Origin of the sequence: Nitrosospira sp. Nsp13 (genome assembly GCF_900101945.1) — a bacterium.
Classification (GTDB): Bacteria; Pseudomonadota; Gammaproteobacteria; order Burkholderiales; family Nitrosomonadaceae; genus Nitrosospira; species Nitrosospira multiformis_D.
In genome coordinates, this window is record NZ_FMVD01000009.1 from 1 (window position 1) to 56,665 (window position 56,665).

Sequence of the window (56,665 nt, forward strand, 5' to 3'; positions counted from 1 at the left end):
GCATGGTGATCAGCCCAAATTTGTACCACCTTGAGTCGTACCACAGCGACATGTCGTAGTCGCGTCCGCTCGACCCCGCATGGCTGCCTGATGTTCCCAGTGTTGTTGCCATTTCTTTTATCTCCTCTTACGTTAATCAAGTACCCGCTGCTGCTCTATGCTTTCGCTGACACCGCCGCTTCCGTCTCCTGCCTTACTCAAAGACAGAATGCGTCGCCGCCATATTACTAAACCATTACATACCCACAACCCCGTAAAGACTATCCCCGAAGATGCGCCAAGTCAAGCAGTTTGTCGGACAGGCAATGGCTAAACCCCCACCCGTCAATCCACCCGGCCCTTGCTTTTTTGCGGTGGAGTGTATTTCCGCTTTCATCTATTTTTGGGGATAGGATTTATAGCACATATCATTTCCACAGAAAGGTCATTTTTTGAGAATATTGCTGCTTCTTGAGCCCAGAATGGAGCTCGGGATGAATTTCGCTCTAAAGAACTCTATCAGGCGTGAACGTCTTCGAAAAGGGATTATCTGAATCTATCTGCCGCCTGATTCTGTGCTTCCATTCACTTTTCCAGGAGGCAGGTATGCCATTCATGCCACTGTTTGAATATACTGATACTATGAATACGGATTGATTGCCTTAATCCTGCGATGCGATTCAGCTGTTTATTCTGGAACCGATGAACCAAGAACCTATCTTCCAGGCCTATCGTGGCCGATTTGCTCCATCTCCCACTGGACCGCTGCATTTTGGTTCCCTTGTTGCCGCGGTAGGCAGTTATCTGGAAGCGAGATCCCGTCACGGTGAATGGCTGGTCAGAATTGAGAATCTGGATCCATCACGCGAGGTTCCCGGGGCCTCAAAAGAGATTCTGAGCATACTTGAAATATTAGAGATGGAATGGGATGGTGAGGTGGTCTATCAAAGCCGGCGAAATGAAGCTTATCAGGCCGCACTCGCTCTACTCAAAAATAAAAATCTGATTTACCCCTGCATCTGTAGCCGCAAAGAAATCGCCGACTCCAGCATTACGGGTATAGACGGTCCAATTTATCCCCGCACCTGCCACCGTGGTTTGCCTGACACGGAGCGGCCTCAAGCATTGAGGGTGCGAACTGATAACAACCCGATTGAAATTAAGGATGTGTTACGAGGCCTGGTTCGGCAACGGCTGGAAAGTGATATTGGCGATTTCGTACTGCGCCGGGCTGACGGCATTTTTGCTTATCAATTGGCGGTGGTTGTGGACGATGCCGAGCAAGGCGTAACCCATGTGGTACGCGGCGAAGACTTGCTGAACTCCACACCTCGTCAGGTTCATCTGCAACAATTGCTGGGCTATCCTACCCCGGTGTATATGCATCTGCCGGTAGTCGTCAACACACTAGGCGAGAAACTCAGTAAACAAACTCATGCTGCACCTATCGTTACCTCTGATCCAGTATCGCAATTGATAATGGCGATACGTTTCCTTGGTCAGAAGCCACCTGCAGAATTGATCGAAGGCGACGTTGCCTCATTTTGGAAATGGGCAACTAAAAACTGGAAATCGGAAATGATTCCCTGAAATATCGCTTGCCTCGCTCAATGGATTCTTACTGTGAGTCGAAATGCAGCGCCTTATTCAAAATATTCGTGCTACGCTGCACTTGCGGATTGCTACTTTATCCATAGATCAAGGCATGATATAGCTTGTGTATCGCGTTTGCATGAAGCGAAACAGCGTTGAATTTCAAAAAAATACTTGAATACCAAAACTGATTTGGTATCTGCGAAGGAGGAATCGTGGCTTTCCTGCCATTTTATATATCCAGGCACAAGCGGCTCAAGATAGTGATTATAGGGGGTGGTTACGCCGGGATCGCAGCATTAGTGACCTTTTTGCGCTATATGCCGGATGCTGACATCACCATTATCGACCCGCGATCTCATCACCTCAAGATCACCCATCTACATGAAACTTTCCGATATCCGTTGCAGGATTACCTGATACCGTTTTCGGCCCTTGAACGCCGCTTTGGTTGTCGCCATGTCCATGCTGCGCTGGTTCCGGAGGCGGAAACTTTGCGGCAATGGCAGAATGATAAATTTCTTGTCGTCGATGATGAAATACTGGAATTTGATTACATTCTGATCACTTCGGGTTCCGCGCTGGCGCAAATGGATAAGGCGGACAATATCTTCGATCTGTATGACTTCATGACCACCCCCGGCTCCAGCTTGTTGGATAGCCGGCTGGATGGGCACGAAAATGGCGGGCAAATCATTTCTGTAATAGGTGGGGGTGCCACCGGCATCCAGTTTCTTTTTGAAATTGCGCATTTTCTTCGGCGCCGGAAAATCGAAGCTGGACTACGTTTGATCCATGGGGTGGATCGTGTACTTAACCAGTTCCCTGTTGGCTTCTCCACCTATGCTCAGGCACGCATGTCTGATCTGAATATTGATTTTTACCCTAATACGTATTATCGCGGACAAGAGACAGATGGCATATTTCTGGAAGAAGACGAGACCGGCCGAAAGTTTAATTTACCTTCTGTGATGTCGCTTCTGTTCCTTGGCAAAAAATCCGAAACTATATTTCTTGCCAATGCCTTTGGGCAGACCATGGTGGAACAAAAACCACTACAGAATATTTTTACCGCGGGAGATTGCTCAGTTTATCAATCCTTCGGCTCTGATACCCTGACAGCACAATCAGCGGTACGCAAAGGAAAGCTGGTAGCGCGAAATATCTTGCGTCACTCGGGTTCCTTCAAATTACTTGAGCCATATTTGCACCGCGATTTGGGTTACGTCATCAGCCTGGGACCGGCAGATGCGGTAGGCTGGCTAGCGCTGGAAGGTAACGTGGTCGGTGGCATGCCCGCAATGATGATCAAGGAGCTGGTGGAAGCTCAATATGATTTATTGCTGACAGGAATCGATACGTACCTGATTTAAGTCCGGATGATCCATTGCCACGCGGGATGGATGGCAAAGCAGGTTGCGAGACAATTTTGCCGGTTGGGAGAATAATCCATGGACCCCGGGCAAACAGCGGAAATGGCCGCAAACCGACCCTCAGCACTCGGGTAAGCTGGAGAGCCGCCTGATGGATTATCCGGGTTAAATAAAAAGTACTCGCAAAAACCAAGTCTGCGAATATACCTTTTAGGTTTAACGAACCCTAGGAGGTTCTCAGGATCCGATGCATACGACAGATGCCTGGAATGCATCAGTTACGTGGCAGGATGGATGATACAACCATTCCTTGCCCAAACCATTTTTCGATTACGTATTCGTAGAATTCCTGATTTCGCTTTGCATTGTGAACAGCGGCCAGAGCCTTTCCCAAATCGGTCAGGAGAACGTGACCCAGATCCAGCTGATTGTTCGCTGCCTGAGGAAATTGTATTTTTGTCGGCTTGCCATAGTAGAACAAACGGGTATGTTTGCCGAATTTCCTCTTTACGTACCCGCCTGGCTCCAAAGATATCAATCCAATGGTTTGCAGATATTTCAATGCCGGTAAATTGATTCCATGCTTTGTATAGATTTCATTTTCTATTTCATAGACTAAGGGCAAAGGCTCCCCCTGAACCCATACAAACTGCCGAAGGGACGTAAAGAGCGCAATACTCTTCTCATCAAGAATACTCGCATCGATCTCCTTACCTGCCATATTTTTGGGCATTGGGATCAATCACCGGGTTATTTTCCGCCATAGAGTTGGCTAAATTTTGTTTGATTCTCGCCGGCAGGCGCAGAGACATGCTCAGAATTTATGGCCGCGACGAACAAGTTCTTGCTCCAGCTTATCCAGAAAACCTATATTCTTTTTATGTTGCTTGTCACCCTTGTACCAGGAAAAAGAGGCAAGAATGCCAAGCACGATCAAAAGGATGTTTACCACGGTTGGACCACCAAAAAAAACATCGGTAAGTCCCGTTAGAAACGCAAATGCGCCCAAGAATCCCGTCCAATTCAAGAACTTATTGCCCCAGGTTGGAGCCTCGCGTTGGACGCGCCATGCTTGAAGCTTCTCACGTACAGAAATAACTTCTTCGTCAGTCCAATCTGTTAGATCCATCAGAATACTCTCAATCAGAACAAGAAAAAAAGATGATAGCAATACCCGAGAGCCGATCGGGCTAAGGTAGGTGAGACTGCGATCTGCTCGATATCAACCATCGACGTTAAAGGTCGAATGGCACAAACCTCTTTGCGGATCATGACCCTCAATTGGGAAATAATGAGAAATGGCCGAATCAAGGTTTAACTGAGCTTATGACTGCCGTACTGTGGATTATAAACTCATATGCAAAAAAAAGCCGGGGGTAACCCGGCTTTCTACTTCTGCACTGTACGGCCAATTTATGCGTCAGTTTTATCTGTCACAGGTTTCTCCACCGGAGCCGGGCGATCCAATAATTCAACTAGCGCCATGGGCGCATTATCGCCAATGCGAAAACCAAATTTGAGGATACGCAGGTAGCCACCATTACGTGTCTGATAGCGGGGGCCCAGTTCGGCAAACAATTTACCCACCATATCGCGATCACGCAGACGGTTAAATGCCAAGCGCCGGTTAGCCAACGATGGCTTTTTGCCGAGCGTTATCATGGGTTCAACGACGCGACGTAACTCTTTGGCTTTAGGCAGCGTAGTTTTGATAACCTCGTGCCGCAACAACGAATTAGTCATGTTGCGCAACATCGCCAGACGATGACTGCTGGTACGATTTAGTTTTCGGAGTCCATTATGGTGCCGCATGACTTGTTTCCTTTTTGCTTTTCTCAAGATTGGCGGGAGGCCAGCTTTCCAATTTCATTCCCAAGGTTAATCCGCGCGAGGCTAGTACTTCCTTGATCTCATTGAGAGATTTTCTGCCCAAGTTAGGAGTCTTCAGCAATTCAGTTTCCGTGCGCTGAATCAGGTCGCCAATGTAGTAAATGTTCTCGGCCTTAAGGCAGTTCGCGGAACGTACGGTAAGCTCAAGATCATCCACCGGGCGCAATAATACTGGATCAATCTGCGGCAACTTAGGCTGCTCCACCGGTAATGGCGTGCCCTTGAGGTCAGCAAATACCGATAGCTGTTCAACCAGCACCTTTGCGGCGTAACGAATCGCCTCTTCCGGATCGACTACACCATTTGTCTCGATATCCATAACAAGTTTGTCGAGGTCGGTACGCTGTTCGACACGCGCGCTCTCCACCGCATAACTTACACGCCTGACTGGACTGAAGGAAGCATCCAGTAAAATACTGCCGATGGTACGGCCTTCATTTGCCTGTTGCCGAACCGTTCCCGGCACGTAGCCGCGTCCCAGTTCTACTTTGATCTGCATATCCAATTTTCCGCCGGCGGTAAGATGCGCAACAACGTGATCCGGATTAATGATCTCCACGTCGTGTCCGGCCTCGATATCACCTGCGGTAACCGTCCCCTCGCCTTTCTTCTTAAGGATCAGAACAGCTTCGGTACGGTTATGCAGCTTCAGTACAATACCTTTCAGATTAAGCAGAATATCAACCACATCCTCCTGCACGCCATCAAGAGCGGAATATTCATGCACGACCCCACTGATCTGAACCTCCGTCGGCGCGAACCCCGGCATGGAAGATAGCAAGATACGGCGCAACGCGTTCCCTAAGGTGTGTCCATAGCCACGTTCAAACGGTTCCATGGTGACTTTGGCATGCAGCGGCGAAAAATTCTGAACATCAATAATTCGTGGCGTAAGAAAAATGTTACTTGGCATAGCCTGATCCTTTTGCGGAAAGCTTGGCAGTTAATTATTTAGAATACAATTCAATGACTAACGATTCGTTAATGCTGGATGGTAACTCGGACCGTTCCGGTTTGGTCTTGAAAATTCCTTTCATGGCTTTGGCATCCATCTCTATCCATTCCGGGAAATTGCGGTGCTCGGCGGCTTCCACTGCTGCCTTGATACGCAAATGGCTTTTCGCTTTCTCTGCCACTTCGATCACGTCACCTGGCTTCACCTGATAGGACGGTATGTTGACTCTCCGCCCATTCACCAATATTCCATTATGGCGCACGATCTGGCGCGCCTCTGAACGCGATGCACCAAAACCCATACGGTATGAAACCGTATCCAGCCGGCACTCCAGCAATTGCAGCAAATTTTCACCGGTGATGCCCCGTTGCCTGTCAGCCAGCTTATAATTATTGTGAAACTGACGCTCCAGTATTCCATATATGCGGCGCAGTTTCTGCTTTTCGCGCAACTGCACCCCATAGTCGGATAACCGCCCGCTTTTCTGGCCGTGTTGACCCGGGGCGTAGTTTCGGCGTTCGATAGCGCATTTGTCGGTAAAGCACTTCTCGCCTTTCAGGAATAGTTTCTCTCCTTCACGGCGACATTGGCGACATTTGGGATCAAGATTTCTGGCCACAGTCTACTCCTTAGATACGGCGTTTCTTCGGCGGCCGGCATCCGTTATGCGGAACCGGTGTCACATCCGAAATACTGGTAATTTTGAAGCCTGCCGCGTTCAAAGCCCGCACTGCGGATTCACGCCCAGGGCCAGGACCTTTGATACGCACTTCCAGATTCTTCACTCCACACTCCTGTGCGACTTTACTTGCCTGTTCGGCGGCCACCTGGGCAGCAAATGGGGTACTTTTGCGTGATCCCTTAAAACCAGCACCGCCCGAAGTCGCCCATGACAAAGCATTGCCTTGGCGATCGGTAATGGTGACGATAGTGTTATTAAATGAGGCATGAACGTGAGCAATACCTTCTGCTACGTTCTTCTTAACCTTCTTGCGTACCCGCGTGGCTGCTTTTACCATGTAGTTATTCCTTTGCGCTACGATTCAATTGGCTACCAAATAATTTATTTTCCTGCTGACTTCGCGCTGGACGAACGAACCGCTTTACGGGGTCCCTTGCGGGTTCTGGCATTGGTACGAGTGCGCTGACCACGTACTGGCAAACCACGACGGTGCCGCAATCCCCGATAGCAGCCAAGATCCATCAAGCGCTTGATATTCATTGAAATTTCACGCCGCAAATCGCCTTCCACAACGAACTTGGCAACTCGGTCCCGCAGTTTATCCATTTGCGCGTCGGTGATATCTTTGATCTTGGTCGATGTGACGATCCCGGACGCCGCGCAAATCTCACGCGCCCTGGTACGCCCTATACCATAAATCGAGGTCAATGCGATCTCGACATGCTGATGATTGGGAATATTTACTCCAGCGATACGGGCCATACGGTCTTCCTAGAAAAAAATTATAATTAAGACATTTACAGCATTTACCGGACGCTCAACCTTGACGCTGCTTATGTCTCGGATCTGTGCAAATCACCCGCACTACGCGGTTGCGCCGAATAATCTTGCAATTTCGGCAGATTTTTTTTACCGATGCCAATACTTTCATGTACGTCTCCTTTCCAGCTATTTTGCGCGAAATGTGATTCGCGCTCTGCTTAAATCATAGGGTGTCAGATCTACCGTTACCTTATCTCCCGGCAAAATCCGAATGTAGTGCATGCGCATCTTGCCGGAAATATGTCCCAGCACCACATGCCCATTTTCCAGCTTGACACGGAACGTCGCATTGGGCAATGTTTCCAGTATCTCACCTTGCATTTGTATCGTTTCTTCCTTGGCCATCCTATCCTTGGATACAACAATTATCTTGCTGGTAACCCGCCGCCACCCTTGAAATTCGTTTTCTTCAACAGACTCTCGTATTGGTGCGACATGATATAAGCCTGCACCTGCGCCATGAAATCCATGGTTACCACGACAATAATCAGCAAAGAAGTCCCGCCAAAATAAAATGGCACATTCCATTTCAAAATCAGGAACTCCGGCAGCAAGCACACAAGCGTTACATAAATCGCCCCTGCCAGGGTAAGCCGCAGCATGATGCGCTCGATATAACGCGCAGTTTGCTCACCAGGGCGGATTCCGGGAATGAAGGCACCGCTCTTTTTCAAATTCTCCGCAGTTTCTCTAGGATTGAACACTAATGCGGTGTAAAAGAAACAGAAAAATATGATCATCGCCGCGTACATCATTACGTAGACCGGCTGACCTGGTGATAGCGCCCCGCTCATGTCTTTTAGCCAACTCATGGATTCGCCGGTAGCGAACCATCCCGCCAATGTGGCAGGAAACAATATGATACTGGAAGCAAAAATTGGTGGAATTACACCGGCCATATTAAGCTTTAGCGGAAGATGCGAACTCTGGCCGCCGTATACCTTCCGTCCCACCTGACGTTTCGCATAATTCACCAGTATTTTGCGCTGACCCCGCTCGACAAAGACCACAAAGGCAGTGACAACCGTTGCCGCCACAAAAATTCCAAGTGCTACCAGGAAATGCATCGCGCCGGTTCTTACTAATTCGAGCGTGCCGCCGATCGCGCTTGGCAGTCCAGCGGCAATACCGGCAAAAATAATGAGCGATATGCCGTTACCGATTCCACGTTCAGTAATCTGTTCACCCAGCCACATTAGGAATATGGTGCCGGTGACCAGGGTTATTACCGTTGTCATTAGGAACATCGGCCCAGGCTCTATGACCAGTCCTGCCTGGGATTGTAAAGCAATGGATATACCATACCCCTGCACCAGGGCTAATCCCAACGTGCCGTAACGAGTATATTGGGTAATCTTTCTTCGTCCGGACTCACCTTCTTTTTTAAGCGCTTCCAGATAGGGGAAAGCCACCGTACCCAGCTGCATAATGATCGAAGCCGAGATATACGGCATGATCCCTAAAGCAAAAATCGAAAAGCGGGAAAGCGCACCTCCGGAAAACATGTTGAACATGCCGAGAATGCCTCCCTGCTGCGACTCAAACAAATCTTTCAGCACTATAGGATCAATACCCGGCACCGGAACATGCGCGCCGATGCGATAGACAATCAGTGCAAGCAGCAAAAACCACAGACGACGTTTCAAGTCGCCGAGTTTCCCCGAAAGTCCTCGCAGGGATTCGTTAGTGGCCAATCTTTGTCCTCTTGAACTTACTCAACACTGCCACCAGCAGCTTCAATGGCAGCCTTCGCGCCCTTGGTCACCGCAATGCCCTGCAATTTCAACGTGCGCTCGATCGTCCCGGAAAGTATAACCTTGGCGGTCAGCGCCGAATTCGGAACAATCCCCGCCTGCTTCAATGCCAGAATATCTATGACATCGCCCGGCAATTTGCTCAAGACCGAAAGCCGCACCTCCGCGACACTTTTTCTTGTGAGCGAAACAAAACCACGCTTTGGCAAGCGGCGTTGCAGAGGCATCTGCCCCCCTTCAAAACCCACCTTGTGAAAACCACCCGCCCGTGACTTCTGTCCCTTGTGACCGCGTCCGGCGGTCTTGCCAAGACCGGAACCAATACCACGTCCCACACGCCGGCTGGAATGCTTGGCGCCGGCAGCCGGTTTAATGGAATTCAGCCGCATCTATGCCTCACTCTTGACAAGGTAGTAAACGTTATTAATCATACCTCGCACCGCCGGAGTATCCTCCAGCTCGGCGGTACTATTAATTCCCCGCAACCCCAGCCCTCGTACCGTTGCACGATGTGATCGCTTGGTGCCGATCAGACTCTTGATCAACGTTACCTTGATTTTTTTTCCGGTCTTGGTCATTTCGCCGAACCCATGATTTCTTCTACGCTCTTTCCTCGTTTCGCAGCAATTTCCGAAGGTGTGTTCATAGACTGCAAGCCGTGCAGCGTAGCACGTACCACGTTATAAGGATTGGTCGAACCGATACACTTGGCCAGAATATTATGTATACCCATCACTTCAAATATTGCGCGCATCGGACCGCCGGCAATAATACCGGTTCCTTCGGAAGCGGGTTGCATATAGACCGTGGCGGCACCATGCCTGCCAATGACCGGGTGATGCAGCGTACCATTCTTGAGATCTACCTTGATCATCTTGCGGCGCGCTTCATCCATCGCTTTCTGCACCGCTACAGGCACCTCACGTGATTTCCCCTTGCCCATACCTACGGTACCGTCACCATTTCCAACCACGGTCAACGCGGCAAAACCGAGGATACGCCCCCCTTTCACCACTTTGGTGACACGATTGATCGCCACCATCTTTTCCTTGAGGCCATCGCCGCGGTCATCACCTTGAGGCACTTTTCCCTGCATTCTTCCCTGCATCTTAGCCATTATTATCTATTCCTCGCTCAGAATTTAAGGCCATGCTCACGAGCCGCCTCAGCCAGCGCTTTAACGCGCCCATGGTACTTAAAACCCGACCGGTCGAACGCAACGGTTTCAATACCCAGGCCCTTGGCCTTTTCAGCAACTCGTTTGCCGACTGCCGCCGCCGCGGCAACCGTCCCCCCATTGGGAAGCTCTTTCCGCAGATCCGGCTCCAGGGTAGACGCGCTGGTCAGCACCTTGCCGCCGACGCCATCTATCAGCTGTACATAAATATGGCAATTACTGCGATGCACAGCTAAGCGGACTGCCTTCAATTCAGCAATCTTGGCGCGGGTACGGCGCGCGCGGCGCAAACGGGATTTTATCGGATTGGACATATCTAACCCCAGTTATTTTTTCTTGGTTTCTTTCATTACAATGACTTCATTCGCGTAGCGCACACCCTTGCCCTTGTAAGGTTCCGGTCTGCGATACGCACGTATTTCCGCCGCCACCTGGCCGACTTGCTGCTTATCAATGCCTTTAATAAGGATCTCTGTCTGGCTCGGCGTCTCCGCTTTCACGCCGTCAGGCATCTTATGAGCAACCGGATGAGAAAATCCCAAGGTCAGGTTAAGAACCTCGCCCGCTGCTTGGGCTCGATAGCCCACACCCACCAGCAGCAGTTTTTTCTCAAAACCCTTGGTCACCCCATGCACCATATTAGCCAGCAGCGCGCGCATTGTACCGGACATCGCATTCGCCTGCTTGGAATCGTTGGAAGCCTTTATGAGCAGATTTCCGCCCTCCCGCTCAACGGCGATATCCGAAACGAGATGATGCCGCAACGTACCCAGCGGTCCTTTCACCAACACCTCGGAAGCTGACAAGGTTACTTCAACATTTTCCGGAACTGATACCGGATTTTTACCCACTCGAGACATTTTCTACGCCTTTTATACCTTTAGGCCCCTTAGGCCACTATGCATAACACTTCGCCGCCGACGCCACTGGCACGCGCCTTTCGTTCAGTCATTACACCCTTGGAAGTCGAGACTATTGCCACACCCAGACCATTCATCACATTAGGGAGCTTGTTACTGGCCTTATAGATGCGTAAACCAGGACGGCTCACCCGCTCAATTTTTTCGATTACCGGGCGGCCAGCATAATACTTCAGACTAATATCCAGTATCGGCTTGCCGCTCGCTTCGTGAACCGCAAAATCCTCAACGTATCCTTCATCCTTTAACACCTGCGCAATAGCCGCTTTCAGCTTGGAGGCAGGCATCGCAACCGAGTTTTTTTCAGAAAGCTGCGCATTACGTATACGCGTCAGCATATCGGCGATGGGGTCACTCATACTCATCTAAAGGCACCTCTGGCAATCCAATTTTTGGAACAAGCTCTGAAACATTCAAGCATACCCATGGCCATGTTTCCCGCTACCAACTGGCCTTGGTCATACCGGGAATTTCTCCGCTCATGGCAATATCGCGAAGCTTGCTACGGCCCAAACCAAACTTGCTATATACCCCGCGAGGGCGACCGGTCAATGCACAACGATTACGCAATCGCACCGGACTGGCGTTGCGTGGCAGCATCTGCAATTTGATTCTGGCAGAATGCCGCTCCTCATCGCTCATTTTGGTGTCATTGATGATAGCGAATAATTCAGCCCGTTTTGCCGCAAATTTCTTTACGGTCTCACGGCGTTTCAGGTCGCGGTTAATAACGGCTACTTTGGCCATCCTGCTCTCTCAGTTTTTGAATGGAAATTTGAATGCGGCGAGTAATGCCTTGGCTTCCGCATCTGTTTTCGCGGTCGTGGTGATCGTGATATTCATTCCACGCAGGGCATCGATCTTGTCATATTCAATTTCCGGAAAAATGATCTGTTCCTTTATGCCCATATTATAATTGCCCCGTCCATCAAAGGCCTTTCCGGAAATACCACGAAAATCTCGGATACGCGGAATCGCCACGCTAATCAATCGATCGAGAAATTCATACATGCGGACACGCCGTAACGTGACCATGCAACCGACCGGATATCCATCACGCACCTTAAAAGTGGCAATAGATTTTTTTGCTTTGGTCACCACCGGTTTTTGCCCCGCGATCTTTTTCATATCGCTTACAGCGTTATCCATAATTTTCTTATCTGCAACCGCCTCTCCCACCCCCATATTCAGGGTAATCTTACGAATACGCGGAACCTCCATCACAGACTTGTAATTAAATTGCTGGATTAACTGCTTTACTACGGCGTCACGATAATATTCTTGCAGACGAGCCATACCCCCTCCATTACCTCTTATATGTCAAGCAGTTCGCCATTCGACCTGAAGTAACGCACCTTGCGTTTATCTTCCAGGATCTTGATTCCAACGCGATCAGCCTTCTGCGTGGCAGGGTTAAAAATTGCCACATTTGAGATCTGAATGGGCTTTTCCATTTCAACGATTCCACCAGGCGTTCCCTTGTTCGGATTGGGCCGCTGATGTTTCTTGACCTTGTTGGCTCCCTCGACCACCACCAAGTCAGCGCTCACGATGCGCAACACCGTGCCACGTTTGCCCTTATCCTTACCGGTGGTGACGATTACGTCATCGCCTTTCTTTAATTTTTGCATACTGATTCCTTATCGGGCGCTTACAGAACTTCTGGCGCAAGCGAAACGATTTTCATGAAGCGCGCATTGCGTAATTCACGCGTTACCGGGCCAAAAATACGCGTACCAATAGGTTCCAGTTTGGCGTTCAGCAATACTGCCGCATTCTGGTCAAATTTGATCAACGATCCATCAGTACGCCGCACTCCTTTGGCGGTACGCACCACCACGGCATTATATATTTCGCCTTTCTTGACACGGCCTCGTGGCGCCGCATCCTTGATGCTGACTTTTATAACATCGCCGATGCCGGCATAGCGCCGCTTGGAGCCGCCCAGCACCTTGATGCACATGATTGAACGTGCGCCCGTATTGTCGGCGACTTGCAGAATCGATTGCATTTGGATCATTATTTACTCACTCTCTCCAACTTTTCCACCCGAATTTCAAGGCGCGGATAGTATTGGAACCCGTTCGGGTTGTGGTGCCGCCGAAACTGATCAGCGGCAAAAATTAAAGATCTGAAAACCAGAAGACTAAAGACTTGAGATTATACGATCATCGTACCAGAATAACAAGATAAAAAACCTGGCCTGACCTATCATTCAGCCGCTAGATAGTTATAGCCTTTTCCATCAGTTTAAGTACGCGCCAGGCTTTTGTTTTGGAGAGAGGTCTGCACTCTTCAATGATCACCGTGTCACCTGCATGAAACTCATTATTCTCATCGTGAACATGATATTTTTTCGAGCGGACCATAATTTTGCCATAAAGCGCATGTTTAACTTTACGTTCGACCAGAACGGTAATGGTCTTATCCATTTTGTCACTCACGACTTTTCCTGTGAGAGTACGGCTTAAATTGGCTTCGCTCATGATTGCTTCACTTTCTGGCTGAGAATGGTTTTTGTGCGCGCGATATCCCGGCGCACATTACGCAATTGGTTAGTGTTGCCTAGTTGCTGGGTTGCGTGCTGCATGCGCAGGCCAAATTGCGCCTTCAACAACTCCAGGAGTTCCTGTTGCAGTTGTTCCGGATTCTTGGCCCGGAGTTCGCTGATTTTTGCTTTCATAATTAACCGCCTACTTGTCGGATAACAAATGTGGTTTGAATGGGGAGCTTGGCAGCTGCCAAGCGGAACGCCTGACGAGCCAGCACTTCGTCAACACCATCCATTTCATACAACATTTTACCGGGTTGAATTTCCGCCACAAAATACTCCGGGTTCCCCTTGCCATTGCCCATCCGTACCTCGGCTGGTTTATGAGAAATGGGTTTGTCCGGAAAAATACGAATCCAGATACGTCCACCACGTTTAATGTGGCGAGTCATAGCACGCCGGGCGGCCTCGATCTGGCGCGCGGTTAAACGGCCACGGCCAACAGCCTTAAGCCCGTACTCACCAAAACTGACTTTGGCACCGCGTGTCGCAACCCCCTTGTTGCGGCCTTTTTGCTGCTTGCGGTATTTTGTTCTAGCTGGCTGCTGCATTTTTCGCTCCTGGCTTTACTGTCTTTCTGGCTGCAGTTTTGGTAGCAGCCTCATCAGCTGCGTTATCGGATCTTTTGTCTATACCCTTTTCACCATCAGTTCTTGCCTCAGTTCCGGCAGCCGGCTTTGATCCCGCCGCAACCTTGACTGGACTTGAAGCCGGTCTTCTGGCCGGGCGTTTCTTCTCCGGTTCTCCAGCTGGAATAAGCGCTTGCGCTGGCGTCGCCACGAGTTGCTCATTCCGACCGATCACTTCACCCTTGAACACCCATACCTTAATTCCAATCACACCATACGTAGTCTTGGCTTCCGAAGTACCATAATCCAGATCGGCGCGCAAAGTATGAAGGGGCACACGGCCTTCCCGATACCATTCTGTGCGGGCAATTTCGATGCCATTCAATCGTCCGGCGCTCATGATCTTAATGCCTTGGGCACCCAGTCGCATGGCATTTTGCATTGCACGTTTCGTGGCGCGACGGAACATGATGCGCTTTTCCAATTGCTGCGCGATATTGTCGGCAATAAGTTGCGCATCAATTTCCGGTTTGCGGATTTCTTCGATGTTCACGTGAACAGGAACACCCATGAGCTTTTGCAGCGCTCCACGCAGAACCTCGATATCTTCGCCTTTCTTGCCTATGACAACACCCGGGCGTGAGCTATAAATGGTAATGCGTGCGTTCTTGGACGGCCGTTCGATAATCACACGCCCTACTGATGCGTGCGCCAACTTCTTTTTCAGGTAGTCTCGCACCTTGATATCTTCGTTCAGCATCGCGGGAAATTTTCTTCCGTTGGCATACCATTTCGATGACCAGTTTTTTAGCACCGAAAGCCGGAAACCTGTTGGATGTATTTTTTGTCCCATAATGGCTTCGTAGATCCCTATTTTTTGTTGCCGGCTTTATCACCGACAGTAAGAAAAATGTGACAGGTTGGCTTGACAATACGATTGCCACGCCCTTTGGCGCGAGCGCTGGTACGCATCATGGATGGTCCGCGATCTACATATATTGTCGATACCTTTAGCTCGTCTATGTCAGCACCATCATTATGCTCCGCATTGGCAATGGCCGATTCCAGCAATTTCCGGATAATGACCGCTCCCTTCTTCGGGCTGAAGGCAAGCAGATTAAGCGCCCGATCCACCGGCAGGCCCCGAATCTGGTCGGCCACAAGACGTCCTTTCTGCTCGGACAGCCTAACTCCGCGCAATACAGCAGTTGTTTGCATGTTAATCTCCTATTTCTTCGATCCAGCCGCTGCTTTCTTGTCGCCTGAATGTCCCTTAAAGGTACGGGTATGGGAGAATTCCCCAAGTTTGTGCCCTACCATATTCTCTGTCACATATACCGGAACATGCTGTTTGCCATTGTGCACTGCTATGGTCAAACCGATAAAATCGGGAAGAACAGTGGAGCGGCGTGACCAGGTTTTGATCGGACGCTTATCACTGGTCGCACGCGCATTCTCGACCTTGTTCATCAGATGCAAGTCAACGAATGGTCCTTTTTTTACGGAACGTGCCATGATTCATTACCCCTTGTTTGAATAACGACGACGTACGATCATACCGTCGGTACGCTTATTGGTGCGTGTACGAAAACCCTTGGCGGGTGTTCCCCACGGGCTGACTGGATGACGGCCGGCGGCAGTTCTGCCTTCACCACCGCCATGCGGATGGTCTACAGGATTCATCACTACGCCGCGCACAGTTGGCCGAATGCCACGCCAGCGTTGCGCACCTGCTTTACCGATAGAGCGCAGGTTATGCTCTTCGTTGCCTACTTCACCTATGGTAGCCCGGCAATTCACGTGTACTTTGCGAATCTCTCCCGAACGCAGGCGCAGTTGCGCGTAATCCCCCTCGCGTGCGAGAAGTTGCACCGATGTACCTGCCGAACGGGCCAGTTGCGCGCCCTTGCCAGGCATCATTTCCACGCAGTGAATGGTGCTCCCTACTGGAATATTGCGTAATGGTAGTGCGTTACCGTTTTTGATTGGCGCATCCACGCCGTTCATCAACTGCATCCCGCTGACAACCCCCTTTGGCGCGATAATGTAGCGGCGCTCGCCATCCGCATAGCAAAGTAACGCCAAATTAGCGCTGCGGTTCGGATCGTATTCCAGTCGCTCGACCTTGGCAGTGATCCCATCCTTGTTACGGCGAAAGTCCACCATTCGATAGTGCTGCTTATGGCCCCCTCCCATATGACGGGTGGTGATGTGACCGTTGTGGTTACGTCCGGCTGTATGATTCTGCTTCTCCACCAGCCTGGCGTAGGGTGCGCCCTTGTGTAAACCGGGATTGACAACCTTGATTACCGCGCGACGGCCAGGTGAAGTTGGCTTGACTTTAACGAGTGCCATTACTTCGCCTCCCCTTGTGCAATTTCAGAAAAATTGATTTCCTGACCGGACTTGATGCTGACATAGGCCTTTTTCCAATTACTGCGGCGTCCCATGAAACGGCCAAAGCGCTTCTCTTTTCCCTTGACGTTAGCCACCTGCACACTCTTCACTTCGATGTTTTGAGCCTTCCACATCAATTCGACAGCGGCTTTTATCTCGGCCTTGGTCGCATCCGATATCACACGAAAAATGACCTGATTATGCTTCTCAGCGATATAGGTAGCCTTTTCCGAGATCTGAGGCGCCAGTATTACCTGCATCAGGCGTTCAGGGTTAAATGTTTGCGCACTCATGCAAGCAGCTCCTCAATTTTTGTCAATGCGCCACGAGTCATCAACACGGAGGCAAAACGCATAAGACTGACCGGATCGGCATGGCCCGCTTCCACCACCAGCACATGGGGCAAATTACGGGATGAAAGATAAAGATTCTCATCCACGCTATCGGTAATGATCATCACGTCATTCAACCCCATATCTTTCAGTTTCCGGGCCAGGACGTTGGTTTTTGGCGCATCCACGGTAAAATTCTCCACTACCGACAAACGATCCTCACGTACGAGCTGTGACAGGATGGCGCCGATACCGGCACGATACATCTTGCGATTGACCTTGTGGCTAAAGTTTTCTTCGGGGCTATTGGGGAAAATCTTACCGCCACCCCTCCATAACGGACTGGAAGCCATACCGGAACGTGCGCGGCCCGTACCTTTCTGCCGCCAGGGCTTGCGGGTGGATTTAGCGACATCCGATCGCCCTTTTTGAGCGCGATTAGCGCTGCGAGCATTAGCCAGATAAGCAGTAACCACTTGATGTATCAAGGATTCGTTATATTCACGGCCAAACAGGGCATCTGAGGCAGAAACGCTTGCGGCAGCCTGACCATCATCATTGATGAGTTTAAGTTCCATTATGCACCCGCCTTCTTGGCGGCTTTGGTGCCACCTTTCGCGCCTGTCGTATCCGCCTTGACAGCGGATTGCGTGCGGATCCGGGAAACCTTTACACTCGGATGCACTATTACGTCACCGCCTCTAGACCCAGGAATGGCACCCTTAATGAGTAACAAACCACGCTCTGTATCAACTCGAAGCACTTCCAGGTTCTGGGTGGTGCGCTGCACACTTCCCAAATGCCCGGACATGCGCTTGCCGGGAAATACACGGCCGGGATCCTGCGCCATGCCAATGGAACCCGGCACATTATGTGATTTTGAATTGCCGTGACTGGCACGATTTGAAGAGAAACCGTGACGCTTGATCACGCCCGCATAACCTTTGCCAATGGAGGTACCCGTTACATCCACCTTCTGCCCGACTTGGAAAATATCCAAACCGATGACTGCGCCAGGCTTAAGATTAAGGAGCGCTTCCTGCGTTACACGGAACTCCTTGAGGATGTGACCGGCTTCCACCGCGGCCTTGGCGAAATGCCCGGCCGCGGGCTTGTTGACGCGACTGGCGCGACGCTTCCCAAATGTCACCTGCACTGCGGAATAGCCGTCTGTATCTGGGGTTTTAATTTGTGTGACACGATTGTTCGACACGTCAAGCACCGTAACCGGCTGGCTATCGCCATCGTCGGTAAATATGCGAGTCATGCCAACCTTGCGGCCGACAAGTCCTAAACTCATTTTAATTACCCTTTCTTAAAAGGTGCCGATTGCAATTGACCGGCAGTTTAAATCCGCTTTGGATTTAGCGATTAAACTATTGATTCAACAAATAAACTAAAGACACAATATTTAAAACTTACAACTTTATTTCCACATCCACGCCTGCGGGTAGATCCAGTTTCATCAGGGCATCCACTGTCTTGTCGGTGGGATCCATAATGTCCATTAAACGCAGATGAGTTCGAATTTCGAACTGATCGCGCGAAGTCTTGTTAACATGAGGAGAACGTAGTACATCGAAGCGCTCGATGCGTGTAGGCAGAGGCACAGGCCCCTTGACCACAGCACCGGTACGCTTGGCGGTTTCAACAATCTCCATCGCTGACTTATCGATCAACCGATAATCAAACGCTTTCAGACGAATACGTATTTTCTGGCTTTGCATAGTCAAACCTCAGGTTGAGGACTCGGATTTTGAATTGGCGATTTGATACGTGGCATCAAATCTTAAACCCTATCCTTAATCCTATTATTACTCAATAACTTTTGCCACCACGCCTGCGCCGACGGTTCTTCCGCCTTCGCGAATGGCAAAACGCAGCCCTTCTTCCATGGCAATCGGCGCAATCAAGTTCACCATCACCGATACATTGTCCCCAGGCATCACCATCTCCGTTCCCGCCGGCAGTTCTATCGCCCCGGTCACGTCAGTGGTGCGAAAATAAAACTGAGGCCGGTATCCCTGGAAAAATGGGGTATGGCGTCCGCCTTCTTCCTTGCTCAGCACATAGATCTCGGCCGCAAACTTGGTGTGCGGGGTGATGCTGCCTGGCTTGGCCAATACTTGTCCACGCTCGACTTCTTCCCGTTTGGTACCCCGCAGCAGTACGCCAACGTTGTCCCCCGCCTGCCCCTGGTCCAGCAGCTTCCGAAACATTTCCACGCCGGTACAGACCGTCTTCACGGTAGGCTTCAGCCCTACGATCTCGATTTCTTCGCCCACTTTGACTATGCCGCGTTCAACCCGACCCGTCACCACAGTACCTCGTCCGGAAATGGAAAAAACATCTTCCACCGGCATCAGAAAGGGGCCGTCTATCGCCCGCACCGGCTCCGGAATGTAGCTGTCCAATGCATCCGCCAGCTTGAATATGGAGGGCTCGCCTATGTCGCTCTGATCACCTTCCAGCGCTTTCAGCGCAGAGCCAATAATGATCGGTGTGTCGTCGCCAGGAAAATTGTATTTGGAGAGCAGTTCGCGTACTTCCATTTCCACCAGTTCCAATAACTCGGCGTCGTCCACCATGTCGGCTTTGTTCATGTAGACGATGATGTACGGTACGCCTACCTGGCGTGCCAGCAGGATGTGCTCGCGCGTTTGCGGCATCGGGCCATCGGCAGCCGATACCACCAGTATGGCGCCGTCCATCTGCGCCGCGCCAGTTATCATGTTCTTGACGTAGTCAGCATGGCCAGGACAGTCAACATGGGCGTAATGGCGAGCGCTGGTCTCGTATTCAACATGGGAGGTATTGATGGTAATGCCCCGCGCTTTCTCTTCCGGCGCCGAGTCAATCTGTGCGTAACTCTTCGCTTCACCACCAAATTTCTTCGCCAGCACCATCGTCACCGCCGCCGTCAGCGTGGTCTTGCCATGATCCACGTGCCCAATCGTCCCTACATTTACGTGCGGTTTCGTCCGCTCAAATTTGCTCTTTGCCATGTTGTGCCCTTTACTTAATGACGGTTATTTCTTATTAATAACGGCTTCAGCTACATTTTTCGGTGCTTCGGAATAATGCTTGAACTCCATGGTATACGTCGCGCGCCCCTGAGTCGCGGAACGCAAGGTAGTTGAATAGCCAAACATTTCCGCCAGCGGAACTTCTGCTCGTATCACCTTGAGACCAGGAAGATCGTCCATTCCTTGGATCATGCCGCGACGGGAGGATAAATCGCCTACCACATTGCCCATAAAATCGGCTGGCGTTTCCACTTCTACCGCCATCATTGGTTCCAGCAACACCGGGTTGGCTTTACGCATTCCATCCTTGAATGCAATTGAAGCCGCCATCTTAAAGGCATTCTCATTGGAATCCACATCGTGATAGGAACCATCAAATAGCGTGACTTTGACATCCACTACTGGAAAGCCCGCCAATACGCCATTGGGAAGGGTATCGCGCAAACCTTTTTCCACCGCCGGAATATACTCGCGCGGCACTGTTCCGCCTTTGATGGCGTCAACAAACTCGAAGCCTTTACCCGCCTCATGCGGCTCCATTTTGAGCCAGACGTGACCATACTGACCGCGTCCACCGGATTGTTTGATAAATTTCCCTTCAACCTCCACCGCCTTTCTGATGGCTTCACGATATGCCACCTGCGGAGCACCTACGTTGGCTTCCACACTGAATTCACGCTTCATGCGGTCTACAATGATTTCCAGGTGTAATTCCCCCATGCCGGAAATAATGGTCTGACCGGATTCCTCATCGGTGCGAACGCGAAAAGACGGATCCTCTTGCGCCAGACGATTCAAAGCGATACCCATCTTCTCCTGATCCAGTTTTGTTTTTGGCTCCACTGCAACATGAATGACAGGCTCGGGAAATATCATCCGCTCAAGCGTGATAATGTCGCTGGGATCGCATAGCGTATCGCCGGTAACAGCTTCCTTCAAACCCACTGCCGCGGCAATATCCCCGGCACGGACTTCCTTGATCTCTTCTCGTTGGTTGGCATGCATTTGCAACAGCCTTCCAATTCGCTCCTTCCGTCCTTTAATCGGGTTGTAGATCGTATCGCCGGACGCCACCACCCCGGAATAAACACGAAAAAAAATCAGCTGGCCCACATAGGGATCCGTCGCAATCTTGAATGCCAGGCCGGCGAATGGCTCTTCGTCGCTTGCATGACGCTCGCCGGGTTCGCCATTTTCCTTCTCGCCATTAATCGCACGAATATCTACCGGCGAAGGCAAGTAATCAAGGACGGCGTCCAGCATGGCTTGCACGCCCTTATTCTTGAATGCCGAACCACAAAGCATAGGCACAATTTCGTTACTGATGGTACGAAGACGCAACCCCGTTTTGATATCGGCAATGGACAAATCCCCTTCTTCGAGATATTTGTTCATCAACTCTTCATTCGCCTCAGCGGCCGTTTCCACCATCTTTTCACGCCACACCTTGGCGTTTTCCAGCAAATCGGCCGGGATATCGCGTTCGTCGAATCTCATTCCCTGACTTGCTTCGTCCCAGTAAATAGCTTTCATTTTAATGAGATCGACGACGCCCTCAAACTTTTCTTCGGCGCCAATCGGCAATTGTACAGGTACTGGATGAGCCTTCAGGCGCGTTTGTATCTGTTCATAGACACGCATGAAATTGGCGCCCGCACGATCCATCTTGTTAACAAAGGCCAGTCGCGGCACTTTGTATTTATTGGCCTGACGCCATACGGTTTCAGTCTGAGGCTGCACGCCGCCAACCGCACAGAAAACGGTGCAAGCGCCGTCCAGTACACGCAGAGACCGTTCTACCTCGATGGTGAAATCAACGTGGCCCGGGGTGTCGATGATATTAATGCGATGATCGGGATAATTGCCTTCCATCCCTTTCCAAAAACAGGTAGTGGCAGCTGACGTAATGGTAATCCCGCGCTCCTGCTCCTGCTCCATCCAGTCCATTGTAGCCGCGCCGTCATGTACCTCGCCAAGCTTGTGCGATACGCCGGTATAAAACAGAATACGTTCAGTAGTCGTGGTTTTACCGGCATCTATATGCGCCATTACGCCAATATTCCGGTAACGTTCAATGGGTGTTTTTCTTGCCACAGTATATAAACCTTAATATTTTTGAACACCAGGACGCCAGAAGGCGCCGTTGAGTAACGGAAATCAGCCCCTTAAATCGGGAGCGATGACCTCAAGAATTCCGAGTCGAACTGGACCCGCCTATACCCGGCACTGATCAGACCGATTCCTTAGAATCGGTAATGTGCAAATGCCTTGTTGGCTTCTGCCATGCGATGAATTTCCTCACGTTTCTTGACCGCACCACCGCGGCCCTCAGCTGCCTCCGCCAATTCACCAGCAAGACGGGCACCCATGGATTTCTCAGCTCGCTTACGAGCGGCATCACGCAACCAGCGCATTGCCAAGGCATTACGCCGAACCGAGCGAACCTCTACCGGAACTTGGTAGTTCGCGCCGCCGACCCGGCGGCTTTTTACTTCCACCATCGGGCGGACGTTAGATAGCGCCTGCGTAAATACTTCTACCGGATCCTTCCCGGTTTTTTTCTGAATTTGATCCATAGCGCCGTAAATGATTCTCTCCGCCACGGACTTCTTACCACGCGTCATAAGCACATTGACGAATTTCGCCACTTCCGTATTGTGATACTTGGGATCAGGCAAAATCTCGCGTTTGGGTACTTCTCTGCGTCTTGGCATTTTTCTACCTCGGTGTCTAGTTGATTAGCTTAAGTGGCTTAAATTTCAAGCCGCTTTACTCTTAAGCTGCTTTTGGCTTTTTGGCACCGTATTTGGAGCGGGCCTGTTTGCGATCTTTTACGCCAGCCGTATCCAGGCTACCGCGTACTGTGTGGTAGCGAACGCCCGGTAAATCTTTGACACGACCACCGCGAATCAGTACCACCGAGTGTTCCTGCAGATTATGCCCTTCTCCACCAATATAGCTGGAGACCTCAAAACCATTAGTCAGGCGAACCCGTGCCACTTTTCGCAAAGCCGAGTTCGGTTTCTTTGGCGTAGTGGTATAAACCCGGGTACAAACTCCCCTCTTCTGAGGACTATTTCCCAGCGCTGGAACTTTACTTTTTACGCGTCTCGCCGCTCGGGGCTTACGTACTAACTGACTGATTGTCGGCATTTTATTCCCTAAAAAACCGGGCCGGCAATATAACCGGCCCCGCTGCCCGTATGAATCGTGGTTTTCTGCCGTTCCAGGTATTTTTGTCCGGGGGGCGGCTAAAAAGACTGCGAATTCTATGGGGTTTATGCTGCTATGTCAAGCCGCTATCTTTGCCGAGGAGGATAAAAGAAATCCCTTCGGCTCGGAATGATCTTTTCCGCCTTGTGGGTCCTGCGAGGAAGCAAGTCAGGACACCACAACCGCTCCGTGCGCACTGGCAGTACTTGGGGTTTCCAGGGAGCGGTCCCTTAACCCGTTCACAAATAAAACCGATCGAACTTCAGGTGGTGGCCGCGCGACCCTCGCGCCGCTTCGCGGTAAGCGCGTGGCTGCCCAGCTTCTTCAACACTTCCCATGCAGGCCCTGGAAATTTGTGTAGCTTAACCAGCACGTCCTCAAGCGCTTCCAGAAACCAATCCACATCAGCATCACTAATATTCAAGGGCGGCAGTATTTTGATGATGGGCATGGCGTGACCCGCTACCTGGGTAAGAATGTGATGATCGTCCAGAAGCGGGAGAACAATCGCTTGAGCGAAAAGATTTTCGTCCATCTTGTTGACCATGGACCAGGCTGCCTTTAGCGACATCGATTCCGGCGGACCAAACTCGATAGCGATCATCAGGCCACGCTGGCGCACCCCCTTCAGGAACTCGAAGCGTGGCACCATTGCCTCAATACCGCTGCGAAAACGGTCACCCAGTATATTAGCGCGCTCGACAAGGTTCTCGTCATCCAGGACGGCCAGCGATGCCAGGCCCGCCGCCATTGCCATGTTACCCATACCGAAAGTGGAAGCATGAACAATAGCGCGATGCATGGTATCGTAGACACTATCGTATATCGCGCGGCGAGTGATCGTCGCTCCTACCGGGATATAACCCCCTGAAAGTGCCTTCGAAAGGCAGACGATATCGGGCCGCAGACCTTCGACCCACTGGCTGGCCAGAAAACGTCCGCTACGGCCCATGCCTGATTGAATCTCGTCGTAGATCATCAGCGTGCCGTATTTACGGCATAATTCCTGCGCGCCAAGAAGATATTCGCTACTGGCAATATTGACACCCTTGCCCTGGATCGGCTCAAGTACGAGAGCAGCGACATCACCTAGAGCAAGACGCGTCTCAAGCCCGGCGAGGTCACCCAGCTTCACTTCCGAACTGCTTGGGAGCATCGGTTCGAAACCCCTGCGAAAACTTGGCTCCCCGTTCAGCGACAAGGCTCCCATGGTGAGGCCGTGAAATGCCTTCGCAAGATGAACTGTGCTGGGCCTTCCCGTGTATCCACGCGCAAACTTGATCGCCGCTTCGATAGCTTCGGTACCCGAGTTACTGAAATAAACAGTATCCAGTCCAGGCGGCATGCGCTTTACGAGCTCGCGAGCCAATGCGGCGGCGAGCGGAGGAGCGTCGAAGCCGACCCATCCGGGAAAATCGGAGTCCAGCACTTGCTGCAATGCACCACGAATGGCCGGATGACGGCGGCCAAAATTGAAGACACCCCAATTGGTAAGGAAATCCAGGTAGCGTGTACCCGCTTCATCCCAGAGGTAAGCACCTTCACCGCGTACCCAAGAGCGATTGAATCCGAGTGTACGCAACACCTTGACGAATACCGGATTCACATGCTCTTCGTAAAGTTCGAAGTTCTTGCCTCGTGTTTCGTTAAGTATCGCGTTGATATCAATTGGCATGGCTCAGCCCTTCGATGTCTGTTCCGACAGCGCAAAGGTCTGTGATACCGGTCCGGATTGACTCCGAGCTGTGGAGATTCGTTTCATGGATTGTGAATTATCTTTTAACCGCCGCAACATTATTACTTATCCTCCAATAAAGCATCGGACTTCCCCATATTCATCCATGCTTGTGAACAAGATAGCGCAAATATCAAATAACCTGCCAAACACCTCGTTTACATTATAAAAGAACATTCCGCGTTGCAGCGGCTGATTCAATACTCCTATTTTAGACGGTATATCCGCTGCTTCGCGTTTCCCCCGTGCCTTCTTCACTAAAACTGAGGCTCTCGCCCGCGGTCAGCATCTGTCTTTGCTTCTTCCGGGTATTGTGAAAAGCTAGACCGGTACCCGCGGGAATGAGCCGTCCGACAATGACGTTTTCCTTGAGACCGCGCAGATCATCCTTCTTGCCCATGATTGCCGCCTCGGTCAGCACACGCGTAGTCTCCTGGAAGGAAGCAGCGGAGATAAACGAATCAGTGGAAAGCGATGCCTTGGTAATACCCAACAGCATGAATTCATAGATAGCCGGTTTCTTGTCTTCGGCTATTACCTGTTCGTTCTCCGCCAACAGATCCGCTCGTTCCACCTGTTCACCCGGAATAAAGCGCGTGTCACCGGAATCAACAATCTGCACACGACGCAGCATTTGACGCACAATCACCTCAATGTGCTTATCGTTGATCTTGACACCTTGCAAGCGATATACATCCTGAACTTCGTCGGTGATATAGCGTGCCAGGGCTTCTACACCCAGGAGGCGCAGAATATCATGTGGATCGGCGGGTCCGTCAACAATACTCTCCCCCTTATTCACCACCTGACCGTCATGGGCTGTAACGTGCTTGTCCTTGGGGATCAGATACTCATGAGAAACTCCATCCAGATCGGTAATGACAAGACGTTGTTTGCCTTTGGTATCCTTGCCAAACGACACGATACCGGTCACCTCCGCAAGCACGCCGGCATCCTTGGGCGAGCGGGCTTCAAACAATTCCGCCACGCGGGGCAAACCTCCCGTAATGTCACGGGTCTTGGAGCTTTCCTGCGGAATACGGGCCAGCACTTCACCTACGCTAACCTGCTGCCCATCCCGTACCGTAATAATTGAACCCACCTGGAAGGTGATGTTGACAGATAAATTACCGCCGGCAAGCCTCACTTCCTTGTCATCCTCGTCGAGGAGTTTCACCAACGGACGCAAGCCCTTGGTTTGCGCCACCCCGCGCCGTTTCGGATCGATCACCACCAGTGTGGACAAGCCGGTCACTTCGTCTATCTGCTTAGCCACAGTTACGCCTTCTTCGACGTTTTCGAAGCGAACCCTGCCGGCGTATTCGGTGATGATGGGGCGAGTATGCGGGTCCCATGCTGCCAACACCTGCCCCGCCTTTACGACTTCTCCGTCGCGGATGAGCAGCGTCGCGCCATAAGGCGCTTTGTGGCGTTCACGTTCGCGGCCATTATCATCATATATCACCACTTCGCCGCTACGGGAAATCGCGATCAGCTCATTGCGAGAGTTGGTAACGTAACGCATGGTGGGTGAATAACGCACAATGCCGTTGGATTTGCTCTCCACCTGGCTTGCCACCGCGGTTCTGGAAGCGGCGCCACCGATGTGGAACGTACGCATGGTCAGCTGGGTGCCCGGTTCGCCGATTGACTGGGCCGCAATGACCCCTACCGCTTCGCCTACGTTGACCGGCGTGCCACGCCCCAAATCACGCCCGTAGCATTTGGCACACAAACCATAGCGGGTTTCACAGGTAAGCGGTGTACGTACCTTCACTTCATCGATACCCAGAGACTCTATGGTATCGACCGCGTTCTCGTCCAGCAGCACACCAGCCGGATAAATCACCGCCTGATGCTCCGGATTGACGACATCGTTGGCCACGACTCGTCCCAGGATACGCTCCCGCAACGCTTCGATGACTTCACCACCTTCCACCAACGCCTTCATCACAACGCCGTTATTCGTATTGCAATCATCCTGGGTTACCACAAGATCCTGGGTCACGTCCACCAAACGGCGGGTCAAATACCCGGAGTTAGCGGTTTTCAGCGCTGTATCGGCCAGGCCTTTGCGTGCACCATGCGTGGAGATAAAGTACTGCAGCACATTTAATCCCTCGCGGAAGTTTGCTGTAATGGGCGTCTCGATAATTGAACCATCGGGTTTTGCCATCAAGCCGCGCATACCTGCCAGCTGACGAATCTGGGCTGCTGAACCACGCGCTCCCGAATCGGCCATCATGTAAATCGAATTGAAGGATTCCTGTGTCAGCGGTTTGCCTTTTTTGTCTTTCTTGACCTCACCGGTGAGTGAGTCATGCACCGGCTCAACACCGAGCTGATCCATCATCGCTTTGGCCACCTGGTCACCGGCACGGCCCCATATATCCACAACCTTGTTGTAGCGCTCGCCCTGCGTCACCAAACCGGAAGTATATTGAATCTCGATCTCCTGCACCTCCTTCTCGGATGCGCTGATGATGTCGTTCTTTTGTACCGGTGTCAGCATATCGTCCAGGCAGATTGAGATACCGGCACGAGTCGCATAAGTAAAGCCGGAATACATCAATTTGTCAGCAAATATCACTGTCTCGCGGAGTCCGCAGCGACGGAAACTCGCATTGATGAGTTTGGAGATCTCTTTTTTCTTGAGCGCTTTGTTGATAAGGGGAAAAGGCAGACCAGCGGGAAGAATTTCAGACAGCAGCGCGCGCCCCACAGTGGTTTCGTAGCGTGTGGTTTTTTCACGGCGCTCACCGTCGGCGTCCACCTCATATTCCTTGATCCGTACCATTATCCTGGCATTCAGTTCAATGACGCGACTCTCGTAAGCACGAGATACTTCGCTGATGTTGGCAAACGACATGCCCTCGCCGCGAGCATTAATTTTCTCCCGGGTCGTGTAGTACAATCCCAACACGATATCCTGTGACGGCACGATAATGGGTTCTCCATTTGCCGGCGACAAGATATTATTGGTGGACATCATGAGAGTGCGGCATTCCATCTGCGCCTCCAGCGACAGGGGCACGTGAACCGCCATCTGGTCACCGTCGAAGTCGGCGTTGAACGCTGCGCACACCAATGGATGCAATTGGATCGCCTTGCCTTCTATCAGCACTGGCTCGAAGGCCTGAATCCCCAGCCGATGCAGTGTCGGAGCGCGATTTAGCATCACCGGATGCTCGCGAATGACATCCTCCAGGATGTCCCATACTACAGGGCTTTCATTCTCCACCTCACGCTTCGCCGCCTTGATGGTGCTGGCGATGCCCATTATTTCGAGTTTGTTAAAGATGAAAGGCTTGAACAATTCCAGCGCCATTTTCTTTGGCAAGCCGCACTGATGCAGTTTGAGCTGCGGACCTACCACGATCACCGATCGGCCGGAATAATCCACCCGCTTGCCAAGCAGATTCTGGCGAAAACGTCCGCCTTTTCCTTTGATCATATCGGCAAGCGATTTTAACGGCCGCTTGTTGGCTCCCGTCATGGCTTTGCCACGACGGCCGTTATCCAGCAATGAGTCCACCGCTTCCTGCAACATGCGCTTTTCATTACGTACAATGATTTCCGGCGCCTTCAACTCAAGCAGACGCTTTAGCCGATTGTTACGGTTGATGACTCGGCGATATAAATCATTCAGATCAGAGGTAGCGAAACGCCCGCCATCCAGCGGCACCAATGGACGTAACTCCGGCGGCAGGACAGGCAGTACAGCCAGAACCATCCACTCCGGCTTGATACCGGATTTGTTGAACGCCTCCAGCACCTTTAGACGCTTGGAGATTTTTTTCATTTTGGTTTCGGAACCGGTTTCCCCCATCTCGCGCCGAAGATTATCGATTTCAACACGGATGTTGAGGTTGGCCAGTAAGTCGCGGATACCTTCCGCACCCATGCTGGCGCGAAAATCGTCTCCGTACTCTTCCGTCTTGGCACGATAGTCATCATCCGTCAGCAACTGGCATCGCGCCAGAGGCGTCATGCCGGGATCAGTCACCACATACGCTTCAAAATAAAGTACTCGCTCGATATCACGCAAGGTCATATCCAGCACCATACCGAGACGCGATGGCAGCGATTTCAGAAACCAGATATGCGCCACCGGGGAGGCTAGTTCGATATGCCCCATACGCTCTCGCCGCACCTTCGAGAGCGTAACCTCGACGCCACATTTCTCGCAGATCACACCACGGTGTTTCAGGCGTTTATATTTCCCGCATAGACATTCGTAATCCTTTACCGGGCCAAAAATTTTGGCACAGAACAGTCCGTCCCGTTCCGGTTTGAATGTACGGTAATTGATGGTTTCAGGTTTCTTCACCTCACCATAGGACCAGGAACGTATTTTCTCTGGGGAAGCCAAGCCGATTTTGATCGAATCGAACTCTTCTTTCTGAGTAACTTGTTTGAATAAATCGAGCAGTGCTTTCATTTGTCACTCCTGTTGATCAGGGGCCGATACAAAAATCATCCGGTGTGAGACACGGAAACGAAAGGAATATTAAATATTTAATTCTCCATTCGTCCCGCTACAATAAAATTGCTAATGCCGGTCCAGATCGATATCCATCGCCAGCGACCGGATTTCTTTCACCAGCACATTGAATGATTCCGGCATACCGGCATCGATCTTGTGGTCACCTTTGACAATGCTCTCGTACACCTTGGTACGCCCGTTTACATCGTCCGACTTGACCGTCAGCATCTCTTGCAAGGTATAGGAGGCACCGTATGCTTCCAATGCCCATACCTCCATTTCACCAAAGCGCTGTCCGCCGAACTGCGCCTTGCCGCCGAGTGGCTGTTGGGTGACCAGGCTGTAGGGGCCGGTGGAACGCGCATGCATTTTATCGTCCACCAGGTGATGCAGTTTCAGTACATGCATATAGCCCACCGTGACCGGGCGGTCGAAAGCCTCGCCCGTTCGGCCATCGTACAACGTCACCTGCCCGGATCGCGGAAGACCGGCAAGCTCCAGCATATCCTTGATTTCATGCTCGGTAGCCCCATCGAAAACAGGGGTCGCGAAAGGTACTCCACCCTTGAGATTCTCCGCAAGGTCCAGGATCTCCACATCGGTGAGCGAAGCAATATCCTCTTGTTTGCCGCTGGTGTTGTAAATCTTGTCCAGGAGTTTCCGGAGCTCCGCAATCTTGCTGTCGGCCTGGAGCATATCACCGATTTTCCTGCCAAGTCCTTTTGCGGCCCACCCAAGATGGGTTTCCAGAATCTGGCCCACGTTCATGCGCGAAGGTACGCCCAAGGGGTTCAACACCACATCGACCGGAGTACCATCGGCCATATAGGGCATATCTTCCACCGGCACGATCTTGGAAATCACGCCTTTATTGCCATGGCGTCCCGCCATTTTATCCCCAGGTTGCAGACGCCGCTTCACCGCCACATAAACCTTGACCATTTTTTGTACACCAGGGGGCAGTTCATCACCTTGGGTAAGTTTCTTTTTCTTTTCTTCAAAAGCATTGTCAAATGCCTTACGTTTCTGCGCCAGGCCTTCCTCGATCTGTTCCAGCTGCAGACTTGTTTCTTCGTCGGTAAGGCGGATATCGAACCAGTGGTGCGGATCAATACTATCCAGATATTCCTTGGTTATCTGCGCACCCTTGGCAAGTTTTTTGGGTCCTCCGGTTGCTGACTTACCCTTGAGCAAACGCTCGATACGCTCGAATGCATCGCCTTCCACAATCCGCATTTGGTCAGCCAGATCCTTCTTGTAGCGTTTCAGCTCATCATCGATAATCTGCTGGGCACGCTTATCACGCTCGATTCCTTCTCGAGTGAATACCTGCACATCAATTACCGTACCAGAGATACCTGATGGCACACGTAGTGATGTATCCTTTACGTCGGAAGCCTTCTCGCCAAAAATCGCGCGCAATAGCTTTTCTTCAGGTGTCAACTGCGTTTCGCCCTTGGGGGTGACTTTGCCTACCAGCACATCGCCAGCCTCCACTTCGGCGCCGATGTGAACAATGCCTGAGGCATCCAGACGTCCAAGTTGTACCTCCGACAGGTTGGAAATATCCCCGGTGATTTCTTCCGTCCCCAATTTGGTATCCCGGCTCACTACCGAGAGTTCCTCGATATGAATGGATGTAAACCGGTCTTCGGCGACGATGTGTTCCGAAATGAGAATCGAATCCTCAAAGTTATAGCCATTCCAGGGCATGAATGCAACCAGCATGTTTTGTCCCAGCGCCAGCTCACCTTTATCGGTGGAGGCGCCGTCAGCCACCACATCGCCTCGCGCGATTATGTCGCCTACTTTCACCAGCGGACGCTGGTTGATGTTGGTGTTCTGATTGGAGCGGGTGTATTTAATCAGGTTATAGATATCCACGCCCACTTCACCGACACGCGTTTCAGTGTCATGTACTCGCACCACGATACGGCTCGCATCGACGTAATCCACTACGCCACCGCGCACTGCTTGCACCGCGGTGCCGGAATCCACTGCCACGACACGTTCGATGCCGGTACCGACCAGAGATTTTTCCGCGCGCAGGCAAGGCACTGCCTGTCGCTGCATGTTGGAGCCCATTAGTGCACGATTGGCATCATCATGCTCCAGAAATGGAATCAATGAAGCGGCTACCGATACAATCTGGGCAGGCGCCACATCCATATATTCGATACGATCCGGTGTCGCCAAGGTAAATTCATTCTTGTGACGGCAGGAAACGATGTCGTTGGTGAATTTGCCGCGGCGATCCAGCTCCGCATTCGCTTGAGCAATCACATACTGACCTTCCTCAATCGCCGACAGATAGTCAATTTCATCGGTGACGCTTCCGTTCTTCACCTTGCGGTAGGGTGTTTCCATGAACCCATATTCATTGGTGCGGGCGTAAAGCGCCAGTGAATTAATCAAACCAATATTGGGACCTTCCGGCGTTTCAATCGGGCACACGCGGCCATAATGGGTGGGATGCACATCGCGCACCTCAAACCCCGCGCGCTCGCGCGTCAATCCACCGGGTCCCAGCGCGGAAACGCGGCGTTTGTGAGTAATCTCGGAAAGAGGATTGGTCTGATCCATAAACTGCGACAACTGACTGGAACCAAAGAACTCGCGCACCGCGGCCGACACCGGCTTTGCATTGATCAAATCATGAGGCATCAGATTGTCTGATTCAGCCTGACTGAGGCGTTCTTTCACCGCTCGTTCGACCCGAACCAACCCCGAACGGAACTGGTTTTCCGCGAGTTCACCAACAGAGCGGACACGACGATTACCGAGATGATCGATATCGTCAATCTCACCACGGCCATTGCGCAATTCGACCAGAATCTTGATGACCGCGATGATATCGTCATTCGACAATGTGGTGGAACCATCCAATTCAGTTCTGCCCACACGGCGATTGAATTTCATCCGTCCCACTACAGATAGATCATAACGTTCCGGTGCATAGAACAATCCGTTGAACAACGCCTTGACTGCTTCCTCGGTAGGGGGTTCGCCCGGGCGCATCATGCGGTAGATAGCCACTTGCGCGGCCATCTGATCAGCGGTTTCATCTATTCTCATGGTTTGTGAGATGTACGCGCCCTGATCCAGATCGTTGGTATAGATGGTGTGAATCTCTTCTATATTGGCTTCGCGAAGTTTGGCAAGCACAATCTCCGTAATCTCGTCGTTAGCGAGCGCCACGACTTCACCTGTTTCCTTATCCACAACGTTATGACCCAGGATCCGGCCCAGCAGAAAATCTTCCGGCACCGCGAGCCTGTCAATGCCTGCTTGCTGCATTTCCCGAACGTGTTTGACGGTTATACGTTTGTCCTTCTGAACGATAACTTTGCCGCTTTTGGCGGCAATATCAAAGCGCGCAATGTCGCCGCGCAAACGTTCCGGTATCAATTCAAAGAGAATGCCTTTTTTGGATAGATGAAAAGCATCAAAGGAGAAAAAGCTCTCAAGAATTTGCTCCGGCGTATAACCTATCGCTTTCAGCAATGCGGTAATCGGCATTTTGCGGCGGCGATCAACGCGAAAATACAAATAATCCTTGGGGTCGAACTCGAAATCGAGCCAGGAACCGCGATAGGGGATAATACGCGCGGAAAAAAGCAATTTGCCGGATGAGTGTGTTTTACCACGATCATGCTCGAAGAATACCCCTGGGGAGCGGTGCAATTGAGACACAATGACCCGCTCGGTTCCATTAATAACAAATGAACCCGTGCCGGTCATGAGCGGAATCTCGCCCATGTAAACTTCCTGTTCCTTCACTTCTCTTACGGTTGGCTTGGAAGCCTCCTTATCCATAATCGTCAATCGCACTTTGGCGCGCAACGGGGAAGCGTAAGTCAGACCACGCTGCTGACATTCCTTGACATCGAACGGAGGAATACCCAGCACATAATTAACGAAATCAAGGCGGGCGTTCCTGGAGTGACTCTCGATCGGGAAAATCGAGATAAACGCCGCCTGCAATCCCTGAGTGGCGCGTTGATCAGGCTCAACCTGGGCTTGCAGGAAAGCCGCATACGATTCGATCTGAGTAGCGAGAAGAAACGGAATCGGCAAAACGCTGGCGCGCTTGGCGAAACTTTTACGGATACGTTTTTTCTCGGTAAACGAATAGCTCATGGAATCTCCGGGAGGTCAAAAGACGGATGGACAGAAAATGGGAGCAGAGTATCTGTTTTAAGCTACCGTACTAAAGCGTTCTGCGACACAAAAAACGGACATTCAAACAATTAAATTCAAAAATAAAAATGCCAGATGCTGACGGCGCCTTACACGCCGTCAGTTGGCCTTATTGCATGACTTTATTTAATCTCGCTGGTCGCACCGGCTTCGGCCAGTTGCTTTTGAATGGCTTCAGCATCCGCTTTGGGAATACCTTCCTTGACCGCCTTCGGTGCGCCGTCGACCAAATCTTTCGCCTCTTTCAAGCCTAAACCGGTAATCACGCGCACAACCTTGATCACATTGACTTTGCTTTCACCCACCGCGGTCAGAATCACGGAAAATTCTGTTTGCTCCTCCACGGCGGCAGCGGCGGCACCCGCTGCGGGCGCAGCCGACGCAACAGCTACCGCTGCAGCGGAAACACCAAACTTTTCTTCCATTTCCTTGATTAACTGGGAAAGCTCCAACACCGTCATATTCGCGATTGACTCTAAAATTTCTGCTTTGGCTATCGCCATGATTTTCTCCTGATAAATTTAAGCTTCTAGTTGGGTTACGGTTTCAAATGACTTGGAACCGGCTAAGCGGCTTGCTTCTGATCACGTACGGCTGCAAGGCCACGCACAAAACTGGTCGGTACCTCATTGAGGGTCCGCACAAAATTGGCAACGGGGGCCTGCATCGTGCCCAGCAGCTTCGAAAGTAGTACTTCACGGCTCGGAAGAGAGGCTAGATCCGCAATCTCTTTACTGGACATCACGAGATTTGCCATGGCGCCGGCTTTGATCACGAATTTGTCATTGCCTCTGGAAAATTCGTACAACACCTTTGCCGCTGCTACCGGATCGCTTGCGATGCCATACGCTAACGGTCCCACCATAAACTCGGAAAGTCCGGTAAATGGGGTATCCGTCACCGCACGCCGCGCGAGCGAATTCTTGAGCACCCGAAAATATATTCCCGATTGCCGTGCCTTCGCTCGCAATTGGGTCATATGCCCAACTCCAAGCCCGCGGTACTCTGCAATGATAATGGCCTGGGCCTTTGCTACTTGAGTACTGACTTCAGCGACAACCGCTTTTTTCTCTTCTAAATTTAGACTCAAGGCACATTCTCCATCAGTTAAATGCGATGTTGAGTTTAGTATTGAGTCATGATAAAACTCGCAACTTGTCTCAATATCGCGAACCGGCGACCTTAAATCAGGAGATAAACCATTCCTGTTTTTGGGTACGCCATCTACGCTGGGCGCTTGAAGTGGCAGCAAGTGGAAGCGCGGAAATAAATAATCACCCGCCCCTCAAACTATTCCCATTCCATTTTGCGATTAAGTTCTCAAGCGACAGCCTGATTCGGTAAATGGCGTTTCTTCATTGTTTACCGTCCGCTCTTCGCTTAGTCAACCCCGGCGGTCTTTGACAACCCGTCAGATCGGAAAAACAGCCTCTCTGCCGGCCCAAAGCCTTACAAATTCATATGGATACTTCTCTCTTACCGCATACTGGTCTGATCTACCCGGACCCCTATCCCCATCGTGCTGGACACCGATATTTTTCTGAGATACACACCTTTGGATGTGGCGGGCTTAGACTTGTTAAGTGCATCCACCAGTGCCCGCATGTTCTCTTGCAAGGAATCCACGCTAAACGATGCGCGACCTATGGTGCACTGAACAATACCTGCTTTGTCAGCGCGATATTGCACCTGGCCTGCCCGGGCGTTTTTCACCGCGCCCACAATATCCGGCGTCACCGTCCCCACCTTGGGGTTAGGCATCAAACCACGCGGACCAAGTATCTGGCCTAATTGCCCTACGATACGCATGGCATCGGGGCTGGCGATAGCCACGTCAAAATTGATGTTGCCTGCTTTGATTTGTTCTGCCAGGTCTTCAAATCCGACGATGTCGGCACCCGCGGCAAGCGCTTCCTTAGCCTTGTCTCCCTGAGCAAATACCGCTACACGCACGGTTTTACCGGTACCCGCCGGCAGCACTACCGAACCTCGCACCGACTGATCGGATTTTTTTGCATCGATGCCAAGATTGACTGCCACATCAATTGATTCATCAAATTTTGCGGTAGCAGTTTCCTTGATGATTCTGAGCGCATCCGGCAGCGGATAAGACTTGCTGCGATCCGCTTTAGCGGTGATTGCCTTGAAACGTTTAGATATATGCGCCATGTTATATGCCCTCCACGTCCACGCCCATACTGCGAGCGCTGCCGGCAATGGTACGAACCGCGGCATCCATGTCGGCCGCGGTCAAATCAGGCATTTTTACCTGGGCGATCTCTTCCGCTTGCTTCCGCGTCAACTTGCCTATTTTATCGGTGTGGGGCTTGGGACTGCCCTTACTGAGTCCAATCGCTTTCTTGATCAGCACTGTCGCGGGCGTGGTCTTCATGGTGAACGTGAAGCTCTTGTCGGCATAGGCGGTAATGACCACCGGCACCGGCAAGCCAACTTCCATTTTCTGGGTAGCGGCGTTGAATGCCTTGCAGAACTCCATGATATTGAGTCCCCTTTGACCCAGCGCGGGACCAATGGGCGGACTAGGATTGGCCTTGCCCGCCGGCACTTGAAGCTTGATATAGCCGACTATTTTCTTTGCCACGATAATTCTCCTCTCGGGTGCGAACGAACGCTGCCGCGCTCTCCCCAGCTAATAAACAACACCGGCGATACCTGATACGGGCTCGCTTCTAATTAGGATTTTCAAGCTTTCTCGACCTGACTGAAATCCAACTCTACCGGGGTAGGGCGGCCAAAAATGGAAACCGACACCCTGATCTTGCTTTTATCGTAATTAACATCTTCCACATTGCCATGGAAATCCGTGAACGGACCGTCCTTGACCCTTACCGCCTCACCCGCTTCGAAGAGAATCTTGGGCTTCGGCTTTTCCACTCCCTCCTGAATCTGATGGAGGATATTTTCTACTTCCTTCTCGCTGATAGGCGTCGGCTTCATGGCCGAACCCCCGATAAAACCGGTAACTTTGGCGGTATTTTTGACCAGATGCCATGTTTCGTCAGTCATTTCCATCTCGACCAGCACGTAACCGGGGAAGAATTTTCGTTCGCTAAGATTTTTCTGACCCCCTTTCATCTCGACGACTTCTTCTACCGGAACCAGTATTTGACCAAACTTATCCTCCATTCCCGCGCGACTGATTCGATCCTTTAGCGCGCGCTGTACACTCTTCTCAAATCCGGAGTAGGCGTGAACCACAAACCATTTTTTATCCATCACCCTTCCTGCCCCATGAGATATTTCACCGCCAGCAGCAACCCCGCATCCACCATCCATAAAAATATGGCCATCACCAGAACAAAGGCAAACACAATGCCCGTGGTTTGCACCGTTTCTTTACGGCTCGGCCATACCACTTTCTTGGTTTCTTCCGAGGACTCTCTGCTGAATGCGTAGAATTGCTTGCCTGGAACAGTAAACCAGACCGTCACCGCCGCCAAAACGAGACCTGATAGCACGACAACGACACGAATCACCATGGCGCTGTCCCGCAGATAATAAAAACCGGCAATACCCGCAATCAGTAGCAGAAGCGCCAATCCCAACTTGATCTTATCCACTCTATTCCACTCTGCCTTTAATGCTCGTCAGTAAATGAAGCTGAAGCACGCAGAACCGGATATGCGAATTGCAAATCCAACCCACGGGACTATCATGATTCAATCCGCTTGTGCCATTATGAATTTTGTATCCATCGGAATACGCGATGACTGATGGTTTTTAACGACATCCTTGTCTTGGCAGGCCAGGAGGGCATCGAACCCCCAACCTTCGGTTTTGGAGACCGACGCTCTGCCAATTGAGCTACTGGCCTATATTTCCTTCAGGAACAAAGATAAAAATCAGGAAACTCATGTGTCAAGCATAAGAACGTCTGGCGCTATTCAATAACTTTTGCCACCACGCCTGCGCCGACGGTTCTTCCGCCTTCGCGAATGGCAAAACGCAGCCCTTCTTCCATGGCAATCGGCGCAATCAAGTTCACCATCACCGATACATTGTCCCCAGGCATCACCATCTCCGTTCCCGCCGGCAGTTCTATCGCCCCGGTCACGTCAGTGGTGCGAAAATAAAACTGAGGCCGGTATCCCTGGAAAAATGGGGTATGGCGTCCGCCTTCTTCCTTGCTCAGCACATAGATCTCGGCCGCAAACTTGGTGTGCGGGGTGATGCTGCCTGGCTTGGCCAATACTTGTCCACGCTCGACTTCTTCCCGTTTGGTACCCCGCAGCAGTACGCCAACGTTGTCCCCCGCCTGCCCCTGGTCCAGCAGCTTCCGAAACATTTCCACGCCGGTACAGACCGTCTTCACGGTAGGCTTCAGCCCTACGATCTCGATTTCTTCGCCCACTTTGACTATGCCGCGTTCAACCCGACCCGTCACCACAGTACCTCGTCCGGAAATGGAAAAAACATCTTCCACCGGCATCAGAAAGGGGCCGTCTATCGCCCGCACCGGCTCCGGAATGTAGCTGTCCAATGCATCCGCCAGCTTGAATATGGAGGGCTCGCCTATGTCGCTCTGATCACCTTCCAGCGCTTTCAGCGCAGAGCCAATAATGATCGGTGTGTCGTCGCCAGGAAAATTGTATTTGGAGAGCAGTTCGCGTACTTCCATTTCCACCAGTTCCAATAACTCGGCGTCGTCCACCATGTCGGCTTTGTTCATGTAGACGATGATGTACGGTACGCCTACCTGGCGTGCCAGCAGGATGTGCTCGCGCGTTTGCGGCATCGGGCCATCGGCAGCCGATACCACCAGTATGGCGCCGTCCATCTGCGCCGCGCCAGTTATCATGTTCTTGACGTAGTCAGCATGGCCAGGACAGTCAACATGGGCGTAATGGCGAGCGCTGGTCTCGTATTCAACATGGGAGGTATTGATGGTAATGCCCCGCGCTTTCTCTTCCGGCGCCGAGTCAATCTGTGCGTAACTCTTCGCTTCACCACCAAATTTCTTCGCCAGCACCATCGTCACCGCCGCCGTCAGCGTGGTCTTGCCATGATCCACGTGCCCAATCGTCCCTACATTTACGTGCGGTTTCGTCCGCTCAAATTTGCTCTTTGCCATGTTGTGCCCCTTTTAAAGCTTTTTATATCCAGATTTTAAAATTTAAATACCTATGGAGCCCATGGCCAGGATTGAACTGGCGACCTCTCCCTTACCAAGGGAGTGCTCTGCCACTGAGCTACATGGGCAAGCACCGTTTCTGCTTGTAACAACAACTCCCAATAACTAATAAACTTCCAACTCTTGCTTCAGCCTGCCAAACTGCCCCGTCCGAAGGAAATCGGACACCAACCACCAAGCATCTGGTCAATCCACATTTCGCCAATCTTTTCAGCGATACAACTATTGGCTCTCCAGAATCCTCAAAATCTGTCCTTACGCAGCTACTCTTGCGCTTCGATTCTTCAAATCTGGCAGACCACCAGAATCTGGAGCGGGTGAAGGGAATCGAACCCTCGTCGTAAGCTTGGAAGGCTTCTGCTCTACCATTGAGCTACACCCGCGACTAGCAATCAACTCGAAAATAGAAGCAGCTCAATCAATTACCTGGTATTCAATCAGCTATCGTTCGCACTGGTCACTGGTTAGACGCTATCCCGATCTCCTCGCCTTTAAATCAGGCTTCCCAGGACCGTCAGGCTGATGCTGCGCCAATTACCGGCCTCCTGATTTTGGTGGAGGGGGAAGGATTCGAACCTTCGAAGGCAGAGCCGTCAGATTTACAGTCTGATCCCTTTAACCGCTCGGGAACCCCTCCAAACGAAACTCCCAATTGTGAATGTTTTAGACTAACAAGTCAACGTGCATTTTCAGGGCCTTGTACTCGCCAAGCCGGAATATTCGAAATTGAAGTATCGAAGGCACTTCCCGTTGACCCGCATTTCCCGTTGATCGCTGGTTTACCAATTATTGATAAATCACATAAAACGACTCCAGCCGGTGGGCCGAATTATGACATCTCTGTGACGAATCAGGGCATCCTTGATAGTGGAATATAAACACGGCCATACAGCCGGTTATATACCGGAAATGTTCAGTGCGTGGAGCCCTGGCGCAGACCCAATAACTCCACATCGAATATCAATACCGCGTCCGGCGGTATTACATTCCCGGCTCCCCGTGCACCGTAGGCCATTTCGGCGGGGATGATCAATGTGCGCTGCCCACCCACTTTCATACCGGCAACACCGCGATCCCAGCCTTTTATTACGCGCCCTGCGCCCAGCAGAAATGAAAAAGGCGTGCCACGATCACGGGAGCTATCGAATTTTGCACCCTTGTTTTCGGGCGCTGTCACATCGTAAAGCCAACCGGTATAATGGACCTCGACCATTTTACCGATAACCGCTTCTTCGCCAGTTCCTATTTTTATATCTTTTTTCACGAGTTCAGTCACCTTGGCTGCTCCTTTTGGAGTTTCGGAAAATGCAACTTGGGGCAGAAGAATCACGCCCAATAGCAATAGGCTCACGTTAATCAGGGTGTTTATTTTAGTCATGGCTCCCTCAAAAATTGAATTAAACTCATCGACGGTGCTCTCAAAACGATAGCCTCTTGAAGCAGCAGGAATGCGTTGCGTCAACGTTTTTTATTATACCCCGTATGCCAAGTTGCACCGTAGTCTGATTAATGAGTCTGTTAAATGAGTCCGCTGATTCCGTAATCATCATCAATAACTGGATGAAACGCCGCACGCATGCAGGAGCGCCCGAACGAAGAGATACAGCAGGAGCAAGAAGCAGGTCCGGCACGCCTCCATGATTCGCGCCTGGTACGCGCGCTATATCTGACAGTGGGGTTTGCCGCGGTCATACTGGGCATAGTGGGAATAGCGCTGCCGGTATTACCCACAACTCCTTTTCTCTTGCTTGCGGCTGCCTGTTTCGCACGCAGTTCACCACGTTTCCACGATAAACTGCTGACCAACCGCTTCGCCGGACCCATAATCCTCGAATGGACCCAGCACCGCAGTATTCGACGCCCCGTCAAGCGCTGGGTCTACCTGCTGCTGGCACTATCATTTGGCAGTTCCATCCTGGTGATGCCGTCTGTTTGGCACCAGGCGATGCTGGCTGCGCTGGGTATCGTCCTCGCGGCGTTTATCTGGCGCATTCCGGTAAGAGATGCCGATACCCAAACATGAATTAGCACATAGCATGAGCTGGCCGGGGCTGTGCCTGCCTTCTCCCCGGAGGAAGCCGCATGATGATTCGATTCCGTTTAGCGTTTACTGCGCCGCAGCCTGTGGCTCGGCTACAAAGATTTCAACACGACGATTTTTTGCCCTGTTTGCGGGTGTATCGTTGGCAACCACCGGCTCGCGGGAACCACGGCCATCAATACTGATGCGATTTGAAGAAACACCCTGGCTTATCAGATAGTCACGTGTGCTGGCCGCACGGTTGAGCGATAACGGGTTATTGACCGCGTCGCTGCCTGAACTGTCGGTATGACCGACAATTGTTACCAGGGAATCCGGATTTTTAGCCAGGCTGGTCGCAAAACTATCCAATACCGGTCTGAAATTGGATGTGATCGCCGCACGGCCGGTATCAAATGAGATATCGCTGGGGATATCCAGCTTCAGGCGGTTGTCCGCGGTTTTGATGACTTGCACCCCCGTTCCTGATGTGGCTTGTTCCATTTCCTGTTTTTGCTGCTCCATTCGTCTCGACCAGACGTTTCCCGCAATGGCGCCAGCGCCGGCACCGGCAGCCGCACCAATCGCCGCACCTTTCCCGCCACCTGCAAGAGCGCCAATTATTGCGCCGGCGCCGGCGCCGATACCCGCGCCTATAGCGGTATCCCGGGTGGTGGCACTCTGTGTTTCAGGTGAGCTGGCACAACCACTCAGTGTCAAAACTGCCGCTACGGAAATAACTGACAATTGAACTGACATTTGATTACGCATGGTCGCTCCTCATTTATTGGTAATTGATTATGGTAGGGATTATCTGCTTTTGGCAGGAATTATTCTATCGGTATTTATTGAAATAACTTTAACCCGGATATCTCATAAATTGACGCGCGTCCTTGCTGGTCTTTTGTTTCGTATGGAAATTTTGTTCAGTCGGGCGTATGAATAACTACGCCACTCTCTTGCAGAATCTCCATACGAAACAAAATCCTGCGCAATCATCACGCGAATTTATGGAATATCCGGGTTAAGAGAAAAAAATAGGACGCAAATCGTTTTCAGGAATGAAGCAGCTACGCGAATCAAGCGCCGTCATCCCCGTGGGTGATGCAGGGCATGGATCTGCTTCAGCCGCTCGCGCGCCACGTGAGTGTAAATTTGCGTAGTGGAAATATCGGCATGGCCCAGCAATAGTTGCACGACACGCAAATCGGCACCGTGATTGAGCAGATGGGTAGCGAAAGCGTGGCGTAATGTGTGGGGTGACAAAGTGTTGTTGATACCCGCGAAGCGCGCATGGCGCTTGATCAGATGCCAGAAAGCCTGGCGTGTCATGGCTGAACCTCGGGCTGTCACAAACAGCGTATTGCTGGCTTTTCCACCCAATAATACGGACCGCGCTTCCTTGGTGTACCGGATTACCCATTCCAGCGCTTCTTCACCCAAAGGTGTCAGCCGCTCCTTTCCACCCTTACCCATTACGCGCACGACACCCATGTTCAGACTGATTTGTGCAATGTCAAGACCCACCAGCTCGGATACCCGTAACCCACTGGCGTACAACACCTCAAGCATGGCGCGATCACGCAACCCCAATGGCCGCTCCACATCGGGCGCGTTCAGTAGCGCTTCCACGTCTGCTTCGGTCAGACTTGCTGGCAGATTGCGAGGGAGTTTCGGCGTGTCAATATTGAGGCTGGGATCAGCCTGAATCTTTCCCTGACGTAGCAAAAAACGGTAAAATCGCTTCAAGCTCGACAACTCGCGGCTGGTGGTGCTGGCCTTGACCCTGACCGAAACCTTGTAGGCAAGAAACTCCAACAGATCGGCATGGGTCGCGGCTGTCAGTGCATGGTCATTCCACTTTCTTTTCCCGAGCCATTCGCTCAATTGCCGCAGATCGCTGCGATAACTCTCCAGCGTATTGCGTGACAGCCCATCTTCCAGCCATAAGGTGTCAGAGAATTCATCCAGTAACCCTGCGTTGAGCTCAGACGCGCTCATGCTGCAATAGCCAGCGCTTAATGGTGAGCGGGATGCCGTCGCTTGCATTCATGAAGCCGCCCAACCCGCCGCCTTTGGCAATAACGCGATGACATGGAATAACGATGGGGAGACGATTGGCGCCACACGCCTGCCCCACGGCACGCGGCGCGGAGTGCAATTGAGTAGCGATATCGGCATAACTGCGGGTCGCGCCGCTGGGAATGTCCTGAATGGCACTCCATACCCGGCGCTGGTGAATGGTACCTCCAATGTGAAGCGACAAATCAAATACGAAACCCGAATCGGCCAGATACGCCTGCAATTGATCGCAAACTTCCTTGGCTAGAGAGGTTTGCGGCGCGAGTGGCGGCGTGTCCAGCGGCAGATATTCGATATCGGTCAGCCAGTCTTCCTCTATGCGGACACCCAGAACAGCAAATGGCGTGGCGAGTTTTGCCTGATAATCCTCCACTGATTTTGCTCTCAGATTAGTCTTCGGTTTGTTCATGACAGCGTTGTTTTATCGCCAATCCCCTATCCACACACTAAACTATTATGTTCCGGCTATCAATCATGCATGCCTGCTTCCATGTTGCCCGTATATTTAAATGGGATTATTGATAGTTAGTTATTCTGTCTATTTTGACTTTATCCAGGTAGACCGGCGATAATTCGCTATATTGACTACTGTCGGCAAGAACAATTAAAGGAGCAAGCAGTGAAATTTAGCATAAAAAGCGGAACCCCGGAGAAACAGCGCGGTGCCTGCGTGGCCGTAGGCGTATTCGAGCCGGGTAAACTGACTGAGGCCGCGGAAGCCATGGACAAGATCGCCGGTGGGTATATCGGCGGCATATTACGCAGCGGCGATATGAAAGGCAACGCGGGTTCGACGCTGGTGCTGCACAACGTGCCCGGCACGCTGTGCGAGCGTGTATTGCTGGTAGGGCTTGGCAAGGAACAAGAGATCAAAGACAAGGCGTACCGCGACGCCGTACGCGCCGCCTTCAAGGCGCTGCATGAGACGGGCGCCACCGATGCTACCCTGTTTTTGACTGACGTGCCGATGAAAGAACGTGGCGCTGCCTGGAAGGTTTCACAGGCCGTGATTGTGGCGATGGAAAGCATCTATCGCTTCGATCGTCTCAAGAGCAAAATCGAGGGAGCCAAACCCCATCTGCGCAAAATCACCCTGGGCACAACCAGCCGGGCGGAACTTGCCGCCAGCGAAGAAGCCCTGCAACAGGGACTCGCCATCGCCGATGGCATGAACCTGGCCAAGAATCTCGGTAATCTGGCACCCAACATCTGTACTCCTACTTATCTGGCCGAGCAAGCCACAGGTATCGCCAAGACCCATAACCTCAAGGTTACCATCCTGGGTCAGAAAGACATGGAAAAGCTCGGCATGGGATCGTTGCTGGCTGTCGCGCGCGGCAGCCGTCAACCCGCCAAGCTGATCGCGCTGGAATACTGGGGTCAGGCGAAAAAAGAAAGGCCCGTCGTACTGGTGGGCAAGGGTGTTACTTTTGATACCGGCGGCATTTCCTTAAAGCCCGCGGCGGAAATGGATGAAATGAAGTACGATATGTGCGGAGCGGCCAGTGTGCTTGGCACTATTACCGCGATCGCACAAATGCGGCTGCCGCTCAACGTAATCGGCATTATTCCCACCACCGAGAACATGCCGGGCGGCAATGCCACCAAACCTGGCGATGTCGTGACCAGCATGTCCGGACAAACCATAGAAATTCTTAACACCGACGCTGAAGGACGATTGATCCTGTGTGATGCGCTGACTTATGCCGAACGTTATGAGCCGGAAACGGTAATAGATATCGCCACGCTTACCGGTGCCTGTGTCATCGCGCTCGGGCATGTGGCATCGGGTCTGCTCAGTAATGATGAAGAACTGGCGGAGGAATTGCTGCGCGCCTCTGAGCAGGCGGCGGATCCCGCCTGGCGTCTGCCCCTATGGGACGATTACCAGGAACAACTAAAAAGCAATTTCGCCGATATTGCCAATATAGGCGGGCGTGCTGGCGGAACCATCACCGCCGCTTGCTTCCTGTCGCGTTTCACCAGAAAATATCGATGGGCTCATCTGGATATTGCCGGGACCGCTTGGAAATCCGGTAAGGAAAAAGGCGCAACAGGCCGGCCGGTGCCGCTGTTGACTCAATTTTTAATCGGCCGGACGGTAAAGAAGGGCCGGTAACATCGCCATGACCGAAATCGACTTTTATTCTGGCGGGGGCGATAAGCTGCATACTGCCTGCCGTCTCGTCGCCAAGGCGGTGCGGCAAGACCTCAAACTGATGGTTTATAGCCCTGATGCGGCAATAGTCGAACGGTTCGACAAACTGTTGTGGACCTTCTCCCCGGTCGATTTTATCCCGCACTGCCGCACGGGTAACAAGCTGGCCAGTGTAACTCCGGTCGTACTTGGCCACCACTACGGCGAACTGCCACACGATGATGTACTACTCAATCTGGATATTGAATACCCTCCTTTTTTCAGCCGTTTCCAGCGCTTGATCGAAATCACCGGAACCACCCCGGAAGATACGCAGGCCGCACGAAAACGCTACCGCTTTTATAAGGACCGGGGGTATGAAATTCGTCATCACAAGCTTGGCATGGTATGACCCCACCCTCCATTCCCATGCCTTCGTGAATCACCGGGATCCCCATGACAAACAATAGCGAAACCTCGCCGGAAACTGATTATAATGAGATCCTGGAGAAGCTCGATGCATTGCTGCGCAAGCACCAGGGCAAGCCGCCTTCAGCTTCGAATGAAGCGGATAATAATGCGACGTCTTCGGGTCTGGCTCTCGGAATACCAGAGGAGACCTCACTGACGGCTGTTGATAACATTCCGACACTCACAGAAACGGTATTTTTGACTCCGGCAATGTTGTCGCCCCAGTCTGATATCACGTCTCTATTGAGACAGATTCTGGATTCAGCCCTCAAGGATGCAGGAGCCGATCTGGATGCCGGAGCGCGAAACGCATTGGTTCATGCTCTGGAATGCCGTTTATTTGGCCTTTGATAAGTCCTGTTGCCTCAATTCAATCTTCAACAACCATTAATTCTCAGTTTGATATAGACAACCGTCTTTCAGCGAACCGCCATACTACCGGCCTTCGCGTCCATATCTCCTATAATCGCTGATTTTCCTGCCTCGCCGGGTCTGATATCCATGGAACTCGAAAAAAGCTTCGAACCCCGATCCATCGAAAGCCGCTGGTATTCTCGTTGGGAGTCCGCTGGTTATTTCAAGCCCCTGCCCGTCGGCACACCCGCTGAAGCGGCCCCCGCCTACTGCATCATGTTGCCACCGCCCAACGTAACCGGTACGCTGCATATGGGGCACGCTTTCCAGCATACCCTGATGGACGCGCTTACACGTTATCACCGCATGTGCGGGGACAACACGTTATGGCAGCCGGGAACGGATCATGCCGGTATTGCCACCCAGATTGTGGTGGAACGTCAACTTGATCAGCAAAATATCAGCCGCCGTGACTTGGGACGTGAAGAATTTCTCAAGCGCGTATGGCAATGGAAAGAAGAATCCGGTTCCACCATTACCCGCCAGATGCGGCGACTGGGGACTTCCTGCGACTGGTCGCGTGAACGCTTCACCATGGACCCGGTGTTATCCCGCGCCGTCACCGAGGTTTTCGTGCGGCTTTATCATGAGGGACTGATCTATCGCGGCAAGCGGCTGGTAAACTGGGACCCGGTGTTGCAAACCGCCGTTTCCGATCTGGAGGTCGTATCGACGGAAGAAGATGGATCTCTCTGGCATATTCTCTATCCGCTCGAAAATACGAATCCGGGTCTGGATAAGCGAGAAGCGGAAGGACTGATTATCGCCACTACCCGTCCCGAAACCATGCTGGGCGATATGGCGGTCGCCGTGCATCCGGATGATCCGCGCTACCGGCACCTCGTCGGCCGCCACGTACGTTTGCCCCTATGCGAGCGAAGCATCCCCGTGATCGCGGATGCCTATGTCGACCCCGAGTTTGGCACGGGTTGCGTAAAAATCACCCCGGCGCACGATTTCAATGACTACCAGGTGGGACAGCGGCACAAACTTATACCGCTCAATATTCTCACGCTGGATGGAAAAATCAACGATTCTGCGCCTGCTGAGTATCAGGGCCTGGACCGTTTCGACGCGCGCAAGAAAATTATTACTGCTCTGGAGGAACAGGGACTTCTGGTTGAAACCAAACCGCACAAACTCACGGTACCGCGTGGCGACCGCACTCACACGGTCATTGAGCCAATGCTCACTGATCAATGGTATGTGGCGATGGAAGGGTTGGCAAAACGCGGGCTGGAAGTGGTGGCAAGTGGCGATGTTAAATTCACGCCGGAAAATTGGAGCCATGTTTACAACCAATGGCTCGAAAATATCCAGGACTGGTGTATTTCACGACAATTGTGGTGGGGACACCGGATTCCCGCCTGGTACGATGAGGATGGCAACATCTTTGTCGCACACGGTCTGGAGGAAGCGCAACAGCAGGCTGGCGAACGCAAGCTCACGCAGGACGAGGATGTTCTCGACACCTGGTTCTCGTCCGCACTATGGCCCTTCTCCACACTGGGCTGGCCTGAAAAAACGCCGGAACTCAGAACTTTCTTGCCGACCTCGGTGCTTATCACCGGTTTTGACATCATTTTCTTCTGGGTAGCGCGCATGGTCATGATGTCTCTGCACTTCACCGGCAAGGTGCCCTTCAAGGAAGTCTATGTAACCGGGCTGATCCGCGATGCCGAAGGCCACAAGATGAGCAAATCCAAGGGCAATGTGCTGGACCCGCTGGATCTTATCGACGGCATTACGTTGCCGGCTCTGATCTCGAAGCGCACTACCGGACTGATGAATCCGAGGCAGGCCGAATCTATCGAAAAAGTCACACGCAAGCATTTCCCAGACGGCATTCCCGCATTTGGCACTGATGCACTACGTTTTACTTTTGCCAGTCTCGCCTCCCATGGCCGCGACATCAAATTCGATATGCAACGCTGCGAAGGCTACCGAAATTTCTGTAATAAACTTTGGAATGCCACGCGTTACGTATTGATGAATTGCGAGGGCAAAGATACGGGCTTGTTCAGTGAATCGCCATTGGAATACTCCGACGCCGACAGGTGGATCATCAGCCGCTTGCAACAGGCGGAAAGTACGGTGGAGCAGGCTTTTCATGACTACCGCTTTGATATTGCGGCACGCGAAATCTACGAATTTGTCTGGGACGAGTATTGTGATTGGTACCTGGAATTTGCCAAGGTACAGTTAAACAGCAGCGGCGACCCGGTACAACGCGCAACCCGCCGCACCCTGACACGAGTACTGGAAACCGCATTGCGACTGGCCCATCCCACCATTCCATTCATTACAGAGGAGTTATGGCAGAAAGTCGCGCCGCTCGCCGGCAAACAAGGTGTGAGCATCATGCTGCAATCCTACCCCAGGATCAATCCTGCGCACATCAGCGAAGACGCCATCGAGCGCATTCGCGCCCTCAAAGAGATGATCAATGCCTGTCGCACTTTGCGCGGCGAAATGAATTTGTCCCCGGCATTGAAGGTCCCGCTATTGGCTGCGGGAGACCCTCAGACACTGTCTGCTTTTTCTCCCTACCTGGTGGCACTGGCTAAACTCTCGGGTGTGGAAATCATGCGGGATGGGCTGCCGCAGGCCGAGGCTCCCGTGGCAATCGTCGGAGAATTCAGGCTAATGCTCAAAATCGAGGTGGATATCGCCACTGAGCGCGAGCGCCTGGCCAAGGAAATGACTCGTATTGAAGGTGAAGCCAACAAAGCACAAATCAAGCTTGCAAATGCCAGCTTCGTCGAGCGCGCCCCGGCCAAGGTGGTGGAGCAGGAAAAAGAACGGCTTGCTAATTTTAGTGCGACATTGGAGAAACTTAAGGACCAGTTGCGGAAATTGGACTGAAGCATTGCTATTAATCACCGGTGCTCCAGCGGCGCATAGGCATCAGCCTGCTTAAGTTGTGGCAGCCGCTGACATTTTAGCCCTTACCCACCCGCTTGCTCTTGCTGTAAATCATAGTAAAAACTTCAAGTTTTCACCTTTGCTGCGCTATAATCACCAGAACCAATAAATAGATACCTCTCATTCTCCCCGTCATACCAGGGAGAATTTTATCTGAAAAGGGGGAACGATCATAATCGTCCTATTAGGCGGTCCCGGCGCGGGAAAAGGCACGCAGGCCAATTACATTAAGGAACGTTTCGGCATTCCGCAGATTTCGACCGGCGATATGTTGCGCGCCGCAGTCAAGGCAGGGACCATGCTGGGTCTCATGGCAAAAAAAATCATGGATGCGGGCGGACTTGTCTCCGATGACATCATAATCAATCTGGTTAAAGAGCGCATCGCGCAGCCGGATTGCAAAAATGGGTTTCTGTTTGACGGATTCCCTCGTACTATTCCCCAGGCGGATTCAATGAAAGCCGCTGGCGTCCCGATCAACTACGTCATTGAAATCGACGTTGCCGACGACGAGATCATCAGGCGTTTGTCGGGGCGCCGCCTGCACCCGGCCTCGGGTCGCATTTATCATATGATATTTAATCCCCCCAAAACGGACAACAAGGATGATGTGACGGGTGAACCGCTGATACAGCGTGACGATGACAAGGAAGAGACCGTGCGAAAACGGCTCGAAATCTATCACGCCCAGACTAAACCGTTGGTAGAATACTATTCGAGATGGTCAGCCAACGGTGGAGCAGGCGCTCCCAGGTATGTGAAAATAGCCGGAGTCGGATCGGTTGAAAGTATCCGCGATGCCATTTTCGCATCTCTGAAATAACGTCAGTCACGATTCCTGGCGGACGGGGATTGTTGATGCCCGCCTTTTAAATTCGCGAACGGAGCAATGCTGCGTCGGCAGAAGACTCTACACCTTGCCAACGCATTATGGCGCTGCCGGACCTTTAGCGCCACGGAGAAGTGTGCGCCGTTTTATAGGTGTAAGCCGCAAGAGATTTAAACAATCAGGAGAGAAACATGGCAGCAAAAAACGCTTTTTATGCGCAGTCAGGTGGGGTGACCGCCGTCATCAACGCATCCGCCGCCGGCGTCATCGAGACCGCGCGCCAGCAAAAAGGTAAAATAGGTAAAATTTATGCGGGTCGTAACGGCATTATTGGCGCGCTAACCGAAGATCTGATCGATACCGGCAAAGACTCCATCGCGGCAATCAGGGCTCTGCGTCACACTCCATCAGGTGCATTTGGCTCCTGCCGTTACAAATTAAAGAGCCTTGAACAGAATCGGCGCGAATACGAACGCCTGATCGAAGTATTCAAGGCACATAACATCGGTTATTTCTTTTATAACGGTGGCGGTGATTCCGCCGATACCTGTCTCAAGGTATCACAGTTGGCCGACACGCTTGGCTATCCCATCCAGGCGATTCATGTTCCAAAAACGGTGGATAACGATCTTCCCATTACGGACTGCTGCCCTGGTTTCGGCTCGGTGGCAAAATACATCGCCGTATCCACGCTGGAAGCGAGCTTCGATGTCGCCAGTATGTCAAAAACATCAACCAAGGTATTCGTGCTGGAAGTGATGGGACGTCATGCTGGATGGATTGCGGCAGCGGGCGGCATGGCATCCAGCAAGGATTGTGAGATTCCTGTTGTTATTCTGTTTCCCGAGATCGCGTTCGATCGATCGAAATTTCTCGCCAAGGTGGATGGTTATGTCAAGAAATTCGGCTACTGCTCGGTGGTGGTATCGGAAGGCGTAAAAGGAGAGGATGGCAATTTTCTCTCCGACCAGGGAGTGCGCGATGCTTTCGGTCACGCTCAACTAGGCGGCGTCGCACCTGTCGTGGCAAACATTGTCAGGGAAGGTCTGGGGCTCAAATATCATTGGGGTGTGGCCGACTACCTGCAACGCGCCGCTCGCCATATCGCGTCGAAAACCGATGTGGAGCAGGCTTACGCGATGGGCAAGGCGGCTGTCGAATTTGCTATCAAAGGCCATAACTCGGTGATGCCCACGATTGAACGTCTCTCCAGCAAACCCTACCGATGGAAAGTCGGCATGGCTCAGCTCAGCAAGGTCGCCAACGTGGAAAAAATGATGCCCAAGAATTTTATCAGCAAGGATGGTTTTGGCATCACTGACAAATGCCGGGAGTATCTTGCACCCCTTATCAAGGGGGAAGACTACCCGCCTTACAAGGATGGCTTGCCCAACTACGTGCGCCTGAAGAATGTGGCAGTCGCAAAAAAACTGAGTGATTTCACTATCTGAAACGTCTTAAAACCTGACAGGATCGTCGCGGGAAAGGGCTACCCGTACGCTGTTATCGAGATTTATGCATAGGCACTTAATACGGAATTATAAGATCGAAATTTCGTATGTGTTTTCAGCTGGTCTGACTTTAACTGGAGATTTTAATGGCTAATGGTTTAATCATCGCAATCGGTTGCGCGATGGCGGCACTTGTGTATGGAGTGGTTTCGATAAAATGGATTGTGGGTCTACCCACCGGCAATGAGCGCATGCGCGATATTGCCGCCGCGATTCAACAAGGAGCTTCCGCATACCTGAATCGCCAGTACACCACTATCGGCATCGTCGGTGTTATTCTGCTGGTGGCCATTTTTATGGCCCTGGGCTGGCAAACCGCCGTCGGCTTCGCTCTCGGCGCATTTCTCTCGGGGTTGACCGGCTATATCGGCATGAACGTCTCGGTACGTGCCAATGTGCGTACTGCACAAGCCGCCACACAGGGCCTCAACGCTGCGCTGGATGTGGCTTTCAAAGGTGGCGCGATAACCGGTATGCTGGTGGTGGGTCTGGGCCTGTTAGGTGTGGCTGGTTATTTTGCCGTCCTGACCGGCATGGGCGCTACCCAGTCGGAAGCGACCCATGCGCTGGTGGGTGTTGCCTTCGGCAGTTCGCTGATTTCCATATTTGCCCGTCTTGGGGGCGGCATATTCACCAAGGGTGCCGACGTCGGCGCCGACCTGGTGGGCAAGGTTGAAGCCGGTATTCCGGAAGATGATCCACGCAACCCGGCGGTCATTGCCGACAATGTGGGAGACAACGTCGGCGACTGCGCCGGCATGGCCGCTGATCTGTTTGAAACCTATGCCGTGACGATTATCGCCACTATGCTGCTGGGCGGCCTGCTCATCACCGATGCCGGTCCAAATGCGGCGCTCTACCCGCTGGTCTTAGGCGGAGTTTCCATCATCGCCTCCATCATCGGCTGCTACTTCGTCAAAGCACGTGAAGGCGGAAAGATCATGAACGCGCTTTACCGCGGCCTGGCGGTGGCTGGCGGGCTGGCAGCAGTGTCCTATTATCCCATCACTACCATCATGCTGGGTGATGGCGTAATGATTGAGGGCAAGCTGGTTACCTCGCTGAACTTGTACCTTGCCGGGCTGGTAGGTCTGGCGCTGACTGCGGCCATGGTGTGGATCACGGAATACTATACCTCCACCGAATACGCTCCAGTCCAGCATATCGCAGAAGCCTCCAGCACTGGCCACGGCACCAATGTCATCGCCGGCCTGGGCGTCTCCATGAAATCTACCGCTGCTCCGGTACTGGTTGTTTGTCTTTCGATCTGGTGCGCCTTCGAATTGGGGGGGCTATATGGCATCGCCATTGCCGCGACTTCGATGCTTTCGATGGCGGGGATCATCGTGGCGCTTGATGCTTACGGCCCGATTACCGACAATGCTGGCGGTATCGCGGAAATGGCCGGCTTGCCATCAGAGGTGCGCGATATTACCGATCCACTGGACGCGGTGGGTAACACTACCAAGGCAGTGACCAAAGGCTACGCCATCGGCTCCGCCGGTCTGGCTGCGCTGGTGCTGTTTGCCGATTACACCCACGCACTGACGGCAGGTGGTGGCTCGATAAAATTTGATTTATCCGATCATATGGTAATCATCGGCTTATTCCTGGGTGGCATGGTTCCCTACCTGTTCGGCGCCATGGCGATGGAAGCGGTCGGTCGCGCGGCCGGTTCAGTGGTGGTGGAAGTGCGACGCCAATTCAAGGAAATCCCCGGTATCATGGAAGGTACCGCCAAACCGGATTACTCCAGAGCAGTGGATATGGTAACCAAGGCGGCGATCAAGGAAATGATTGTGCCCTCGTTGCTGCCCGTAGCGGTGCCCCTGATTGTTGGCCTCATGCTGGGCCCCGTGGCCTTGGGCGGGGTACTGATTGGCGCCATCATCACCGGTATTTTCGTGGCAATTTCCATGACCGCGGGTGGTGGAGCCTGGGATAATGCGAAGAAATATATTGAGGATGGCCACTTTGGCGGCAAGGGCTCGGAGGCGCACAAGGCTGCCGTGACCGGTGACACCGTTGGCGACCCTTACAAAGACACTGCCGGCCCCGCGATCAACCCGCTCATCAAGATCATGAACATCGTTGCATTGCTGATTGTGCCGCTGATATAACGCGTATTATTTTCTCAAAGCACGCCCGATAACTCCGGCGTGCTTTGTTTTTGGCTACCACTGCAAGTGGTCACCGCAATTCCCGTCTATTTCTCAGCTATCAGGCCGCCTTTATGGATACTAGAATTACCCTTACCCTTGATGACGCCAAAAAAATCACCGCTGCTGCGGAAGCAGAAGCCCGGCACAATGACTGGCCGGTTGTGATTGCTATCGTTGATGACGGCGGTCACCTCCTTCATCTCTCGCGTCTCGACCATGCTCAGTTCGGCAGCATCGAAGTGGCAATACAGAAAGCTCGTGCCGCCATTGCCTTTCGCCGTCCAACCAAGATCTGGGAGGAGCATGTCGCCGAAGGACGCGTGCGTTATCTCGGTTTACCTGGCACCCTGCCGATTGAAGGGGGTTTACCCATCACGGTAAATGGTCAGTTCATTGGCGCTGTAGGTGTCAGCGGTGTGAGATCGAATCAGGATGCACAAATTGCACAAGCGGGGCTGGATGCGCTGTTGAAATCCAGTTGAGATATGCCGGAGAGTTGCAGGATTCCTGTTCTGCGGTCCTGCGGTCTCGTTATGTTTGTATCTCCTCAATCAGAACGGAAGCCGCGAGGAGCATCCTGGGCCTCTATGTTCTTCCAGTGCTCATCTTGCGAAACAACGTCATACACGCTTGGTTAACTACTATCAACGATAACAAGTAATAAAAACGAAGCTTGGCGGCCACCTTTGTACCCATGTATCTAAGCGGTGTCACCTTAAGCTTTCCACTGATAAACCACTCCTCTCGTAACCACCGTCTTTAGATGGTGACATTTTTCAAGTGTGTTGACTCATGCGCGTTTAGCTTGGTGCGGTTTGACGACTTTGGTCACCTGTATCCAAGTTACGCTAACCCACCTACTTTCCGGAGGTGGTAGTTTAGTTGGTAGTGTGGCCGCTGCGATTGTTCACGAAAAAGACCAAAATAAAAAAACATATCCATCAGTAAATATTTGCACCGCACTTAACCATGCTGCTATTATGGTTATGCTTCTAACTTGAATGTACTCATTAAATGTGTCAATTTAAGAAGGAGAAACGGTGATGAAAACAGATAAAACGTTGGTAACCCTTATAGTGCTGGTTCTCGGCCTGATATCGCTCTTCGGAATTCTAAATAGATGGTTCATCGTAATGTAGCGACTCTGTATGCCTTGAGGCTTGGACAAACACTGGTATGCCGAAATTTTTACGTTGCATTGGTCTCATTTTTGGAAAAATTTTTATCGTTTAGACAGACTCTATCGTGCCTTGGCAAATAGGCAAGGATTAACGCTAGCTGGGATAATGCTTACCGCCTTTCATAGGGCGTGAGTAGTGACTGTTGCAATTATTTGTACCGATACCGATCCACCGGTCTGACCAAAATCGATAGTGCGCCGCTGCAATCTGCATGAACTACTTTGAACCGCGCTACAGAAACCCTGCCGGCGCATACGCAGTCTCGTTTTTTCATCCCGCTACCCTGCTTGTGGCTGCGTTAAGGTAGGATTGCGCTATAAACTCAACGAATGCGTCTTCCCTTTATGACCTGGATCTGTTGATCCCGTAGCTGATCACTTATTTTTCAGTTTAATACCATGATCAACAAAGACTTTTACATAATCTTACTTTTTCATCCCTAGGTGAATTCGCTATAGCTCCCTGATCCAGGATAAATGAATTCCCCTGAGCTTCAGCAAAAAACCTTCCTGCTCATGTTGATCGCCGTTTCCCTGGCGTTCGGGTGGATATTACTGCCCTTTTACGGTGCGGTATTTTGGGGGTCCGTTCTCGCCATAATATTTACGCCGTTTTATCGCCGGTTGCTGGTTATCTTGAACCAGCGACAAAATCTTGCCGCGCTCACTACCCTGTTGCTCTGTCTGATTATGGTGATTCTTCCATTTACGCTGATTGCAGCTTCGCTACTGCAGGAGGTGCTAGACATTTATCAACGCATCAAGTCGGGAGAACTGAACTTCGGCACATATTTTCAGCAAATCATGGGTGCATTGCCATCATGGATGGTCAATTTCCTGGATAGTATGGGACTCACAAATATCTCCGAATTGAAGGACATGCTGTCAAACGGCGCGTTGCAGGGAAGCCAGCTCATCGCGACGGAAGCGCTCAATATGGGTCAGAATACATTTCACTTCATTATTAGTTTCGGCATCATGCTGTATCTGCTATTTTTCCTGCTGAGGGACGGTACCATTCTGTCCACAAAAATAAAGCAAGCAATTCCGCTAAGCATGGAATACAAGCGGCATCTATTCAGCAAATTCACTACTGTTGTTCGTGCCACGGTAAAAGGCAATATCGCTGTGGCCGCGGTACAAGGTACTTTAGGCGGTGTAATGTTCTCGTTTCTTGGTATACGGGGAGCACTGCTTTGGGGTTTCGTAATGGCCTTCTTATCTTTGGTGCCAGCCGTTGGCGCCGGACTGATCTGGGCGCCGGTGGCGATCTATTTTCTGCTCACCGGCGCCCTTTGGCAGGGCATAACCCTCATCGCCTTTGGCGTACTGGTGATCGGAATGGTCGATAACGTTCTCCGACCTATACTCGTCGGAAAGGATACCCAGTTACCCGATTATGTGGTCCTTATCTCGACACTCGGGGGTATGGTTGTTTTTGGTCTGAACGGTTTCGTCATCGGCCCGGTAATTGCGGCGCTGTTCATTTCCGGGTGGGATCTCTTTTCTTCAAACAGAGAAGCGTCTAAAGATTGATCCGGAATTCGGCCTCTGACCGCGCATTCTTCAACTTGGCGTGGTGATCGAGGAATGCTCCTTAACTGCCGGACTCAGGATGATTAGAATTTCATCTCCCGCCGGATTGCCCAGGCAAAGAGACGAGCGCCCAACAGCCATCTTGCTGCTGCAGCCATCTTGGAATCGAGTGGCAACGCATGTCGTACCGGAGGATTCGGGCTCGTAACTGCATTGAGTACCGCCTGGGCAATAATCGCTGGACCCGGTGCCTTGGGTTCTCCAGCCATAAGGTGATGAAGACCTGTAATAATTTTCTGATAAGCAGGCGGATGTGCGACAGTTTTGAGTAGTTCCAGTTGCTTGGGAACAAACTCTGTCTTGATCAAACCTGGAGCAATGAGCACGACGTCAATCCCGAATTCCATCACTTCACCCCGCACGGCGTCGGTTAACGCTTCTATGGCATACTTGGAAGCTGCATACCAGCCAAAACCCGGCGTCGACATCTTGCCCAGGATCGAAGTGATATTGACGATGCGCCCTGACTTTTGCGCCCGCATATGCGGCAGGACCGCCTGCATGAATCTCGCGTAGCCGAAAACATTCACCT

General features: G+C 51.8%; 62 protein-coding genes and 4 tRNA genes (1 of these 66 cut by a window edge). 12 read left to right on the forward strand and 54 right to left on the reverse strand.

Annotation, left to right across the window (positions count from 1 at the left end; genetic code table 11):
• The first annotated feature begins 681 nt into the window (after positions 1-681).
• Entirely contained in the window at positions 682-1,569 is an 888-nt protein-coding gene (gluQRS, locus tag BLO43_RS11060; protein ID WP_090907123.1) for a tRNA glutamyl-Q(34) synthetase GluQRS, read from the forward strand.
• A 218-nt stretch (positions 1,570-1,787) separates the two neighbouring features.
• Entirely contained in the window at positions 1,788-2,945 is a 1,158-nt protein-coding gene (locus BLO43_RS11065; RefSeq protein WP_090907124.1) for an NAD(P)/FAD-dependent oxidoreductase, read from the forward strand.
• Positions 2,946-3,219: 274 nt separating this feature from the next.
• Here the strand turns inward: BLO43_RS11065 and BLO43_RS11070 are convergent, their stop codons facing one another.
• From BLO43_RS11070 to BLO43_RS11315, 50 genes are all read right to left on the reverse strand, one after another.
• Positions 3,220-3,678, reverse strand: coding sequence for a DUF2806 domain-containing protein (locus BLO43_RS11070; RefSeq protein WP_254773438.1), 459 nt, complete (start codon positions 3,676-3,678; stop codon positions 3,220-3,222).
• An 81-nt stretch (positions 3,679-3,759) separates the two neighbouring features.
• The gene (locus BLO43_RS11075) at positions 3,760-4,074 is read right to left on the reverse strand and encodes a hypothetical protein (protein ID WP_090907125.1); all 315 of its coding nucleotides are present in this window, start codon (positions 4,072-4,074) and stop codon (positions 3,760-3,762) included.
• Positions 4,075-4,358: 284 nt separating this feature from the next.
• On the reverse strand, positions 4,359-4,757 hold the full coding sequence (gene rplQ, locus BLO43_RS11080) for a 50S ribosomal protein L17 (protein WP_090907126.1): 399 nt from the start codon (positions 4,755-4,757) through the stop codon (positions 4,359-4,361).
• Positions 4,744-5,748, reverse strand: a complete 1,005-nt coding sequence (gene rpoA, locus BLO43_RS11085) for a DNA-directed RNA polymerase subunit alpha (protein ID WP_074633723.1) — start codon at positions 5,746-5,748, stop codon at positions 4,744-4,746. Before rpoA ends, rplQ begins: the two co-directional genes overlap by 14 nt.
• A 34-nt stretch (positions 5,749-5,782) precedes the next feature.
• On the reverse strand, positions 5,783-6,409 hold the full coding sequence (gene rpsD, locus BLO43_RS11090; RefSeq protein ID WP_074633726.1) for a 30S ribosomal protein S4: 627 nt from the start codon (positions 6,407-6,409) through the stop codon (positions 5,783-5,785).
• Positions 6,410-6,419: 10 nt separating this feature from the next.
• The gene (rpsK, locus tag BLO43_RS11095) at positions 6,420-6,809 is read right to left on the reverse strand and encodes a 30S ribosomal protein S11 (RefSeq protein WP_004181016.1); all 390 of its coding nucleotides are present in this window, start codon (positions 6,807-6,809) and stop codon (positions 6,420-6,422) included.
• A gap of 44 nt (positions 6,810-6,853) precedes the next feature.
• On the reverse strand, positions 6,854-7,234 hold the full coding sequence (gene rpsM, locus BLO43_RS11100) for a 30S ribosomal protein S13 (RefSeq protein ID WP_074633729.1): 381 nt from the start codon (positions 7,232-7,234) through the stop codon (positions 6,854-6,856).
• 55 nt (positions 7,235-7,289) lie between these two features.
• Complete coding sequence (gene rpmJ, locus BLO43_RS11105) at positions 7,290-7,403, reverse strand: 50S ribosomal protein L36 (RefSeq protein WP_074633734.1); 114 nt, start codon at positions 7,401-7,403, stop codon at positions 7,290-7,292.
• 17 nt (positions 7,404-7,420) lie between these two features.
• The gene (infA, locus tag BLO43_RS11110) at positions 7,421-7,639 is read right to left on the reverse strand and encodes a translation initiation factor IF-1 (protein ID WP_004181006.1); all 219 of its coding nucleotides are present in this window, start codon (positions 7,637-7,639) and stop codon (positions 7,421-7,423) included.
• Positions 7,640-7,659: 20 nt separating this feature from the next.
• Positions 7,660-8,988 (reverse strand): preprotein translocase subunit SecY, encoded by a 1,329-nt coding sequence (secY, locus tag BLO43_RS11115; protein ID WP_090907127.1) that lies wholly within the window; start codon positions 8,986-8,988, stop codon positions 7,660-7,662.
• A 17-nt stretch (positions 8,989-9,005) separates the two neighbouring features.
• Positions 9,006-9,437 carry a 50S ribosomal protein L15 gene (gene rplO / locus BLO43_RS11120; protein WP_090907128.1) on the reverse strand — a complete coding sequence of 144 codons (432 nt, stop codon included), beginning with the start codon at positions 9,435-9,437 and terminating at the stop codon, positions 9,006-9,008.
• Positions 9,438-9,626 carry a 50S ribosomal protein L30 gene (gene rpmD, locus BLO43_RS11125; RefSeq protein ID WP_090907129.1) on the reverse strand — a complete coding sequence of 63 codons (189 nt, stop codon included), beginning with the start codon at positions 9,624-9,626 and terminating at the stop codon, positions 9,438-9,440.
• Positions 9,623-10,165, reverse strand: a complete 543-nt coding sequence (gene rpsE, locus BLO43_RS11130) for a 30S ribosomal protein S5 (protein WP_074633746.1) — start codon at positions 10,163-10,165, stop codon at positions 9,623-9,625. Before rpsE ends, rpmD begins: the two co-directional genes overlap by 4 nt.
• A 17-nt stretch (positions 10,166-10,182) precedes the next feature.
• Positions 10,183-10,539: a 50S ribosomal protein L18 gene (gene rplR, locus BLO43_RS11135; protein WP_090907130.1), complete on the reverse strand. Its 357-nt coding sequence runs from the start codon at positions 10,537-10,539 to the stop codon at positions 10,183-10,185.
• A 12-nt stretch (positions 10,540-10,551) separates the two neighbouring features.
• Entirely contained in the window at positions 10,552-11,085 is a 534-nt protein-coding gene (gene rplF / locus BLO43_RS11140; RefSeq protein WP_090907131.1) for a 50S ribosomal protein L6, read from the reverse strand.
• A 29-nt stretch (positions 11,086-11,114) separates the two neighbouring features.
• On the reverse strand, positions 11,115-11,510 hold the full coding sequence (rpsH, locus tag BLO43_RS11145) for a 30S ribosomal protein S8 (RefSeq protein ID WP_074633754.1): 396 nt from the start codon (positions 11,508-11,510) through the stop codon (positions 11,115-11,117).
• 76 nt (positions 11,511-11,586) lie between these two features.
• The gene (gene rpsN, locus BLO43_RS11150) at positions 11,587-11,892 is read right to left on the reverse strand and encodes a 30S ribosomal protein S14 (RefSeq protein ID WP_090907132.1); all 306 of its coding nucleotides are present in this window, start codon (positions 11,890-11,892) and stop codon (positions 11,587-11,589) included.
• Between the two features lie 9 nt (positions 11,893-11,901).
• Complete coding sequence (gene rplE / locus BLO43_RS11155; RefSeq protein WP_074633759.1) at positions 11,902-12,441, reverse strand: 50S ribosomal protein L5; 540 nt, start codon at positions 12,439-12,441, stop codon at positions 11,902-11,904.
• Between the two features lie 17 nt (positions 12,442-12,458).
• Positions 12,459-12,776, reverse strand: a complete 318-nt coding sequence (gene rplX / locus BLO43_RS11160) for a 50S ribosomal protein L24 (protein ID WP_074633761.1) — start codon at positions 12,774-12,776, stop codon at positions 12,459-12,461.
• 20 nt (positions 12,777-12,796) lie between these two features.
• A complete protein-coding gene (gene rplN / locus BLO43_RS11165; RefSeq protein ID WP_074633763.1) occupies positions 12,797-13,165 on the reverse strand; it encodes a 50S ribosomal protein L14 in 369 nt (122 codons plus the stop codon).
• 202 nt (positions 13,166-13,367) lie between these two features.
• Complete coding sequence (rpsQ, locus tag BLO43_RS11170) at positions 13,368-13,631, reverse strand: 30S ribosomal protein S17 (protein ID WP_074633764.1); 264 nt, start codon at positions 13,629-13,631, stop codon at positions 13,368-13,370.
• Positions 13,628-13,828, reverse strand: coding sequence for a 50S ribosomal protein L29 (gene rpmC, locus BLO43_RS11175; protein ID WP_074633765.1), 201 nt, complete (start codon positions 13,826-13,828; stop codon positions 13,628-13,630). Before rpmC ends, rpsQ begins: the two co-directional genes overlap by 4 nt.
• A 2-nt stretch (positions 13,829-13,830) precedes the next feature.
• Positions 13,831-14,247 (reverse strand): 50S ribosomal protein L16, encoded by a 417-nt coding sequence (gene rplP, locus BLO43_RS11180; protein ID WP_004180992.1) that lies wholly within the window; start codon positions 14,245-14,247, stop codon positions 13,831-13,833.
• Positions 14,231-15,118, reverse strand: coding sequence for a 30S ribosomal protein S3 (gene rpsC, locus BLO43_RS11185; RefSeq protein WP_090907133.1), 888 nt, complete (start codon positions 15,116-15,118; stop codon positions 14,231-14,233). The genes rplP and rpsC overlap by 17 nt, the downstream gene beginning before the upstream one ends.
• Positions 15,119-15,135: 17 nt before the next feature.
• Entirely contained in the window at positions 15,136-15,483 is a 348-nt protein-coding gene (gene rplV / locus BLO43_RS11190; RefSeq protein ID WP_074633767.1) for a 50S ribosomal protein L22, read from the reverse strand.
• A 9-nt stretch (positions 15,484-15,492) separates the two neighbouring features.
• Positions 15,493-15,780, reverse strand: a complete 288-nt coding sequence (rpsS, locus tag BLO43_RS11195; RefSeq protein WP_074633768.1) for a 30S ribosomal protein S19 — start codon at positions 15,778-15,780, stop codon at positions 15,493-15,495.
• A gap of 6 nt (positions 15,781-15,786) precedes the next feature.
• Positions 15,787-16,620: a 50S ribosomal protein L2 gene (rplB, locus tag BLO43_RS11200; protein ID WP_090907134.1), complete on the reverse strand. Its 834-nt coding sequence runs from the start codon at positions 16,618-16,620 to the stop codon at positions 15,787-15,789.
• Entirely contained in the window at positions 16,620-16,955 is a 336-nt protein-coding gene (gene rplW / locus BLO43_RS11205; protein WP_090907135.1) for a 50S ribosomal protein L23, read from the reverse strand. Before rplW ends, rplB begins: the two co-directional genes overlap by 1 nt.
• On the reverse strand, positions 16,952-17,572 hold the full coding sequence (rplD, locus tag BLO43_RS11210; protein WP_074633771.1) for a 50S ribosomal protein L4: 621 nt from the start codon (positions 17,570-17,572) through the stop codon (positions 16,952-16,954). The genes rplW and rplD overlap by 4 nt, the downstream gene beginning before the upstream one ends.
• Positions 17,572-18,294, reverse strand: a complete 723-nt coding sequence (rplC, locus tag BLO43_RS11215; protein WP_074633772.1) for a 50S ribosomal protein L3 — start codon at positions 18,292-18,294, stop codon at positions 17,572-17,574. The genes rplD and rplC overlap by 1 nt, the downstream gene beginning before the upstream one ends.
• 118 nt (positions 18,295-18,412) lie before the next feature.
• A complete protein-coding gene (gene rpsJ, locus BLO43_RS11220) occupies positions 18,413-18,721 on the reverse strand; it encodes a 30S ribosomal protein S10 (RefSeq protein WP_004180980.1) in 309 nt (102 codons plus the stop codon).
• An 87-nt stretch (positions 18,722-18,808) separates the two neighbouring features.
• On the reverse strand, positions 18,809-19,999 hold the full coding sequence (gene tuf / locus BLO43_RS11225; protein ID WP_090907136.1) for an elongation factor Tu: 1,191 nt from the start codon (positions 19,997-19,999) through the stop codon (positions 18,809-18,811).
• 24 nt (positions 20,000-20,023) lie between these two features.
• On the reverse strand, positions 20,024-22,114 hold the full coding sequence (gene fusA / locus BLO43_RS11230; RefSeq protein ID WP_090907137.1) for an elongation factor G: 2,091 nt from the start codon (positions 22,112-22,114) through the stop codon (positions 20,024-20,026).
• 149 nt (positions 22,115-22,263) lie between these two features.
• Positions 22,264-22,734 carry a 30S ribosomal protein S7 gene (gene rpsG, locus BLO43_RS11235; RefSeq protein WP_004175950.1) on the reverse strand — a complete coding sequence of 157 codons (471 nt, stop codon included), beginning with the start codon at positions 22,732-22,734 and terminating at the stop codon, positions 22,264-22,266.
• Positions 22,735-22,795: 61 nt separating this feature from the next.
• A complete protein-coding gene (gene rpsL / locus BLO43_RS11240) occupies positions 22,796-23,173 on the reverse strand; it encodes a 30S ribosomal protein S12 (protein WP_041514953.1) in 378 nt (125 codons plus the stop codon).
• 322 nt (positions 23,174-23,495) lie between these two features.
• Positions 23,496-24,908, reverse strand: coding sequence for an aspartate aminotransferase family protein (locus tag BLO43_RS11245; RefSeq protein WP_090907138.1), 1,413 nt, complete (start codon positions 24,906-24,908; stop codon positions 23,496-23,498).
• 271 nt (positions 24,909-25,179) lie between these two features.
• The gene (rpoC, locus tag BLO43_RS11250; protein ID WP_090907139.1) at positions 25,180-29,409 is read right to left on the reverse strand and encodes a DNA-directed RNA polymerase subunit beta'; all 4,230 of its coding nucleotides are present in this window, start codon (positions 29,407-29,409) and stop codon (positions 25,180-25,182) included.
• Positions 29,410-29,520: 111 nt separating this feature from the next.
• Entirely contained in the window at positions 29,521-33,594 is a 4,074-nt protein-coding gene (gene rpoB, locus BLO43_RS11255; RefSeq protein ID WP_090907140.1) for a DNA-directed RNA polymerase subunit beta, read from the reverse strand.
• A gap of 182 nt (positions 33,595-33,776) precedes the next feature.
• Positions 33,777-34,157, reverse strand: coding sequence for a 50S ribosomal protein L7/L12 (rplL, locus tag BLO43_RS11260; RefSeq protein WP_074633778.1), 381 nt, complete (start codon positions 34,155-34,157; stop codon positions 33,777-33,779).
• 62 nt (positions 34,158-34,219) lie between these two features.
• Positions 34,220-34,744, reverse strand: coding sequence for a 50S ribosomal protein L10 (gene rplJ, locus BLO43_RS11265; RefSeq protein WP_074633779.1), 525 nt, complete (start codon positions 34,742-34,744; stop codon positions 34,220-34,222).
• 386 nt (positions 34,745-35,130) lie between these two features.
• Entirely contained in the window at positions 35,131-35,823 is a 693-nt protein-coding gene (rplA, locus tag BLO43_RS11270) for a 50S ribosomal protein L1 (protein WP_074633780.1), read from the reverse strand.
• A gap of 1 nt (position 35,824) precedes the next feature.
• Complete coding sequence (rplK, locus tag BLO43_RS11275) at positions 35,825-36,256, reverse strand: 50S ribosomal protein L11 (protein WP_090907141.1); 432 nt, start codon at positions 36,254-36,256, stop codon at positions 35,825-35,827.
• A gap of 101 nt (positions 36,257-36,357) precedes the next feature.
• Entirely contained in the window at positions 36,358-36,891 is a 534-nt protein-coding gene (gene nusG / locus BLO43_RS11280; RefSeq protein ID WP_074633782.1) for a transcription termination/antitermination protein NusG, read from the reverse strand.
• On the reverse strand, positions 36,891-37,235 hold the full coding sequence (gene secE / locus BLO43_RS11285) for a preprotein translocase subunit SecE (RefSeq protein ID WP_074633783.1): 345 nt from the start codon (positions 37,233-37,235) through the stop codon (positions 36,891-36,893). The genes nusG and secE overlap by 1 nt, the downstream gene beginning before the upstream one ends.
• Positions 37,236-37,413: 178 nt before the next feature.
• Positions 37,414-37,489: transfer RNA gene (locus BLO43_RS11290), tRNA-Trp, on the reverse strand.
• A 66-nt stretch (positions 37,490-37,555) separates the two neighbouring features.
• The gene (tuf, locus tag BLO43_RS11295) at positions 37,556-38,746 is read right to left on the reverse strand and encodes an elongation factor Tu (RefSeq protein ID WP_090907136.1); all 1,191 of its coding nucleotides are present in this window, start codon (positions 38,744-38,746) and stop codon (positions 37,556-37,558) included.
• 53 nt (positions 38,747-38,799) lie between these two features.
• A tRNA-Thr gene (locus BLO43_RS11300) sits at positions 38,800-38,874 on the reverse strand.
• Positions 38,875-39,115: 241 nt separating this feature from the next.
• A tRNA-Gly gene (locus tag BLO43_RS11305) sits at positions 39,116-39,189 on the reverse strand.
• Between the two features lie 169 nt (positions 39,190-39,358).
• Positions 39,359-39,443: transfer RNA gene (locus BLO43_RS11310), tRNA-Tyr, on the reverse strand.
• Positions 39,444-39,719: 276 nt separating this feature from the next.
• Entirely contained in the window at positions 39,720-40,184 is a 465-nt protein-coding gene (locus BLO43_RS11315; protein WP_090907213.1) for an FKBP-type peptidyl-prolyl cis-trans isomerase, read from the reverse strand.
• Positions 40,185-40,382: 198 nt separating this feature from the next.
• Here BLO43_RS11315 and BLO43_RS11320 point away from each other — a divergent pair, with 198 nt between their 5' ends.
• Complete coding sequence (locus BLO43_RS11320; protein WP_090907142.1) at positions 40,383-40,829, forward strand: YbaN family protein; 447 nt, start codon at positions 40,383-40,385, stop codon at positions 40,827-40,829.
• A gap of 84 nt (positions 40,830-40,913) precedes the next feature.
• Here the strand turns inward: BLO43_RS11320 and BLO43_RS11325 are convergent, their stop codons facing one another.
• The 3 genes from BLO43_RS11325 to BLO43_RS11335 all read right to left on the reverse strand — a co-directional run bounded on the left by BLO43_RS11325 (position 40,914) and on the right by BLO43_RS11335 (position 43,317).
• On the reverse strand, positions 40,914-41,597 hold the full coding sequence (locus BLO43_RS11325; protein ID WP_175443939.1) for a YiaD family glycine zipper/OmpA-like lipoprotein: 684 nt from the start codon (positions 41,595-41,597) through the stop codon (positions 40,914-40,916).
• Positions 41,598-41,915: 318 nt separating this feature from the next.
• Entirely contained in the window at positions 41,916-42,827 is a 912-nt protein-coding gene (gene xerD, locus BLO43_RS11330) for a site-specific tyrosine recombinase XerD (protein WP_090907143.1), read from the reverse strand.
• Positions 42,814-43,317 (reverse strand): methylated-DNA--[protein]-cysteine S-methyltransferase, encoded by a 504-nt coding sequence (locus BLO43_RS11335; protein WP_090907144.1) that lies wholly within the window; start codon positions 43,315-43,317, stop codon positions 42,814-42,816. The genes xerD and BLO43_RS11335 overlap by 14 nt, the downstream gene beginning before the upstream one ends.
• A 210-nt stretch (positions 43,318-43,527) precedes the next feature.
• Between BLO43_RS11335 and BLO43_RS11340 the strand changes: the two genes are divergently transcribed.
• From BLO43_RS11340 to BLO43_RS11380, 9 genes are all read left to right on the forward strand, one after another.
• A complete protein-coding gene (locus tag BLO43_RS11340) occupies positions 43,528-45,027 on the forward strand; it encodes a leucyl aminopeptidase (protein ID WP_090907145.1) in 1,500 nt (499 codons plus the stop codon).
• 7 nt (positions 45,028-45,034) lie between these two features.
• Positions 45,035-45,457 (forward strand): DNA polymerase III subunit chi, encoded by a 423-nt coding sequence (locus BLO43_RS11345; protein ID WP_090907146.1) that lies wholly within the window; start codon positions 45,035-45,037, stop codon positions 45,455-45,457.
• 44 nt (positions 45,458-45,501) lie between these two features.
• Positions 45,502-45,867: a hypothetical protein gene (locus BLO43_RS11350; protein WP_090907147.1), complete on the forward strand. Its 366-nt coding sequence runs from the start codon at positions 45,502-45,504 to the stop codon at positions 45,865-45,867.
• Between the two features lie 150 nt (positions 45,868-46,017).
• Complete coding sequence (locus BLO43_RS11355; RefSeq protein WP_090907148.1) at positions 46,018-48,795, forward strand: valine--tRNA ligase; 2,778 nt, start codon at positions 46,018-46,020, stop codon at positions 48,793-48,795.
• A gap of 229 nt (positions 48,796-49,024) precedes the next feature.
• Complete coding sequence (adk, locus tag BLO43_RS11360) at positions 49,025-49,678, forward strand: adenylate kinase (RefSeq protein WP_074633793.1); 654 nt, start codon at positions 49,025-49,027, stop codon at positions 49,676-49,678.
• Positions 49,679-49,875: 197 nt separating this feature from the next.
• On the forward strand, positions 49,876-51,135 hold the full coding sequence (locus BLO43_RS11365) for a 6-phosphofructokinase (RefSeq protein ID WP_074633794.1): 1,260 nt from the start codon (positions 49,876-49,878) through the stop codon (positions 51,133-51,135).
• A gap of 146 nt (positions 51,136-51,281) precedes the next feature.
• On the forward strand, positions 51,282-53,315 hold the full coding sequence (locus BLO43_RS11370) for a sodium-translocating pyrophosphatase (protein WP_074633795.1): 2,034 nt from the start codon (positions 51,282-51,284) through the stop codon (positions 53,313-53,315).
• Positions 53,316-53,428: 113 nt separating this feature from the next.
• Complete coding sequence (locus tag BLO43_RS11375) at positions 53,429-53,839, forward strand: GlcG/HbpS family heme-binding protein (RefSeq protein ID WP_090907215.1); 411 nt, start codon at positions 53,429-53,431, stop codon at positions 53,837-53,839.
• 1,175 nt (positions 53,840-55,014) lie between these two features.
• Positions 55,015-56,073: an AI-2E family transporter gene (locus tag BLO43_RS11380; protein ID WP_090907149.1), complete on the forward strand. Its 1,059-nt coding sequence runs from the start codon at positions 55,015-55,017 to the stop codon at positions 56,071-56,073.
• 83 nt (positions 56,074-56,156) lie between these two features.
• Here BLO43_RS11380 and BLO43_RS11385 read toward each other — a convergent pair whose 3' ends face one another.
• A protein-coding gene (locus tag BLO43_RS11385; RefSeq protein WP_074633797.1) for an SDR family NAD(P)-dependent oxidoreductase crosses the window boundary here: on the reverse strand, positions 56,157-56,665 show its 3' portion. 307 nt of this gene lie beyond the right edge of the window; 509 of the gene's 816 nt are visible here — the last part of the coding sequence; the start codon falls outside the window, past its right edge — the gene reads right to left on this strand; it ends in the stop codon at positions 56,157-56,159.

Excerpts from the sequence above, each read along its gene's own strand:
- gluQRS (WP_090907123.1), top strand. The coding sequence starts at position 682 with ATGAACCAAGAACCTATCTTCCAGGCCTATCGTGGCCGATTTGCTCCA.
- BLO43_RS11070 (WP_254773438.1), bottom strand. The coding sequence starts at position 3,678 with ATGCCCAAAAATATGGCAGGTAAGGAGATCGATGCGAGTATTCTTGAT.
- BLO43_RS11075 (WP_090907125.1), bottom strand. The coding sequence starts at position 4,074 with ATGGATCTAACAGATTGGACTGACGAAGAAGTTATTTCTGTACGTGAG.
- rplQ (WP_090907126.1), bottom strand. The coding sequence starts at position 4,757 with ATGCGGCACCATAATGGACTCCGAAAACTAAATCGTACCAGCAGTCAT.
- rpoA (WP_074633723.1), bottom strand. The coding sequence starts at position 5,748 with ATGCCAAGTAACATTTTTCTTACGCCACGAATTATTGATGTTCAGAAT.
- rpsK (WP_004181016.1), bottom strand. The coding sequence starts at position 6,809 with ATGGTAAAAGCAGCCACGCGGGTACGCAAGAAGGTTAAGAAGAACGTA.
- rpsM (WP_074633729.1), bottom strand. The coding sequence starts at position 7,234 with ATGGCCCGTATCGCTGGAGTAAATATTCCCAATCATCAGCATGTCGAG.
- rpmJ (WP_074633734.1), bottom strand. The coding sequence starts at position 7,403 with ATGAAAGTATTGGCATCGGTAAAAAAAATCTGCCGAAATTGCAAGATT.
- infA (WP_004181006.1), bottom strand. The coding sequence starts at position 7,639 with ATGGCCAAGGAAGAAACGATACAAATGCAAGGTGAGATACTGGAAACA.
- rplO (WP_090907128.1), bottom strand. The coding sequence starts at position 9,437 with ATGCGGCTGAATTCCATTAAACCGGCTGCCGGCGCCAAGCATTCCAGC.
- rpmD (WP_090907129.1), bottom strand. The coding sequence starts at position 9,626 with ATGACCAAGACCGGAAAAAAAATCAAGGTAACGTTGATCAAGAGTCTG.
- rpsE (WP_074633746.1), bottom strand. The coding sequence starts at position 10,165 with ATGGCTAAGATGCAGGGAAGAATGCAGGGAAAAGTGCCTCAAGGTGAT.
- rplR (WP_090907130.1), bottom strand. The coding sequence starts at position 10,539 with ATGTCCAATCCGATAAAATCCCGTTTGCGCCGCGCGCGCCGTACCCGC.
- rplF (WP_090907131.1), bottom strand. The coding sequence starts at position 11,085 with ATGTCTCGAGTGGGTAAAAATCCGGTATCAGTTCCGGAAAATGTTGAA.
- rpsH (WP_074633754.1), bottom strand. The coding sequence starts at position 11,510 with ATGAGTATGAGTGACCCCATCGCCGATATGCTGACGCGTATACGTAAT.
- rpsN (WP_090907132.1), bottom strand. The coding sequence starts at position 11,892 with ATGGCCAAAGTAGCCGTTATTAACCGCGACCTGAAACGCCGTGAGACC.
- rplE (WP_074633759.1), bottom strand. The coding sequence starts at position 12,441 with ATGGCTCGTCTGCAAGAATATTATCGTGACGCCGTAGTAAAGCAGTTA.
- rplX (WP_074633761.1), bottom strand. The coding sequence starts at position 12,776 with ATGCAAAAATTAAAGAAAGGCGATGACGTAATCGTCACCACCGGTAAG.
- rplN (WP_074633763.1), bottom strand. The coding sequence starts at position 13,165 with ATGATCCAAATGCAATCGATTCTGCAAGTCGCCGACAATACGGGCGCA.
- rpsQ (WP_074633764.1), bottom strand. The coding sequence starts at position 13,631 with ATGAGCGAAGCCAATTTAAGCCGTACTCTCACAGGAAAAGTCGTGAGT.
- rpmC (WP_074633765.1), bottom strand. The coding sequence starts at position 13,828 with ATGAAAGCAAAAATCAGCGAACTCCGGGCCAAGAATCCGGAACAACTG.
- rplP (WP_004180992.1), bottom strand. The coding sequence starts at position 14,247 with ATGCAGCAGCCAGCTAGAACAAAATACCGCAAGCAGCAAAAAGGCCGC.
- rpsC (WP_090907133.1), bottom strand. The coding sequence starts at position 15,118 with ATGGGACAAAAAATACATCCAACAGGTTTCCGGCTTTCGGTGCTAAAA.
- rplV (WP_074633767.1), bottom strand. The coding sequence starts at position 15,483 with ATGCAAACAACTGCTGTATTGCGCGGAGTTAGGCTGTCCGAGCAGAAA.
- rpsS (WP_074633768.1), bottom strand. The coding sequence starts at position 15,780 with ATGGCACGTTCCGTAAAAAAAGGACCATTCGTTGACTTGCATCTGATG.
- rplB (WP_090907134.1), bottom strand. The coding sequence starts at position 16,620 with ATGGCACTCGTTAAAGTCAAGCCAACTTCACCTGGCCGTCGCGCGGTA.
- rplW (WP_090907135.1), bottom strand. The coding sequence starts at position 16,955 with ATGAGTGCGCAAACATTTAACCCTGAACGCCTGATGCAGGTAATACTG.
- rplD (WP_074633771.1), bottom strand. The coding sequence starts at position 17,572 with ATGGAACTTAAACTCATCAATGATGATGGTCAGGCTGCCGCAAGCGTT.
- rplC (WP_074633772.1), bottom strand. The coding sequence starts at position 18,294 with ATGAGTTTAGGACTTGTCGGCCGCAAGGTTGGCATGACTCGCATATTT.
- rpsJ (WP_004180980.1), bottom strand. The coding sequence starts at position 18,721 with ATGCAAAGCCAGAAAATACGTATTCGTCTGAAAGCGTTTGATTATCGG.
- tuf (WP_090907136.1), bottom strand. The coding sequence starts at position 19,999 with ATGGCAAAGAGCAAATTTGAGCGGACGAAACCGCACGTAAATGTAGGG.
- rpsG (WP_004175950.1), bottom strand. The coding sequence starts at position 22,734 with ATGCCAAGACGCAGAGAAGTACCCAAACGCGAGATTTTGCCTGATCCC.
- rpsL (WP_041514953.1), bottom strand. The coding sequence starts at position 23,173 with ATGCCGACAATCAGTCAGTTAGTACGTAAGCCCCGAGCGGCGAGACGC.
- BLO43_RS11245 (WP_090907138.1), bottom strand. The coding sequence starts at position 24,908 with ATGCCAATTGATATCAACGCGATACTTAACGAAACACGAGGCAAGAAC.
- rpoC (WP_090907139.1), bottom strand. The coding sequence starts at position 29,409 with ATGAAAGCACTGCTCGATTTATTCAAACAAGTTACTCAGAAAGAAGAG.
- rpoB (WP_090907140.1), bottom strand. The coding sequence starts at position 33,594 with ATGAGCTATTCGTTTACCGAGAAAAAACGTATCCGTAAAAGTTTCGCC.
- rplL (WP_074633778.1), bottom strand. The coding sequence starts at position 34,157 with ATGGCGATAGCCAAAGCAGAAATTTTAGAGTCAATCGCGAATATGACG.
- rplA (WP_074633780.1), bottom strand. The coding sequence starts at position 35,823 with ATGGCGCATATATCTAAACGTTTCAAGGCAATCACCGCTAAAGCGGAT.
- nusG (WP_074633782.1), bottom strand. The coding sequence starts at position 36,891 with ATGGATAAAAAATGGTTTGTGGTTCACGCCTACTCCGGATTTGAGAAG.
- tuf (WP_090907136.1), bottom strand. The coding sequence starts at position 38,746 with ATGGCAAAGAGCAAATTTGAGCGGACGAAACCGCACGTAAATGTAGGG.
- BLO43_RS11315 (WP_090907213.1), bottom strand. The coding sequence starts at position 40,184 with ATGACTAAAATAAACACCCTGATTAACGTGAGCCTATTGCTATTGGGC.
- BLO43_RS11320 (WP_090907142.1), top strand. The coding sequence starts at position 40,383 with ATGCAGGAGCGCCCGAACGAAGAGATACAGCAGGAGCAAGAAGCAGGT.
- BLO43_RS11325 (WP_175443939.1), bottom strand. The coding sequence starts at position 41,597 with ATGCGTAATCAAATGTCAGTTCAATTGTCAGTTATTTCCGTAGCGGCA.
- xerD (WP_090907143.1), bottom strand. The coding sequence starts at position 42,827 with ATGAGCGCGTCTGAGCTCAACGCAGGGTTACTGGATGAATTCTCTGAC.
- BLO43_RS11335 (WP_090907144.1), bottom strand. The coding sequence starts at position 43,317 with ATGAACAAACCGAAGACTAATCTGAGAGCAAAATCAGTGGAGGATTAT.
- BLO43_RS11345 (WP_090907146.1), top strand. The coding sequence starts at position 45,035 with ATGACCGAAATCGACTTTTATTCTGGCGGGGGCGATAAGCTGCATACT.
- BLO43_RS11350 (WP_090907147.1), top strand. The coding sequence starts at position 45,502 with ATGACAAACAATAGCGAAACCTCGCCGGAAACTGATTATAATGAGATC.
- BLO43_RS11355 (WP_090907148.1), top strand. The coding sequence starts at position 46,018 with ATGGAACTCGAAAAAAGCTTCGAACCCCGATCCATCGAAAGCCGCTGG.
- BLO43_RS11365 (WP_074633794.1), top strand. The coding sequence starts at position 49,876 with ATGGCAGCAAAAAACGCTTTTTATGCGCAGTCAGGTGGGGTGACCGCC.
- BLO43_RS11370 (WP_074633795.1), top strand. The coding sequence starts at position 51,282 with ATGGCTAATGGTTTAATCATCGCAATCGGTTGCGCGATGGCGGCACTT.
- BLO43_RS11375 (WP_090907215.1), top strand. The coding sequence starts at position 53,429 with ATGGATACTAGAATTACCCTTACCCTTGATGACGCCAAAAAAATCACC.
- BLO43_RS11380 (WP_090907149.1), top strand. The coding sequence starts at position 55,015 with ATGAATTCCCCTGAGCTTCAGCAAAAAACCTTCCTGCTCATGTTGATC.